Origin of the sequence: Psychrobacter sp. CAM01, assembly GCF_032842965.1 — a bacterium.
GTDB classification, from domain to species: domain Bacteria; phylum Pseudomonadota; class Gammaproteobacteria; order Pseudomonadales; family Moraxellaceae; genus Psychrobacter; species Psychrobacter celer.
This window is the reverse complement of record NZ_JAWJBL010000003.1, coordinates 57672-99473: the sequence shown is the minus strand read 5'-3', so window position 1 is coordinate 99473 and position 41802 is coordinate 57672. Positions and strand designations below refer to the sequence as shown.

The window sequence follows — 41802 nt, the reverse complement described above, 5'->3', positions numbered from 1 at the left end:
GTCAATCCACGATTTTAAGCTGTATAAAGATACTTGTCCTGATTGGTTACCTGAGAATACTAACTATCTAGCAGACAGTGGTTATCAAGGGTTAGCAAAGCTACATAACCAAACTTTCACACCATTTAAGAAACCTCGTGGTGGTCAGTTATTGGAGATATGCAAACAGGCCAATCACTATCTGGCAAAGTTCCGTATTGTGGTTGAGCACAAAATAGGCTTAATCAAGTTGTTTAAAATCGTGGCTCATAAATATCGCAACCGTCGTCAGCGCTACGATCTTAGAATGAAGCTGTTTGCTGGTATCATTAATTCCGAGCTTAGACTATGACTTTTGCAAGAGGTCTAGTATTTAGAGCAGATATTGCGTATTGCGGTAAGTGTATTTTTAATTTACAGACTAATGAAGCCATAGACCAACACAAGCCACAGGATAGGTGGGTCACATTGGATCGCATTGGGAAAATAGCAGGCATAAAAAAACGCTAGACGCGTTATTTATAAAGGGTTGTAGGTATATATAGGGATATATGGGAAGAGGTAGGAAAACTAGCATTTAGTAAGATTGGCGGTGAAGGAGGGATTCGAACCCTCGATACGCTATGAACGTATACACACTTTCCAGGCGTGCGGTTTCAGCCACTCACCCACTTCACCGTTTAGACAGACCGCATTTGCACGATACTGATTTTAGACTGGCTAAGTATAGCGGATACCATTTAAAAAGTCACCACTTACGCCTTATCTTTCTTTATTGATGGACGCCTGCTAGGATACGCATACGTAATAACTAGTATAGACGATTGAGAGTTGCATGATAAGAGTTGGTGGGTATCAAGGTGTTTTAAACAACAGCATAATGGCGGTATTTGCTATTGTAGTAGGGCTATCATCAGCGCAGGCAGATGATCTTACTCAGTGCAGTCAATCTTTTTATGGCGGCGTTTATCCAGAGTTTACCAATACCAAGCTTGATAAGAATACTCAAGCGCTGTGTATGGACGGGTTTGCCGTTATGTACTCGGGCGTGTCACGGACACCATTGTGGTCAGCTGAGCATCTAGACCGCCGCCGCTTGCAGCAAGCAAAAACCATCGACCGCGAAGACAGCTTTCATGAGGAGAGCCGTCTACCTAAATCTATGCGCGCCTCGTTGTCTGATTATTCAGGCTCAGGCTATGATCGTGGGCATCTAGCGCCCAATGCCAATATGGCCAATCGCAGCCAGCAATACGACAGTTTTAGTCTGGCCAATATTGCCCCGCAGTCACCGCGCAACAACCGCTATGTTTGGCGTAATATCGAGTCTGCTACCCGCTACTTAACCCAGCAGTATGGCGAAGTCTATACCATCACGGGCGTGGCTTTTACGGGCAAAAAGACCAAACAGCTTGCCGAGCGCGTATTGGTACCCAGCCATTTTTTTAAGGCTGTCTATATTCCAGCGACCGATCAAGCAGGGGTGTATTACGCGCCCAATGATGAGTCAGAGCGCATAGAGGTCATTAGTGTAGATGAGCTAACGGCTAAAGTCGGCATTGATGTCTTGCCGGTGCTCGATCGCCAGACCAAAGCGCAAGCGTTTGCGCTGCCACTAAAGGCAGGTGAAAGCGCCGACTTGCCTGATCAGCCGGTAGAGGAGCCGACATGGCTGCTGTTTGTTTTGGCCATTATTGAGTGGCTACTGGCTCAATTACAGGCTTGACGCGCTTTTAGCGACATCTCAATGTGCTGATATGCATGATTGAATAACTATAAAAAGGATGACAAAATGATTGAACCCTTTGCCAATAACCGCCAAAGCATGCAAATTGGAGAGCTGGTCATCGAAAACCAGCAGGACAAAATCACGATTTATGGCGATATCGATGTGACCTTCGATGCGGCAGGGCATCATCAGGCTCAGCAGCTACACGAGCTGACAACCAAAATTATGCAAGCTTTTGATGATGGTTTGCCTTATAGCAATAACGAGGCAAAGTCAAAAGAAAATGATGACCAATCGGACAAAAATATCGACAACCCCTTCCTGTAACTCTTTGATATGGTTTTGGTTTTATAGAAATAATAAAGTACAAAAAAATTACTAGGCAAACAGATAAAATTGCTTATAATGGGTCAAGACATCGCTTATGTCGCTCAAATCTTTGGACAAAAGCTTGTGAGCAATTGCGATAACGACTATCAAATGGCACATGTTAGCTCACGATGTGCGGTGTTGATGAGTAAAATCGCAGCGCTTATATAAAAGATTCTAGCAAAGGATGAGCATAGAACAGCAGAAACATCACGTTTCGAGTAATCATTGTTTGATTAATCATTGTATGAAGGGAGTCACTCTATGAAACTATTTACAAAAACCGCTTTAGCAGCTGCCGGTATCAGTATGGCGACCATGGCGTTTGCCGCCGATCCATTACACAATACAACATGGCAGACGTATGACGACGGTAAGCCAAAAGGCACGGTAAAAATCACCGAGTCTAACGGGGTGCTGACCGGTAAACTCATTGCAACGAACTCCGCCAAAGGCAAAAAACACGTCGGCATGACCGTCATCAAAGGCCTAAAAGCTGACGGTGGTGGTAAATATAGCGGTGGTACGATCACTGACCCAGAAAAGGGTAAAGACTATCGTATGACAGCCAGTTTAAATGGCAACACTCTAAAGCTAAAAGGCTATATCGGTCCATTCTCCCGTAGCCAAGTGTGGAAAAAGAAATAAACCATACGCGTTATATTAAGCGTTAGAACACAAAAATCCCGCCAGACTTCTCGGTTTGGCGGGATTTTTGATGGGGCATCTCTTTAATACAATAAGTGAAAGTACACTAGATGAAGAGGCTCTAAATTAAGAGGCACTAGATTAAGGGACGTTAGGTTGAGCCTTATATCACAAACTCAGGATATGCCTCCATGCCACACTCCGCAATATCCGCGCCTTCGTATTCATCCTCTTCAGAGATGCGCAGACCTATGATCAGCTTTATCAGTGACCAAACGATTAGGCTTGCGACAAACACCCAGACAAAGATCGTTGCCGCGCCTGCGATTTGACCCAAAAAAGTCGCCGCAGGATTGGTAATAGGCACGAGAAGTAAACCAAACAGACCCACGACGCCGTGTACTGAGATTGCGCCCACTGGGTCGTCTATTTTCAGTTTATCGAGTGCCAAGATAGACAAAACCACGATAGCCCCAGCGATCAGCCCAAAGAGCGTGGCTTGTAAGGCAGAAGGGGTCGATGGCTCAGCAGTGATGGCGACCAGCCCCGCGAGTGCGCCGTTTAAGAGCATGGTCAGATCCGCTTTACCAAAGATCAAACGTGCCAGCAGCAATGCTCCGATAGCGCCGCCTGCGGCTGCGGCGTTGGTATTCAAAAACACCATGGCCACAGAGTTGGCACTGGCGATATCGCCCAGCTTGAGAACGGAGCCGCCATTAAACCCAAACCAGCCCATCCACAATATCAATGTCCCAAGGGCGGCTAATGGCAGATTGGCCCCCGGTATTGCCCGTATCTCACCTTTTGGTCCGTACTTGCCTTTGCGCGCACCTAATAGTAGTACGCCCGCCAAAGCCGCCGCCGCTCCTGCCATATGCACAATACCCGAGCCAGCAAAATCAAAGAACCCCAAGTCGCTAAGACTATATAAACCAAACACATCGTTGCCGCCCCATGTCCAGCTGCCTTCTAATGGATAAATCAGCCCTGTCATGACCACTGCAAACAACAAAAACGACCATAGTTTCATACGCTCAGCCACTGCGCCTGAGACGATAGACATACAGGTCGCTACAAACACCACTTGAAAGAAAAAGTCAGAGGCTGCAGAGTAGACAGAGTCGCCGCCAAAGCCGTTTTCACTAGAGGCAGCTAGCGCATCGGCGACCAAGGCGTCGCCACCTGCGATACCACTCAAAAACCACTCGCCGCCATACATAATGGCATAACCGCAAATCATATACATGGTACAGGCGGTGGCGAATAGAGCGACGTTTTTGGTTAAAATCTCAACGGTGTTTTTGGAGCGGACCAGCCCTGCTTCTAGCATGGTAAAACCCGCTGCCATCCACATGACGAGCGCGCCACACATTAAAAAATAGAACGTATCAAGTGCGTACTGAAGCTCAAAGATTTGGTTTTGCATGTTAATTCCCCCTTGAATTGATGCAATATAGAGCGTTAGGTAGGACTTACAAATCAGCGTTTGTAAGTAGGTCGTGCGCTTTAGATAGCGTCAGGACCTGTCTCGCCCGTACGAATACGAATGACTTGCTCGAGTGCTGTGACAAAGATTTTGCCGTCACCGATCTTACCTGTGCTCGCGATGCGGGTGATGGCTTCGATAGCAGGCTCGACCATCTCGTCAATAACAGCCACTTCGACTTTTACTTTAGGTAAAAAGTCCACCACGTATTCTGCGCCGCGATAGAGCTCTGTGTGGCCTTTTTGGCGACCGAAACCTTTAACTTCAGTGACAGTAACGCCTTTGACACCGATGTCAGAAAGCGCTTCACGCACGTCATCGAGCTTAAACGGTTTTAAGATCGCAGTGATTAGCTTCATAAAAAATTCCTTATTTGTGTGATGCCGCAGGTTGAGAGAAGTTGTGGTGCGTCTCATCGTGGTCATGCTTGATATAGGTCATTCAAGAACTGTGCCAAACCTACTCAAGGGGGTAGGTAGGAGTGGGCTTATTGGTACAAAAATCACCAGTATCATGACACACATCACGCACTATAACGCCGCGATTATACTTATCGTCATGCGTTATACCGCGTCAATCAACCTTTGGCGTTAAGCCTATGAAAACTTTATTATAACCAACTTTCTAGGCGCTAGGGGAGGCTATCGATTTATTTCATGTGACGATTTGCTAAGCGGTTTTTATAAATAATAAAAACGAAAAGGGATACCTGTCATCACTATATAAGGGATGAGGTATAGGGGATGCGGTCAAAAAAACGCGCCGAGCATAAACGCAATGCATAAACACAATACTCAGCGCTGATAAGATAAGAGAATCAGGCGGCAGACGGTGTGGCGTATAGCCTTTGGGATAGCCCTTATGCTTTAGGAAAAAGCAGATAAGGGGTTTGGGTGCTGACCAGTAGTTTTTCCGTATCGCTGCCTTGCAATAGCTCACGTAAGCGCGACTGCCCAAACGCCCCTGACATCAATAGGCCAATGTCATTTTCGGTTTGATAATAATTGAGTGCCGCTGTCACGTCGCGGCAATCGAGTAACGCCTTTTTCGACTTGATGCCCGCTTGCTTGAGGCGTGCGTAAGCTTCGCGCAGCGCATCGCAGTTTTCAGAGTTTTCTTTGCCCACCATCACGATGTGGACGGTTAAGGCGCGAATAAGCGGTGTTTTACAGAGCCAATTGAGCATTTTATGACAAGTGGGACTGTTGTCGAAGGCAAATAGCGCCGTTGTAGGGGGCAAAAATGGTGCATGAGTCACCAAAATGGGGCAAAGACTGACTCTGATGAGTCGGCTTAAAGTCGATTTGCAAGTAACATGATGACCGATGACGATCAATTGCGCTTTGTCATCGACATAATCGATACTTTCACTCAGGTTTTCGTGCCGATGCAACGTATAGGTTTTGAGTTTTTGTCGTTGCTGCTCGCAGTAGGTAGTGGCTTGATGTAACAGCAGCTTGCCTTGGGCTTTTAATTCACAGTTGCTTAGATGCTCTTTGTTGGTAAATTGCTCAAGCAAGGTGTTTTCGTCGTCGATATTGAGGCAGCCAGAGTAGTTTACCGCGGCTTTTTGTTGCAAGCTTGGCACCGAGTGCAACAGGCCAATAGGCGCCTGCAGGCGAGTGGCTGCCCACATGCTGGCCTCTAACACGGCTTGCACATGATCAGGACAGTCCAAGCAGGCAATCACACTATCTGGTTTTAAATTACTCATAAGACCACCACATCATTCCGACAATAAAAAGACAGCTGCTTGGCGAAAAGCTGGGCAATGTGACTGATACCCAACTCTCTCAACCAACGCAGCTGTTTATTAAACTATATATTCAATTATCTACTGGTAATGCATTAATCCAGCAAGCCAATGTCTCGGCGATCGTGGATAGAAAAACGGTCAATCAGGGTTCGGCTTGCATTATTGAGTCCTACCACTTTGACATCAATGCCTTCTCGTTGCAAGCGCATGACCAGCTTGTCCAAAGTGTCCACGGCGCTGACGTCCCAAAAGTGCGCTTGGCTGACGTCAATCTCGATACTATCTACGGCTTCTTTGGTATCAAAGCTGTGCAAAAACTGCGTGGTCGAGGCAAAAAACACCTGTCCTTGCACATAGTAATAACGCGTGTTGCTACGCTCATCGTACTCACTAAAGATGGTTAAGAATTGACCAATCTTATTGGCAAAGGCCAAGGCAGATAGCAGGACACCGACGCCGACACCGTACGCCAGATTGTGCGTAAATACTGTGGTCACGACCGTGGCTAGCATGACGATGTTAAATGACATCGGATGCGTTTTAAACTCGCGAATAGACTGCCAATTAAAAGTGCCAATCGACACCATAATCATCACCGCCACCAGTGCGGCCATCGGGATTTGACTGACCCAGTCGCTCAAAAACACCACTAAGATGAGCAGCACCACACCGGCAATCAAGGTCGACAAGCGTGTCCGACCACCAGATTTGACGTTGATCATCGACTGGCCAATCATTGCACAGCCGGCCATACCGCCAAAGAAACCTGACACCACGTTAGCCATCCCTTGACCACGGCATTCTTTGTTTTTATCACTTGGCGTATCTGTCAGCTCATCCACGATGGTCGCCGTCATCATAGACTCTAGCAGACCTACGATGGCAAGCGCGATAGAGTAAGGCGCGATGATCAGTAAAGTATTGAGGTTTAGAGGAATGTCTGGCAACAAAAACATCGGCAGCGAATCTGGCAGATCACCCATGCTGCCGACGTTACGAATATCAAGGTTCATATACATCGCCACCGCTGTCAGACCCACGATACAGATAAGCGGTGATGGGATCACCCGTCCGATTTTCGGAATCAGCGGAAACAAGTAAATAATCGCAAGGCCCGCTGCGGTCATGATGTAGACCGTCATCCCGACGCGCTCAGTCATTGGGTTTAGTTCAGGGAGCTGGGCGGCAAAGATGAGTATCGCCAAGGCGTTGACAAAGCCAATCACCACCGAGCGCGAGACAAAGCGCATCAAATTACCCAGCTTTAAAATACCCATCACAATCTGAATACCGCCGCACAGCAAAGTCGCGGCCAGTAGATACTGTAAACCATGCTCAGCGACCAAGTCGACCATCACCAGTGCCATCGCGCCTGTCGCCGCCGAAATCATACCTGGACGACCACCGACAAAACTGATCACCACCGCGATACAAAACGAGGCATACAAGCCGACCTTTGGATCGACCCCAGCGATGATAGAAAAGGCAATGGCTTCAGGAATTAAGGCGAGGGCAACGACCAGACCTGATAACACATCACCACGAACATTGGAAAACCACTCGTCACGTAAGTTATCAATAAAAGATGTCATAAGTAAACTGCGTAGGGTTAGAGGCAAAAAAAGTAATCATCCATAAAATGATCGCGTCGCTATAAAATAGCGGTTCATCTTTTTCTACCACAACATGCGCCTTGTCATGTTGTGGCATTGAATTATCAGAGGTCAATCATCAACACATCGATGGATTTATTGATGGGTATCACAAATACACTCACCAATAATAACTATGATGATAAATCCTATCAGATTGCCTAAAAATAGTATTTAAAATGGGTGCTTAAAGTAGTGTATATAAAATAGCACCTACAATAACGTATAGAGTCAGCAATGAGATGCTGCAATAGAAGGTGATAAAACGCTGTCCAACAAGCACAGTAGTTTGATTTTGATAGCAAGGTAGCCTACAGTCGCCGCAAATCAAAAGTGACTGAGGGGCAAATCGCACGCAAACACTAACAACATGCTACACTAAAATGCCAAGCCCAAGACTTAGAGTAGGACTTAGCAAAAACCCTGTGCTGATAGATCAGGGCGGCTATTATAGCATTAGACCCTGAATATAAAAACAGGCGCATAATAGCATAAAGTCATAAAAAATCAGTACCGAAACCTGAACGATACCGTTATCATGATTGTTGTCTTGACGGTAGCGCTTAACGCTTGATACAGCAGCATCGCTAATGCCATGCCAGCCGCTTCAGCCACTATATACGGCCTCTTTTAATCGTCTTATCCTGTATCTTAGCCATATTACCCATCGTTTGCTTGTTTAATTTTAATAGAAGGAATAGATATGACCACCAGTACTACAACAGAAGCCTTACTTCATAAAGGCAGTGGGTTACAAGTCGTGGTCGGTTTGGGGCAGTCGGGGCTGTCGGTGGCGCATTATTTGGTCGAGCAAGGCTATCAGGTCGCTGTTACCGATGCGCAAGCGGCGCCAGCGTTGGCAGTGAAGCTGCCAGAGGCCGTGACAACGCGTCAGTTTGGCGCGATTGACGCCGAGCTATTGCAGCAGGCGGCGCGTATCATTATCAGCCCAGGCATCGCCCTTAGCACGCCTGCGGTGGCGGCGGCGCGTCAAGCCCATATCCCAGTGGTCAGCGATATTCAATTATTTTGTGACGTCTGCCGTGTCCCTATCGTCGCGATTACAGGCTCTAATGCCAAAAGCACGGTAACCACCTTGGTTGGTCAGATGGCGGCAGATGCGGGCGTCAATGTCGGTGTCGGTGGCAATATCGGCGTACCGGCGCTGACGCTATTAGAAAATAGTGAGATGGCGCTTGCTGTACTTGAATTGTCGAGCTTTCAGTTAGAGACGGTGAGCAATCTGGGTGCGCAAGTGGCGACTGTGCTCAATATGTCGCCTGATCATCTCGATCGTCATGGCGATATGCTCGGCTACCATCAAGCCAAACATCGTATTTTTCAAGGCGCTAAATCAGTGGTCATCAACCGCGAAGATGCGTTGACGCGACCCCTGGTGGCTGATAACTTACCTAGAATCAGTACAGGTATTCATGCGCCTGACAAAGACCAATATGGGCTGATTGTCGATTCTGATGGGCAGATTTATTTGGCGCGCGGTACACAAAAACTACTGTCGGCAGACAAACTGTTGATTAAAGGTCGGCATAATTTGCTCAACGCGCAGGCGGCGCTGGCATTAGGCGAGCTGGCGGGGTTGCCGCTGGCGAGTATGCTGACGACTTTGCAGCGGTTCACAGGTCTAGAGCATCGCTGTGAATACGTGGCAAGCGTGGCTGGTATCGATTATTTTAATGACTCAAAAGGCACCAATATCGGCTCGACCATAGCAGCCATCGAAGGGCTTGGCGCTGTCTATGCGCCAAAAGATGGCAAGCTGCTGCTGGTATTAGGCGGACAGGGTAAGGGGCAGGCGTTTGGTGAGCTGGCGCCTTTTATCAATCAGTACGTCAGCCAGGTTTTGTTTATTGGCGAAGATGCCCCGCTGATAGAGCAGCATTTGCGCGCGGCTAAGATCAGTCATGACGTGACGCTGCATCAGTGCCAAACGCTAGAAAACGCCTTTGCCACTATCTTGCAAGTGACCTCAAGCAGTCTCTCGCAAGTACAGGCTGTGCTATTGTCGCCTGCGTGTGCCAGCTTTGATCAATACAGCGGTTATGCTGCGCGCGGTGAGCATTTTGGTCGATTGGTTCATCAGTTAGTAAGCGAGTCGGCAGAGACAGCGACCCCTTAGTGGTATGAGTGGCCATCTGGCATCCTATGCCGGCAGTTGGTGGATGGGGAAGGCGCACAGGTGTTTTTTGATAAATGATTGTTTTGCTTATAGATTGCTGCTACTGTCTTTTATAGCTAGCCTACCAATCAAGCGTAGAGATGACTGTATCATTGCTTGGGTGACGTCTAATTGCGCTGATGGCTGATGATGGCCAGTCGTTGTTTGTCTTAGCCTTAGCCTCAGGTTTGTTTGTTGGTATGTGTTTTTTTAAACGGTGGCGTTGTATAGACGCCGTGTTTTTCGTTCGTTAGTGTATATAAAATTATGGCGCTCTCTTCTCTTTTTCGTTCTTCGTCCCAACCAAAGACAGCCACTGGCGCTGATGGTATTTTATCGATGCCGTCAGCGCGTGCTGTTTTGATAGCGAGCGTTGGCTGTATGCTGGTGCTCAGCTTGTTGATGGTCGCCTCTGCTTCTATCCCATTCGCCCTGAGCCGTGGTATGAGCGAGCTGTACTTTTTTAAAAACCAGCTGCTTTATATGACCATTGGACTTATCATCGCCGCCATCCCTTATTATGGGGTATCTTTGCGGCGACTTTATAAGACAGAGACCCAGTTCATATTGCTGGGGGTTACCGGCTTGCTGCTCGTTGCTACCTTGTTTAGTACTCCGATTAACGGCTCAAAACGCTGGTTAAATTTGGGTGTCTTTAACTTTCAGGTGGCCGAGCTGGCCAAGCTTGTAATGATTGTCTTTGTCTCTGACTTTGTGGTGCGCCGCTCGTTTGAAGTGCGCAATGGTTTAGATGGCTTTTTGCGCATTATGTTGGTGGTGGTGCTGATTACCATGCTCCTACTCTCGCAGCCAGACTTTGGCTCGTTTGTCGTTATTTTAGGCACGATTTTTGCGATTTTTTATATCGCAGGTGCGCCTTACAAGCACTTTGTCGCACTGACTGCCGCTGCCATCGGTGGGGCTGTGTTGATGGTGACAACGGCGCAGTACCGCTTGGTGCGAGTGATGTCGTTTATGGATCCGTTCGATGATGTGCAAGATACCGACTATCAGTTGGCGCGCAGTTTGATTGCCTTTGGTCGTGGGCAGTTTACTGGCGTGGGCTATGGTGAGAGTGTTCAAAAACTCTCGCATTTGCCTGAAGCGCATACCGATTTTTTATTGGCCATCACAGGTGAGGAGCTGGGTTTTGTCGGGGTGACGATGGTCTTGGTGCTTGAGGCGCTGATCATCGGTAGTGCGATGCGCATCAGTTACAACGCGCTAAAACGTCGGCAGATGCGCATGAGCTATACCGCTTTTGGTATCGGTGTGGTGTTTATTGCGCAAACCATCATCAATGCGGCGATGAATATGGGAGCGATTCCGACCAAAGGCTTGACCATGCCATTTTTTAGTTATGGTGGTTCATCTATGCTGATCAGTCTTGTGATGGTAGCGCTGCTGCTAAAAATCTACAAAGAAAGCCCTGAGATTGAAAAGAGCCAGTGCCGTTATTATTAAGCCCTAAACCAAACCTCGTTACTATATGCTTAATGCTTAATGCCTAGGGCTTGACTGTATTGCAAAGTGTTTAAAAAGCGTCGCTATTATGAGTGGCGCTTTTTGCTGTTGGTCTGTTATTTATTTCCCAAGCTCAACTGCTGCTGGCCTTGTAGCGGCGCGTTGTCCCACTGCGCAGTTGCCTGCTTGAGCATCCGCGCAGGCGTGTCTATCACGACACTAGGCTGCTGCAAGAGCTGTAATGCAGTCGCGATTAGCTGACTTGGGTCGCGGGTGTCTATTGGCTGCGCTAGGTTTTGTTTAGACAGCTTTTGCCCGTTTGGGCTGCAGATCAGCGGCAGATGATACCAGCGGTCAATCGCGGGCAGGCATGCTGCTTGCATGATGCTGATTTGGGCGGTGGTCATGGGCAGAATATCCAAACCGCGCATGATGTGCGTAACCCTCTGCAAGCCATCATCGAGACTGGCGGCCAAAATATAATTGATCATGCCGTCTTGTCGGCGCACCACCATATCGCCTAAGGTCTGCTGCGGATTGCCCCACTGTTGTCCCTGAATACCGTCATAAAACCCAATGAGATAATCGGGCAGCTGTATGCGTAGCTTGTGCTGTAGTCTATCTAGTGCTTTGGTGACACAGCGCCGTGGATAGCGTTTTCTGTTTGGCAGCATGGTCAGCTGTGTCGCAGTATCTGTATGGGCAGGGATTTGATCTTGCTGCGCCCAATATTGCTCTAGGTCTTTACGTGAGCACTGACAGCCATAGGTGAGTGGCCGTAGGGTCGAGGCCAGATACTCATTATAAATATCGATGCGCTCAGATTGATACACCACATCACCATCCCAGTGTAACCCTAGCACTTCTAGGTCGATCAAGATCTGCTCAGTAAACTGCCGATCGCAGCGCTCTGTATCTGTGTCTTCGATACGCAATAACCACTTACCGCCAAGTGATTTTATATGGCAGTAGCTGGCAAGGGCAGTGGTCAGTGAGCCAAGATGTAGCTCGCCGGTTGGGGAGGGGGCAAAGCGGCCGATTGGCGGCGTGGGTATGGAGGTCGTGGGCATAGGCGTTTATGGGATAATTAAAATAAACGATGACGGTCTAAGAGACGCCGTTATCGCGGACTAGGTGATATAGGATACTGTATCTGCCGACCAAAAGATGTTTATAAAACGCAACAAGCGACCACATGAGGGTCGCTTGTGCTGAGATAGCGCTATTGATTTGTTATCTCTCGGATTTATACATCTATGCACCTACGCACCTTGGTTTTGGCGCTCTTTGATTTCTGAGAGGGTCTTACAGTCGATGCACTGGGTCGCGGTTGGACGCGCTTCGAGACGACGCAAGCCAATCTCTACGCCGCAGGTCTCACAAAAGCCATAGTCGTCATTTTCGATTTCTGCGATGGATTTGTCGATTTTGCGAATGAGTTTGCGCTCACGGTCACGCGTACGCAGCGCCAAAGCAAACTCTTCTTCTTGAGTGGCGCGGTCATTGATATCTGGCATGGCGCTCGACTCATCTTGAATATAAGTCTTGGTACGGTCTGCTTCGCCAATCAATTGATTTTTCCAGTCCAATAAAATTGACTTAAAGTGCGCCAATTGCGCATCAGACATATACTCTTCGCCTTCGGCTGGCACATAAGGAGTAAACTTCACTTCACTCGGATTCGTGGTCAGGGTGCTCATATGGGTATCCTACTTTTTCAAATTAATTCAATAAAACGACGCATCAAAAGACAAGACGTTATCAATTTATAAACGCTATAAGTTGTCCCTTTATAAAACGTTTTACCACTTGGTAACACAAGTAACACAGCTGATCTAATAATAAAGTTGTCTCGATATGACGACAGCGACATATCAGTACCCCAGTATATGGTTATGTATATTTTTATTTAAATACCTTGGTGCAAATACCTCAGTGTAAATAGGGTAATTGGCCTACTGGTCGCTAAACAATATAACAAAACACGGACTATGAATACTTAGCGTGTGGTCAGGTTAGCCATCCTAGCTATTATAATTTTGTCTAATCTCGGCTATAGGTTATCTTTATATTTTAATCATCATCTGGTTTTATAAGTTGTATCACTGTTTTTCATAATAATGAAGCAGTTTTTATCATTGTTGGTGTTTTAATGCAGTCAGACACCACCTATCTAAGCCAGCAATATCGGCAAGAAGTCCGATACATCAGGGCTACATCACGCTCGCCGCGATAAATCTGGGCGTCAAGTATCCAGTCTTTCGACCCAGCTTGCAACCTCTCCATTGTTGGCTAATTGCAACCAGCGGTAACCAGGCTGGGCACGTTTATCATAAGCAAAGTCATCTGCAAGAGGTTTGAACTGATGGCAGGTAGAGGGGGTGCTATATACCGTGACCCCTTGATAGTGGCGTACTTGCTCTTGATGAGTATGACCGCTGATGATTACTTTTAAGTGCGTAAACGCCTTCATCTGCTGCCAAAAATCCTCGCTGTTTTTTGCCATATGGGTATCGATCCAGTCAGAATCTACAGGAATCAGATGGTGGTGTACGGCAATGAGCGCAGGCTTGCTACAGTGGCTGAGCTGCTGACATAGCCAATCGATATCGCTTGGCGCGATCTCACCTGAGACCTTACCTGCGATAGATGAGTCCAAAAACAACAACTGCCAATGATCAGACTCAATCACATGCCGACTGAGCAAGCGAGGGTCAGCGAGTTTGGCCACCAGCTCACGCTGGGAAAATGGCAAATCATACCCCAGCTCATCAGTCACATCATGGTTGCCGGCGATACAAGCAAAAGGAATGCCAGTCGTTTGCAGGACAGCAAAAATATGATCATAGATATCAGGTTTTACTCGGTTGACCAAATCGCCCGTCACCACAATCAAGTCGCAGCGAATATCGTCATTTAATGCCTGCGCCAGTACCGTCTCAAAGCTGTGCTGACACAAAACAGCGTCACCGCTACTATTGCCCGTGCCTTTGTTGACAGGCGTTGATAGGTGCAAATCCGTGATCTGTAAAATATTGAGCTGCTCATCAGGTGGGCAAAGCGTGTTGACAGGATAGCTTGGCATTGGGGCGCTCCCTCATCGGCTCAAAACAAGCAAAGTTGTCAGAACGACTATAGATAAATAATGGCGATTTGGCATGGATACTGCCAATCTTATTAGAGCAAGTTTATAACATAAAGTGAATGAAAGCTCTAGCAATATTGATGAAATAAAGTTGGAGAACATTGTGGTTAAACTGGTTTATAATCCAGCAGTTATACTAACGCCTGCGCTCTGCTGACCAAAACCTAAGCGTTTTTAATTTGCTAAAAAACAATGCAATAAAAAACAAAATCGCTAATATCAAAACAATAGCAAGACCAGTCTGAATGTCCAGCCAAATACTGCCCCACACGCCCAGCGTGACGCCAACCTGAGCGATCAGTAAAGATACGAGGACCATTTGTTTGGGCGAGGACACCCATAAACGTGCAGTCAAGGCTGGCAGTACCAAAAGGCCACTGATCAGTAGGCTACCTACCGCCTGCAAGGCAATGGCACAAAACCCTGCCAATACCCCCATAAAAAATAGCCGCTGGCGCGCAGGATTGATACCTTGTATCCGTGCCAAGGCCTCATGAGTGGCCAGCTTGATTTGTGCAGGCCATATATAGATAAGCAGTCCTAAACCCACCAGTACACTGGTGGCGAGCAGCGGCAGATCAGCCCAATCCAGCTCAAGTAAATTACCGAACAAAAACCCCAGTACATTGGCTTGCTGGTCGGTCAGCTGAGTCAATGCCAGTAGTCCCAAGCACAGCAGCGACACCGCGACGACGGCCAGTACAGCATCGACAGGCAAGCGCTCATCATCGATAAGGACCAGTCCTAAGACCACCGCGATACTAATGATAGCAATCCCAACGCCCATCGGTAATTGCCACCACACTGCCAAAGCAACGCCCAGCAGCGTACCATGCGCCAGTGCATCGGCAAAAAAAGCCATGCGTCGCCACAATACCAGACACCCTAGAGGCGCTGAGAGCAACGCTAAAATACTACCTGCAATCCAAGCCGGGGCAATGATGGCTAACCAAGCGCTCATAAAAGATATCCGTAACAGTTTTTAGTTTGCATTAACGCTGTGTTTTTAAGGCAGTCATCAACGTGTTTGAGTGTATGTATTATAATTCGCTGGGGGCATGATGCTCGCAAGCGTGCGGCTGATGCACATACGGTTGCTCATAGTGGTGACCAAACAGCTTTTGAAACTCACTACTAATCGCAAGCTCGCTTGGCTGACCTTCACAGCAAATATGCTTGTTGAGGCAAATCACCCGCCGGCTACCTTTCATCACCCAATGTAAATCATGCGACACCACGAGCATGGCGCAGCGCAAAAACGCTGGTAGCTCATCAATAAACTGATACAGCCAAACCTCAGTATCAGGATCAAGCCCTTGCATCGGCTCATCTAAAATCAACAAGTTGGGTTTGTCCAGCAGTGCCCGCGCCAACAACACGCGCTGCGTCTCACCACCTGACAAATGCAGCATCTGCCGTGACAGCAGATGCGTCAAAGACAAGTTGTCAAAAATAAATTGTCGCTGCTTGGCCGTTAGGCGTTTTTTGTCCGCTTGTGCCAACAAGTCACAGACGCGTAATGGCAGTATCGGCGGCACGGCAAAGCGCTGCGGGACATAACCTAGCTGTAGAGGCTGGTGAGCGGTGATTTGCCCTTTGGTCGGCTCAAGCAAGCCTAAAATAAGCTTTACCAACGTTGACTTGCCCGCGCCATTAGGCCCAATGAGGCTAAGTGTTTCATCGACAGCAATATCGATATCGATATGCGTCAGTAGACGCTGCTGACCAATATGAAAACTGATATCACTCAAGCTCAGTAGCTTTTTACGATCAAGTGTTGTATCAGTCGTAATGGTAGATATAGACGGTGACATAAGCGTGTTCATAGGGCAGTGACTCAAGGTAGGATAAACGATGGATGATAAATCAACGAGCAAGTAATAAACCGTCGGTATTACTGACAGGCTTGGCAACGACCACTCAGCTCAATGACGCTACGTTCCACCACAAACCCCACATTTTTTTCAGCAAAGCTCATCATCTCTTGTACCGGTACGCTACTGCATTCTTGTACCCGCTGACACTGGGCACAGATCAAAAACGCCGCCGTATGCTGAGCGCGAGGATGACAGCAGGGCACGTAGGCGTTGATAGAAGTGAGCTGATGAATCAAGCCTTCACCGAGTAAAAACTCCAAGCTGCGATATACCGTGGGTGGTGCCACGTTTTTTGTCGTTTTTTGCACCGACGCATTATCAGCCCCATCAGTTGTGACTAGTCGCATTTGCTGCAGCTGGGTGATCAGATCATACGCGCCAACAGGTTGGTTGGCTTCGAGTACCAGCTGGTATATCTGCTGCCGTAACGGCGTAAAACGCGCACCACTGAGTCGGCACTGCTCTTTTGCCGCGCGCAGGCGTTCAGTCACATCATGCGGCGTAAAGTCTTGCACATCATGCAAGTGATCGCAGGCTGACAGATTAGTAGACATGAGGCAAACTCCTAAAAATTGCGTGGCATTTTAGCAATGGCGTTTTGTGTTGTTATAGTATAACATAATAAAACAAAATTACCGAGCAACCAAAGTACTGAATAACCAAGTAAATGGACTTGCCACTGTCAAAGGGTGATCTGATGAAGGTAGTCGAGTCGGGGTGATAGCAACCGTCAAACGATATGTCCGATGCCCAGCATCTATATTTGCTTAACTTTTTGCCAACTATATACCAAAGAGCTGACTATGAATCCAACATTTTATGATTGTTTGCGTGTTTATCCGATTTTGCAGCGTCTGCTAGCACCGCTACTGCTATGGTTGGGGCTGGCCTGTGTGAGTGTGCATGCAGCCAGTGTCAGCGTCAGCAACTACCCGCTGTTTTTATTGAGTGAAGCGGTGACCGAAGGCGCGCCGTCTGCCAAGCGGCTACTACAAGCTGGCGAGGTCGGGCATCACGGCAGTATCAGCCCTGGTGATATCAAGGCGATACGCGACAGTAAGTTTGTGGTTTGGTTTGGTGAGCCGCTAGAAAACAACTTGGCCTCAAGCTTAAAGACAGCGCCTAATGCCATTGCCTTATTTGAGTTTGATGCCTTTAATCGTCATCCGTTACGTGATGTCCAAGGCAAACCCATCGCCGGCACGCTAGACCCTCATATTTGGCTTGATCCTGAGAATGCCAAAGCCATCACTCGTGCCTTAGCTGTCATCCATAGCCATGCCAATCCGCAATATAAAAGCCTTTATCATGCCAATGCACAAAAATTCGCCCAGCGTTTAGACAGTGCGGTGGCCGCCGCCAGCTTTGATAGCACAAAAAAACCTTCACCCTACTGGGCTTATCACGACGCGTATCAATATATCGAAGACAGCATCAATTTACAGCTTGTTGGTAGCTTGAGTGTCGATCACCACTTAGCACCAAAAGCCAGTCAATTACGCCGGTTAAATGAGCAGCGCCCAACCAAGCGAATGTGCTTGGTCAGTCCAAATGCACCTGCCAAAGGCTTGCTGGCCAAACTACAGCCCGTCAGTACCACAGTACAAGCAGAAGACATGAGTAACAGCACAGACTTTATCAGGGGCTGGCAAACGATGGCGCAGCAAATCCATCAGTGTATCGATAAATAAACGCAATAACGCTCAAATATCTGACAGACTTATACCATTGGTTTGTATGATTGACGGCTATTATACAAATGCCACAGTATTTTTTAGGGTATCTGTATTTAAGCTATCTGAAAAATAGTCGCTCGACGATAAGATAAGCATAGGAGCACGCTGGTATAGCGCTACTCCTTTTATTTAGGATAAAGGATAACGGGCACAGGCTCGCCGCTCTTGATGACAGCTATGAGCAGTGATTGGGGTAGGGGAGGGATAAAAGGTAGATTTTGCTTGCTTAACGGCTGCAGCCTCCTTATAATAAGTGGCGTTTTATTTTGGTTAAAAGGTAACACCTGTAGAGTGAGTCATTCACGGATAAAGAGGTCGCAAGTATTTTTGCTGTCTTATCCCAATGCTAGAAGGCTATAGGCGTACCATGACCAAACCTGCCAAACGCACCCAAAAAGACAAGATTGGTATTTATATCAAACGCCAAGCCTGGCTATTATTTATCTTAATCATTGCTGCTTGGATAATAGATATAAGCTGGCTACATAGTCAGCTCGTCATAGCAAAGAGCACCGCAATCGGTGCACTACTGAGCTTTATCACACAAGCTGTATTTGCTTTTTTTGTTTTTTGGTACACCGGATATCGCGCGCGCAGACACATTGTCAGCCAGCTATATCGAGGTCAGATGGCCAAATGGCTATTGGCTGTGTTTGGTTTTGCACTAATTTTTATTACCGTACAACCCCTATCTGCGCCAGCGCTGTTTATCGGTTTTATGGTAATGCAAATTAGTCACAGTTGGATGTTGTGGCACATACGCTAGTGCTGGTAGCTCATGATGGTATCGATGATGATCTATCTGCGATGGTTACTAACTAAATAGTACTAGGCAAGTCACCCTGCCGTCCAATTTCTCTATGACTGATTCTATAAAGTCAAAAAACGACATGTGCTTTATTCCTATTAATATGATTTTTATCGATAGGAATATAAAGATAGCGATATAGGCGACGAAGGTTCATTGATAAGCGCGAAATGACGATTAAAACAACACAACGTCTGAATAAGCTTTGGGTCTAGTATTAAATATTTCTACCCAGCAAATGAAGCAAACCTATACGACTAAAGGTCAGTGGCCGCTAACTTATTCATACGGCGGATAAAAAAGTCATAATTGACTTTACACGAATACAACGCTGCATTAATATAGGCAGCTAAATATTTTGCTTATAAGCGCCGAATTGAGCGATAGCTACAAAAATGTGGCAGTAAGCAAGCACATATATAATAATTTTGCGTATACATGCAAGGGCTATTACTGAATTATCATAAGCCCTTTTTTGATAGCTAAAATTTAACTTACGCCATCAAACATCGCATCGTAATAGAACTATGGGTTGGATGTTATTGGTTACATGAGTGCTTTGGTTTGTTCTATATATTTGCTCAATCGCGACATATATAGAAACACCACACCTCATCAGATGACAACCATATTTTTGGTAGTTGATTAAATCGTTGATTAATAAGAAGCTTACATTATGGCATCCGAGCAAACATCATCAGAATATATCTCTCACCACTTAACGAATTGGACGTACGGTTATCTGCCGGGCGAGGGCTGGAAAGTTGCTTATACTGCTGAAGAAGCAGGGCAAATGGGCTTTAACGCTATCCATCTTGATTCTATGCTATGGTCAATTGGTCTGGGTATTTTATTTTGTGCCATCTTTTGGATGGTTGCCAAAAAAGTCACCTCAGGCGTGCCAAGCAAGACGCAAGCTGCGGTTGAGATGATCGTTGAGTTTGTTGATAACAACGTGCGCGATTCATACAGTGGTACGTCAAAACTAATTGCGCCTTTGGCGTTGACTATTTTTGTCTGGATCTTCTTGATGAACTTGATGGATCTATTGCCTATCGACTTTATTCCAAGTCTGGCAGGGCAGATTGGCGCTATGATGGGCCATGATCCACATCATGTGTTCTTCAAGATCGTTCCAACGACTGATCCTAATATCACGCTTGGCATGTCATTCTCTGTCTTTTTGTTAATTCTTTTTTATAGCATCAAAGAGAAAGGCGTGGGCGGCTTTATTGGTGAGCTAACGCTGCATCCGTTTAGTGCCAAGAATCCTATCTTACAAATTATTTTAATCCCCATCAACTTCATCTTAGAAGCCGTTACCTTAATTGCAAAGCCTGTCTCATTAGGTTTGCGTTTATTCGGTAACATGTATGCTGGGGAATTGATTTTCATACTGATTGCTCTAATGCCGTTTTGGATTCAATGGGCGTTATCGGTACCGTGGGCTATCTTCCACATTTTGATTATTACACTTCAAGCGTTCGTATTTATGATGTTGACGATAGTTTACTTGTCGCTTGCATCATCAACTGAACATTAATTAGACATTCAATAGGTAAATGAGGATACATCAATGGATCCAGTATTAGGTGGTTACACAGTTATCGCAGTAGCGCTACTTATCGGTCTTGGCGCACTTGGTACAGGTATTGGCTTTGCTATTCTAGGTGGCAAATTCTTAGAAGGTGTTGCACGCCAGCCAGAGCTTGGCTCTCAGTTGCAAACTCGTATGTTCATCGTAGCAGGTCTTCTTGATGCTATTCCGATGATCGGTGTTGGTATTGCTATGCTGTTGTTGTTCGCTAACCCTCTAGCAGGTTAATCCGAAAGCTCAGTTGTAAATGTTTGGTATTCAAAGATTTATTATCCAATATAGTCAAGATTTGACTGCCAAACATGATCAATGAAACTGATTTTTCATTAACAAAGAGGTGATCACGTGAATATCAATTTTACCCTCGTCGGTCAAGCCATTGCTTTTGCAATATTTGTGATTTTTTGCATGAAATTCGTGTGGCCACCACTTATCGGGGCCATTAATGAGCGTCAGCGTAAAATCGCTGAAGGCTTGAATGCCGCAGAAAAAGCAAAAGCAGACTTGGCGACCGCAGAGCAAGATGTCCAGCAGGAGCTTGATCTTGCGAAGACTAAAGCCGCAGCTTTAATCGAGCAAGCCAATAAGAGTGCCAACCAGCTTGTCGAAGATGCAAAAGTGCAAGCGCAAGCAGAAGGTGAGCGCATTCGCCAACAAGCACAAGCATCTATCGACCAAGAAATCAATCAAGCGCGTGAATCATTACGTGCGCAAGTTGCTGAACTGGCTGTACTTGGTGCTGAGAAGATTTTGCAAGACAAAGTCGATGAGCAAAAACATGCCAGTATGTTAGACCAACTGGCGGCGAAGCTGTAATTGTGAGGATATCATGGCTGACTTATCAACCTTAGCACGACCGTACGCTAAAGCCGCGTTTGACTATGCCAACGAAAATGGTGTGGTAAATGAGTGGGAAAACTTCTTATTTATTGCCAGCCGCGTTGTCAATGACAAGTCGTTCAGTACTTGGCTGGACAATCCAGCTGTTTCTGCTGAGCATAAGTCAGCTGCTTTGGTCGATCTTTATGATACGCAAGTAGCTGGTTCTAATGACTCTGCTTTTAAGCAGCTATTAGATGAGAACCAAGGTGCTCAATCAAGCGCTGACACCAGCTATCCTAAAGTATCAGTAGCACTTAGTAACTTCGTTAAACAGTTATCAGAACAAGAGCGTCTGGCGCTGCTTCCTGAAGTTTATGAGCATTATCGCCGTCACAAGGCAATAAGCTTAAAGCAGCTTGACGCATATGTGACCTCTGCCTATCCATTGACCGACGCCCAGCGTGAAACGATTCAAACGCGTCTTGCTGCCTCGTTAAATGCGAGTGTGGTGATTCACGAGTCGGTCGATCCAAGTCTATTGGCAGGCGCTACGATCAAAGTCGGTGACAAAATCATTGATGATTCGATGCGCGGCAAGTTACAACAGTTAAAAACACAGCTAACTGCCTAATGCCACTCAGCAGCGCAGCCAAATAAAATCTGCGTGAGCGTAAGAGCATTTAAGTCAGTGGGCGGGTTATCATAAATTAAAGGAAACAAGGCAATGCAACAATTGAATCCAGCGGAAATCAGTAACCTGATTAAGCAGCGTATTCAAGACCTTGATGCGGGTGCAACTGCAAAGAATGAAGGCACGATTGTCAAAGTATCTGACGGTATCGTGCAGATTCATGGTCTTGAAGATGCCATGTACGGCGAAATGATTGAGTTTGAAGGCGAAATCTATGGAATGGCGCTTAACTTAGAGCGTGATTCTGTCGGCGCGGTAGTACTTGGTGATTACCTACAGCTGCAAGAAGGTCAAAAAGCCTATTGTACTGGTCGTATCCTTGAAGTACCAGTAGGTCCTGAGCTGCTAGGCCGTGTTGTAGATGCCTTGGGTAATCCTATCGATGGTAAAGGCCCTATCAATGCCAAATTGACAGATAAAGTCGAAAAAATCGCTCCAGGCGTTATCGACCGTCAATCAGTCGATCAGCCAGTAATGACTGGTTATAAAGCCGTTGATACCATGATTCCAATCGGTCGTGGTCAGCGTGAGCTTATCATTGGTGACCGTCAGACGGGTAAAACCGCCATGGCTATCGATGCGATCATCGCCCAGAAAGCATCTGGTATTAAGTGTGTGTACGTCGCAGTCGGTCAGAAACGTTCTACTATTGCCAACGTCGTACGTAAGCTTGAGCAAACCGGTGCGTTAGAATATACCACCGTTGTAGTCGCTTCTGCATCAGAGCCAGCAGCACTACAGTACCTTGCACCATACTCAGGCTGTACGATGGGTGAGTACTTCCGTGACCGCGGTGAAGATGCTCTAATTGTCTTTGATGATCTATCAAAGCAAGCCGTCGCGTATCGTCAGATTTCACTATTGCTACGTCGTCCGCCAGGTCGTGAAGCATACCCTGGTGACGTGTTCTACTTACACTCACGCCTACTTGAGCGTGCATCACGCGTCAACGCCGATTATGTAGAAAAATTCACCAATGGTGAAGTGAAAGGTAAAACCGGTTCTTTGACCGCTCTGCCTATCATCGAAACCCAAGCAGGTGACGTATCAGCATTCGTACCAACCAACGTGATCTCAATCACTGATGGTCAGATTTTCTTAGAGTCTAGCTTATTTAACTCAGGTATTCGTCCTGCAGTAAACGCTGGTATCTCAGTATCTCGTGTTGGTGGTTCTGCGCAGACTAAGATCATCAAAAAGCTCTCTGGTGGGATTCGTACCGCACTGGCTCAGTATCGTGAATTGGCAGCTTTTGCTCAGTTTGCCTCTGATCTTGATGATGCGACTCGTGAGCAGCTTGATCATGGTGAGCGCGTGACTGAACTGATGAAACAAAAACAGTATCAGCCAATGTCAATTGCTGAACAAGCGGCCGTTATCTATGCGTCAAACGAAGGGTTCTTAGCCGATGTACCAGTTGAAAAGATTGGTGCTTTTGAAGAAGCCTACTTACGCTATATGCATGATGAGCAAAGTGAATTGATGCGCGAGATTGATGACACTGCGAACTACAACGATGATATCGCAGGTCGTTTAAAGTCAGCAGTACAGACTTTTAAACAAAATCACAGTTATTAATTTAATGGGTTAAGCCGATCTGGTGATGACTGATCGTTTACAAGGTGGCGCGCTGTCTGATACGCTTTTTGCTAAGACAAAAGCGCCACTGTCTTAACCACCGTCGGTATTAGATCGCGTTATGCACAAAATATTGCCTTTTTCAAAGGTGAGTATTTATCAAATGCTGCATGCGCCAATGCTTTTTAACCCTCTTATATTGGAATCATTATGGCAAGCTTAAAAGAGATACGTGCCAAAGTCACCAGTATTAAAAGCACCCAAAAAATCACTCGTGCTATGCAAATGGTAGCGGCGAGTAAGATGCGCCGTGCCCAAGAGCGCATGGAAGTGGGTCGCCCGTATGCTGATAGTATGCGCCGGGTTATTTCACATTTGGTGCATGCCTCATCAGATTACAAACATCCGTATATGGAGTCGCGTCCGGTCAATAAGGTTGGTTATATTGTCATTACCTCTGATCGCGGTCTGGCGGGTGGTTTGAATATTAACTTATTCAAAGAATTATCTAAAAGTATCCAAGATTATCAAGACCAGTCTGTACAAACTGAGTTTGCAGTCATTGGCGCTAAAGGGGTGAGTTTTTTCAAAAACTTTGGTGGTAAAGTGACGTCAGCGGTGACTGACTACGGCGACAAACCAACGTTTGAGCAGTTAAACGCACCAGTTCAGGCCATGCTTGAAGATTATAGTAACGGTAATATCGACCGTATCTATGTGGTATACAACCAGTTTGTAAATGCCATGACTCAAAAACCTATAGTCAATCAATTAGTACCGCTACCAGAGGGTTCATTTGGTGACGAAGAGAGCGGCATACAGACAGAGCTTAGCTGGGATTATATCTACGAGCCTGACATCAAGACATTGATTGATGAATTGCTTGGTCGCTATATCGAGTCGATTGTCTATCAAGCGGTAATGGAAAACATTGCCTCTGAGCAGTCCTCTCGTATGGTTGCGATGAAAGCGGCAACAGATAATGCTGGTGACCTTATTAACGATTTACAGTTGGTTTATAACAAGCTGCGTCAAGCGGCGATTACCCGAGAAATCTCGGAAATCGTTGGCGGTGCTGCTGCTGTTTCATAATTGACTACACCTATATATAGAAGTTCAAGGAGAACGCAATGAGTAGCGGTCGTATTGTACAGATTATTGGCGCGGTTCTTGACGTTGAGTTTGACCGTAATGAAGTTCCTCAAATTTTTGATGCCTTGCAAGTAGATGGTACCGAAACCACCCTAGAAGTACAGCAACAGCTAGGTGATGGTATTGTACGTACTATTGCGATGGGATCAACTGAAGGCTTAAAGCGTAACTTGCCTGTGACCAACACTGGCGCGGCTATCTCTGTACCAGTGGGTACAGGTACGCTAGGTCGTATCATGGATGTTCTTGGTCGTCCTATCGATGAAGAAGGTCCAGTTGTCGCTGACGAAAAATGGTCGATTCACCGTGATGCACCAAGCTATGCTGAGCAGTCAAACAGCACTGAGCTGCTAGAGACGGGTATCAAAGTTATCGATCTACTTTGCCCGTTTGCTAAAGGTGGTAAAGTTGGTCTGTTCGGTGGTGCCGGTGTTGGTAAAACCGTCAACATGATGGAGCTTATCAACAACATCGCTCTAAAACACGAAGGTCTATCCGTGTTTGCTGGTGTGGGTGAGCGTACTCGTGAAGGTAACGATTTCTATCACGAAATGCAAGAAGCTGGCGTTGTCAACACTGAAGACTTCAGTAAGTCTAAAGTTGCGATGGTATATGGCCAGATGAATGAGCCACCAGGTAACCGTCTACGTGTTGCCCTGTCGGGTCTGACCATGGCGGAGTACTTCCGTGACACCAAAGATCCTGCCACTGGCAAAGGTCGTGACGTACTATTGTTCGTGGATAACATTTACCGTTATACACTAGCGGGTACCGAAGTATCAGCACTACTTGGCCGTATGCCATCAGCGGTTGGTTATCAGCCAACACTCGCTGAAGAGATGGGTCTACTGCAAGAGCGTATTACCTCAACACAATCAGGCTCTATCACCTCAGTGCAAGCTGTTTATGTACCAGCGGATGACTTGACGGATCCATCACCAGCGACCACGTTTGCTCACTTGGATGCGACAGTCGTACTAAGCCGTGACATCGCTTCACAAGGTATCTATCCTGCGGTTGATCCACTAGATTCAACCTCACGTCAGCTAGATCCACAAGTCATCGGTGAAGAGCACTATAACGTCGCTCGCGGTGTGCAAGAAGTGTTGCAACGCTATAAAGAGCTAAAAGACATCATCGCCATTCTAGGTATGGACGAGTTGTCAGAAGAAGACAAACTGGTTGTTTATCGCGCTCGTAAGATCCAGCGCTTCTTATCTCAGCCATTCCACGTTGCCGAAGTCTTTACTGGTGCGCCTGGTAAATATGTACCACTACGCGATACCATTGCCAGCTTTAAAGCAATCATCGCTGGTGAATATGATGACCTACCAGAGCAAGCGTTCTACATGGCTGGTAGCATCGAAGAAGTAGTGGCCAAAGCAGAAAAAATGAAATCTACTGCAGCGTAAGTTGCGTTAGCAATTGCTAAAAGGCAAGTGGGCTACTTTCCGTCTACTTGCCAGTAGATAACGCATCGCAGTTTTGATTGAGTTTTGATCGTAAGGAGTTAAATATGGCAACGTTACAATGTCGCGTCGTAAGTGCTCGTGAAGAGTTGTATTCGGGCGAGATCAGCATGCTAATAGCTACGGGTACCGAAGGCGAGATTGGTGTATTGCCAGGTCACACACCGCTTATTACTTTGCTAAAACCGGGTGCGATGCGCGTGCAAACACCAAACGGTGAAGAAGAAGTGATTTATGTTTCAGGTGGCGTTTTAGAAGTTCAGCCAAAGATGGTCACTGTACTGGCGGATACTGCCATGCGTGCACACAATCTTGATGAAAGTAAAATCATCGAAGCGCGTAAAAAAGCGGAGCAAATGCTGGTCAATCAGTCTGATACGGTTCAGACCAATGCCGCTTTGGCTTCTTTAGCAGAGTCTGTGGCGCAGCTACAAACGATTCGTAAATATAAAAACCGCGCTTAATGTATTTTTTATCATACTAAGTAGCCTCTCTTATTTAGTATGGTTGGTAAGCATAAAAAACAGTCCATCAAGGGCTGTTTTTTTTATGTCTGTTGTTTTTTATGTCTGTTATATAGGATCGTTTGTCATACACTCGTTTTTAGCTAAAATCACATGACAAAAGTAATCGATATTGCAGTTCGCTGATGACTTTATTAATAGAGATAAAAAGGCACTGGCGACAATGAGCATATCTGGTTATATTAGAGACGATAGTATGTAAATGCTGCATGAGCGTTGAAAACATGATTGTTATTGTCATAGGCGCCGAGCGATGCGTCAATGTCTATGCCAGTATTAAAGCGCCAAAAAAGTCTTTAAACCGTTAATTTGCATGAAAAAGGTAGAGTTTTTGGACGTAAACTAAAGTTTTAATCGTTATAGTTTATAGGTTTTGTTACTGACTATAGGCTATAGTATAGGAAGCCGTACGTTTAATAGTATACTGTGCTACCAAGTTGTAACAGCTATACAAACATCAATCGTGCCACAATATGGTGCTATTAATTTTACCGCTCTTACTTTTACTGCTTTTAAATGAGATGTATTAGAGGATATAACAATGACAACGACTGAAGAAGACAACACCCCCCGAATCTTGATTGTTGAAGATGATGAGCGTCTGGCCATGTTGACCCAAGACTACTTGGTCAAAAACGGTCTAGAAGTCGCCATCGAAACCGATGGAAATCGTGCGATTCGCCGTATCGTCAACGAACAGCCTGATATGGTGGTGCTTGATGTCATGCTTCCTGGTAGCGATGGATTGACAGTGTGCCGTGAAGTACGTCCCCATTACCAGAATCCAATTTTGATGCTGACAGCCCGCACTGAAGATATGGATCAAGTACTTGGCCTTGAGATGGGTGCTGATGATTATGTGGCCAAACCGGCGCAGCCACGCGTCCTACTTGCTCGTATTCGTGCGTTGCTACGTCGCTCAGAAAACGCGCCATCAGAAGATGTGCCACAGCGTCTTGAATTTGGTGAGCTGGTCATCGATAATGGTGGTCGTTCAGTCACGCTTAGTGATGAGCTGGTAGATTTTACTAGCGCCGAATATGACCTATTATGGTTGCTTGCGTCGAATGCTGGTCGTATTTTATCACGTGAAGATATCTTTGAGCGCCTGCGCGGTATTGAATATGATGGTCAAGACCGCTCGATTGATGTGCGTATCTCACGTATCCGTCCAAAAATCGGTGATGATCCAGAAAACCCTAAGCGTATCAAGACCGTCCGTAGTAAGGGTTATCTGTTCGTTAAAGAAGGCAACTAATAGCCCCGCATCTGAGTGAAGACAGATTGTCTCGCATTCTCACAAAAAAACCAGCGCCTTTGCTGGTTTTTTTGTGGCTAAATTTTAATTTTTAAACTTAAATACAGCGTTATGTGGTTTAATTAAGCCATCATAATGTAGCAGCACTATGCTGGGTACTATCAGCGGATTTTATTTACTAAGTTGGTCACGGCACGTATGTCATTAGTTTCTTCTTTAAAACACAGTATTTTCGTTCGGATTTATGCCGGGCTGCTTATCGTTTGTTTATGCGTGGCCTTGTTTGCGCAGTTATTGATGGACACCATCAATAAAGAGCGGGTGCAGTCCTATCGAGAAACCATGGCCAAAGGGGCGTTTCATTTGGTCAGTGAAGGAATTGCGCATCAGGACAATGAGCAGCAGCGAGCGTATTGGTTGTCAGATGCCAGTAGCTTGTTTGGCTCGACGTTTAGCGTCATACCGATTGATAAAGTGGACTTCACCGCCAGCGAGCTACGCCGTTTTGAAAACGACAATACCGTGGTTCGTTATAACAGTCAGCCGGTGTATGCAGATGTTTATTATCGTCTGCCCGACAGCCAGAGCGTCTTGACCGCGAGGGTATCACAGGTGACCGAACAGCAAGTGCGTGCTATTGCTGTGTTTTTGTTAGATGATTTGTCTTATCACATGACTTTATCGGATAAGCGTGCACGCCTCGCTGAGCTAGAAGACAAGTTTTCTTTTCCGCTTGCGTTTCAGGCGGTCAACACCCTCGATCTGGATTCTGATCAGATAGCGCGTTTGCGCCGTGATGAGGTGGTCATCTCTTTGCAGGATACCAACAGTAGTAAGAGCAATTCAGCGATCAGAGTAATAGTGCCCTCCGAAATCAATGACATGGCTATCTTGATCGGCCCGGTTCCTTTGTTTAACTGGTTTCCACTCAATCTGATCATCAGTATGATTTTGATCAGTATGTTCCTTATTAGTTTGGGTGTGTATGCGCTGATTTTTCCGCTTGAGCGTAAGCTACAACTGATACAAGTGGGCGTCAACGAAGTCAGTAAAGGCAATCTAGATATCCAAGTACAGGTCATCGGCCAAGATGAGATTGCTCGTTTGTCAGCGACATTTAACGCCATGACCTCGCATATCAAACGTTTGATTGAGTCACAGCGTGAGCTGACACGCGCGGTCTCGCATGAGCTGCGTACGCCTGTTGCCCGTATACGGTTTGCCGTCGATATGCTGGCCGATACTGATGATGAGGACTCGCGCTTTATGCAGCGTGACTATATCGATGAAGATATTGAGTCGCTAAATGGTTTGATTGACGAGATTTTGACGTACGCCAAGCTAGAAGAAGGCTCACCAAAGCTTGATCTAGAGCCTGTCAATCTTCGAGAGCTGCTAGAGCAGGTCGAGCGCGAAACCAATGCGCTAGGTAAACCCATCAAGATAGTGACCAAACTCCCCAGTGCGAAGGTCACGGCGGTGGCTGATAAGCGCTATTTACACCGTGTCATTCAGAATTTGGCTGGCAACGCTCTACGCTATGCAGAAACCACCATTATCATTAGTGCTGGCGTCAAAAAGGGCAATGCCTTTGTCAGTGTCGAAGATGATGGTCACGGTATCCCAGAAGAAGACCGCGAAAAGGTGTTTATCCCGTTTTCGCGCTTGGATGACAGTCGCACCCGTGCATCGGGTGGCTATGGACTTGGTCTGTCTATCGTTTCGCGCATTGCCTTTTGGTTTAACGGCAGTATGAAGGTAGATGAAAGCCGTGAGCTTGGCGGCGCGAGGTTTGTCATGACTTGGCCGATTAAGCCCTTGACACAGATATTGGCGGCAGATGAGTTGACGCAAGAAAGAAGTGAGCGTGATATTGAAAACCAATGATAAGCAAAGACAGCCAGTGATCAGCAGAGCAATAGTAGAGGAGGGCAAAGGATGCCATACTTATTTGGCGGGTTGGTGATAGTAAATGCGATTACCTTGGGGTATTATTTATTTGTGCAGCAGCCGAGCAGCACTCAGACCGTAGAGGCGGCCAAAGCTGAGATTACCCAGCCGCTGGCCTTTACCAATAGTGCTAAGTACATCCCGCCGGTGATTGGCAGCAAAGACTGAGATTTAAGACCAAGGGGCGGCTTGAGTCTGCCCCTAATCCTAACCCTAACTTTTAAGGGTAAGGCGGCTTGTCTGTGGCGTGTTTCTCATCAGATGGCTCTGAGGTAGTGGGCGTATCGGCGGCTAAGGTTTCATCGCCAGCCACCTTAGAGAGTAGCGGGATACGTACGCACACTTGTAAACCGCCATCAGGGTGATTGATGGCCTCAACCGTACCATGATGTAACCCTGCAATACGGCTGACGATGGCTAAGCCTAGACCACTGCCTTGTGTGGTACGTGCCGTCTCGCCGCGCTCAAATGGTTGCATGATTCGCTCTAATTGGTCTTCTGCCACGCCATCGCCGCAATCGCGCACACAGATTACCAATTGTTCTTGTGCTTCTTGGTTTACTACGTTTTCCGTCACCACATCGGTTTCTTCATCTACAGCGGTTTCGACAAAGGTCGGTATGACGGTTGCCGATAGATAAATGGGCGGTTTGCCGTAGCGATTGGCATTATTTACAAGGTTGATAATCAAACGTTTGATAGAAAGCGGCCGGACGGGTACAACTTTATGGCACTCAGATTGATAGATAAACTCCATTGGCGCAAATTGCACCATGATTTCATTAAATATGGTGTCTAGGTTGGTCAGGCTCACAGGCTCATCAGAGCCATCTTTCATAAACGAGATAAACTGCTCCAAAATAGCATCCATATCTTCAATATCATAAATCAGCCCTTCACGAAAAAAATCATCCGGCAGCATCTCGGCGGTCAACCGCATTCGGGTCAGCGGCGTCCGCAAATCATGTGAGATACCGGCGAGCATGATGGTACGCTCTTTTTGCGCTTGGCTGAGCGTGGTAAATAGACGATTAAAGGCCATATTGACCTGACGTATCTCTGTTGGGCCTTTTTGAGTGGGCAGGGTGGTGGCGTGACCAAGACGAATATAATTGGTCGCGGCGCGCTGCAGATAGCGCAGCGGACGGTTTAATTGCCGCGCCAGTAAAACAATGGTGAGCAAGGACAAGATAGGCAAGCCAATCAAAAATAACACCAGCAGACTTGGGCTATACTGTGAGTAATACACCACAGGCTCACGAATCCAAAAACTGTCGTCACGGCTGTCTTGTACCCATAATTGCGGCGTGGGCTTAAATTTAAAATACACCTCAACAGGTCGGCCTAATTGAGCGCCAATCTCTCGCTGCAATACGTCGGTAAAGACACCGACAAAGGCTTTATCAGCCACCTCCGGAAAGTCGCTTGGATTATCCACCACCACCACATGCGAGTGCCGATAAATCCACTGGCGCACCTCAGGGCGCGCTTGCCAATCTTTATTGACGCTATTCATCAGCTTTAGCTCGCTGGTCAAATAACGCGCATGATTTTTGAGCTCTGGCAAATACAGACTGCGCCAAAAAAACAAAATCGATAAACTGACACTGATCATCACGATAAAGGCGACCATCAAAGTCGTCAGCCAAGTGTTGGAGTAAGAGCGCGCAAGCCAGCCTTTGCGACGGGTTGGCAGATTTGATGGAGTCATAACAATCCAATAGGTTACATGAGGCGTTATAAAGTATAGCGTTATTTGGTCTAGAAAGGATGTCATTCACCAAAAATAACGGCGCAATAGCAGAGGGTTGTCATACGCAAATCCTAGAAGGATTTTACATCGATAGCCATTTAAGCTATTGTTAATAAATAATTAAATAAGCACAGTTTATGTTTTCAATAAATCAAGACTGTGATATAATTATGCCCTTTTTGGTATACCTGCGAAAGAGAGAATTCACATGGTTGTTATTCGTTTAGCACGGGGCGGTGCCAAGAAACGCCCATTTTATCAAGTAGTTGTTGCTGATCAACGCCGCGCGCGTGACGGTCGCTATATTGAAAACATCGGCTTTTTTAACCCACTCGCTAAAGAGTCTGAAGAAGCAGTACGCCTAAACATGGAAGCGTACAATGCGTGGATCGCCAAAGGTGCACAGCCTTCAGATCGCGTTGCTTCATTAGCAAAAGCTTATAGCAAGTCTGCTGCTCAAACTGAAGCCACTGCTTAAGTTTGTCGGTCGCTGAGGTGGTTATAGTTTGACTATGGCAATCTCAATAGACTTAAGAACACATAGCGTAACTGGTCTGACCAGGGTGCGCCATTAACTGTTTATCGCTTTTAACGCAGTTTTTAATGATTATTGTTTTAATCGCGATTGTTTTACTTACCGTTTGTTAGTTATTGCTAGGTTAGCTGTTATGTCATCTGTTCCAGACGCTAGTACCCTCATGAAAATCGGTCAGCTTAAAAAGCCTTATGGTATTAAAGGCTGGCTGTGGGTGTTTAGCGATACAGAAGATCGGACGGCGATATTTGACATGCAGCCGTGGTGGATGAAAACTGCCACTGGCATGAAGCCTTTGACGGTGAAAGCATGGCGTCAACAAGGCACAGGAATCGTCGCTCAGTTTGAGCAGGTACCTGATCGCAATGTTGCGGAGACGATGAACGGTGTGACCGTTTGGGTCGAGCAAGACGTCTTGCCAGAAACGGCTGAGGATGAATATTACTGGTCAGACTTGATCGACTTGCGCGTGATAAACGAACAAGAAGAGTATCTGGGCGATATCACCGAGATGTTTGAAACTGGTGCGCATGACATCATGCGCGTGAAAGCAAACTCAGACAGCTTGGATGATGAAGAGCGCCTGATTCCATGGCACAAACAAACCGTCATTGAGGTCGATATGACTGAAAAAACGGTGCTGGTGGCATGGCCAAGTGACTATTAGTTAAATAGCTATTAGTCAAATAGTTATTAATCAAGTAGCTATTAAGCAACTAACTAGTAATAGTACAAGTAAGACAATTTTTTGGCGTTAGCGCCAGTATGATCATTGCGTCAATTAAGTAGACATCAGATGTATTTTGCCGTCATTAGTATTTTCCCTGAGATGTTTGCCACGATTCGTGATTTTGGTATCACAGGAAGGGCAGTCGCTGGAAAGCACGTGACGATTGAGTGCATTAATCCCCGTGATTATACTACCGATAATTATCGCCGTATTGATGAGCGCCCGTATGGTGGCGGTCCTGGCATGGTGATGATGGCCGAGCCATTATCAAAAGCCATAGAGGATGCGCGCTTGCGAGCGAGTCAGCACGGCTGCCGTGTCGATAGTGAGCACTGTCCGGTGATTTATATGTCGCCACAAGGACAGACGCTCAGTGAGAGTAGTGTGGTCAGCATGGCCGAGTACGATGGCATGATTATATTGTGCGGTCGTTACGAGGGTATTGATGAGCGCTTACTATCACGATATGTTGATAGGGAGGTGTCATTAGGGGATTATGTGCTGACAGGCGGTGAGCTGCCTGCCATGGTATTGATGGATAGTGTGATACGTCGTTTGCCTGATATCATGGGCGATGATCAGTCCGCGGAGCAAGACTCGTTTGTCGATGGCTTGCTTGATTGTCCGCATTATACCAAGCCGCATGAGTTTGCAGGTATGAGCGTCCCTGAGGTATTACTCTCAGGTCATCATGCCAATATTGCTAAGTGGCGTTTTGCTCAGCAAGTCAGTCGCACGCAAGCGCGTCGGCCAGACTTATGGCAAGCGTTTACCCCAACGGCAGAGCAAGCGAAGTGGCTAAAGGCACTGGCAAAAACAGATAAAAATAGGGGTTAACCTTTCGTTTTATCGTTTTTAAATTTGATAAACAGTTAAAAAATAAAATTTTGAGCAATAATAAAACGAGTCATCACATTGTGGCCGTTGGTTATAACCCATTTACGTTGCGTCTTTTTATAATAAGATGCAATTCATTATTACAAACAGGTGATATGCGTGAAGCCTCTATTATCTAATGTGAGGAGATAACTCTCATGAGCAACAAGCATCCATTGGTTCAGGTCATCGAAAACGCTCAATTGCGTGAACACCCAAGCTTTGCACCCGGTGATACCATTGTTGTACAAGTAAAAGTACGTGAAGGTGAGCGTGAGCGTCTACAGGCTTTTGAAGGTGTGGTCATCGCTAAGCGTAACCGCGGTTTAAACTCAGCATTTACCGTACGTAAAATCTCAAGCGGCGTCGGTGTTGAGCGTGCATTCCAGCTGCATTCACCATTGATCGATAGCATCGAAGTGAAACGCCGTGGTGCGGTTCGTCGTGCGAAACTATACTACTTACGTGAGCGCTCTGGTAAATCAGCACGTATCCGCGAAAAGCTTGGTGCTCGTCCAGCAGCTCAGAAAAAAACTGACGCTGGTGTTCCTGATGCGGTCGAAACAGCGCCAGGTATCTAAGCACAAGTTACGTGAGCACATACGTGGTCATAAGTATCTAAGCTGTGCTCTGAGTCTTTGTTAGTCTGTGGTTATTACTGCTAGCAAAAACTCGGACACGCATAGATACCAGCCCTTATTCATAGGTTTATTTATAAATAAGCGGGCCATACCAAAAAGACAAAACCCCAATCTATGCGATAGCTGGATTGGGGTTTTTGTATGGGCACAAATACGTGTGTGCTTATGAACGCAAATGCATGAGGTTAAGCGCTATTAGCATCGGTGTCGATGCGTATGCTTTGATCCTTTGATTTACTGTGCTTACGCAAACGGATATACAGTGTCTTGGTGACGGTGGCCACAACCTTTTGCTGCTCATCGACGATATCGACGCTGTAGTCACGAAATACCGCCCTTCCATCTTTGGCCAGCTCTTGAATGGTAATGATTTCAGCGCTCGGTATCTTCATCCTTGCGGTGACCTTGCTATGGCCTGGCGCGACAAAGTCGATGTGTGAGCTTTTGTCCCACACCACATAATGACTGCCCAATTGATGCATCAGCATGAGCATATAAAACGGATCGACCATAGAGTATAGGCTGCCACCGAACTGGGTGCCGACGATGTTTTTATTCAAGCTATTCAAACCCATACTGACCACACATAAACCTTGATCGAGACTGATATGCTCGATTTTAATACCAGCTCCGACGTAAGGCGCGTAGGTGTTGATCCGCAGTTTGAGTAAATGCGGTGTCAGCAACGGCATGATGCTTTGTTTGGCACGACGCTTTAAGGTCTCAAAGTTGGTGGGTAGTAAGCTCATAAAGAAATCCTGTTACTTCTTTTCGATTTTTAATTATTAAGTCAAATGGCTGACACCTGTTGCAGGGTATCTAGCGTGAAAGCTATTTATCATAAGTAAAAATCGTCTTTACCGCTAGGTTTAAAGCGTAAGTATGCCTCATTATAAATAAGATAAATGATGAGTATATGCGGCAGCACGTCGCCCTGAGTACGGTCATTGCTAAGCAATCTGTGGACGTTTTTCTAAATAAATGATTGATATGTTTGCAAAAATGACAAATTAAAACTTTAAGTTATTAATCGAACCGAGACGCATAGTATCTTTACATGGTTCCGCCCTCGCATTTCACTGTCCTGTGACATACAATAGCCTGCAATTTGTATTGCCCTGTGATTTTATCAAGTCACATCAGTGCACTGCCCGTCCATCGAAGCCTCAGTCGACATAAGGAAATGTGATGAGTAACACTCAGATCCCTGCCTCAGGGTCTAATCCGCCACCATCAAATCCATCCAATTACGACAGCGAGCCACAAGGCAGCTATCTTGATCTACACAAGCCCAGCTCAAGCTTTGAGAGTCGCGACGCCTATCTAAATCATGAACTACAAATCATGCAACCCAAGCGCTGGCGGGTAAACTTGCCGTTTCGTGATTATCGTTTTGAATATGAAGACACTATCCCTGCGATGGCCGCAACGATTGGTAAGGTCGTGATGGTAGGCGCTATTGCCGCTACGTTTGCAGGGCCGCTTGGGCTAAGCGATGCCTTTGTCCTAGAAAACGTGCGCTATGAGTTGTTAATTGTCGCTTTCTTTGTGATTTTGTTTTCAGGGTTTTTGCTTCCGACGGCCAACCTTGCTGGTACGCACGGGCCGCTGATTCCACTGATTCCTATCGTCGTTGCCGCTGGTGGTCACCCAATGGCCTTTGGCTTGCTTATCGGTGCTTTTGGGCTATTACTAGCCATTAGTAAAGGAGGCAGTCTGCTGGCAAACTTGACCAGTAAAGGCGTGTGTGGCGGTCTGCTGCTTTATTTGGGTTTTATTGGCACTCTCTCGCAGGTCAAAAATCTATTTGCATGGGCCGAAGGTATCGGCATGGCGCATATTGCCTTTGTAGTAATTTTGCTGACCATCATCCTGTATGCGGTGTTAGAAAATTTCCAAAAGCGCTGGCTGGCTGTACCATTAAGCTGCTTGCTCGGTGGCGGTGTGGCCTTTGCTATGGGCGCGCCTTTTGCCTTTGAGACAGCGCCTGGCCTGCCAAATATGAACCCCATGTACTGGTGGGGGGAGGACACGGGCTGGATGCTGGGTCTGCCGACGATTGAAAGCTTTGTGGTGGTATTGCCATTTGCGGTATTGGCCGTCGCCATGTGGTCGCCGGATTTTTTGGGTCATCAAGTCTTTCAGAAGATCAGCTACCCAAAGCGTACCGAGCGCGTGCTAATGGATATCGATGACACTATGACCAGTGCTTCTATTCGTCAGGTCGCAGGCTCTGTCCTTGGCGGGGCAAACTTTGCGTCATCATGGGGTACGTATATCGTACCAGCGGCGATCGCTAAGCGTCCGATTCCAGCGGGAGCAGTACTCACAGGACTGTTTTGTTTGATCGCTGGTATCTGGGGCTATCCGATGGATTTGGCGATTTGGGAGCCGGTGATGTGTGTGGCGCTGATCGTCGGGGTCTTTATTCCGCTGCTTGAGGCGGGGATGGAGATGACGCGCGAAGGTAAAACCACGCAGTCTGCTGCTATCGTGGTCTTTGCTTCAGCATTGGTCAACCCCGCCTTTGGCTGGTCGATTACCTTGGTGCTTGATAACCTAGGGCTGATTGGCTCGAAGGAGCGTAGTGCGAGCCTATCAAAGATGAGCCGCTGGATTATTCCTGTCATTACCTTTGTGATATTGACCGGTGTTATGGCGGTGGTTGGGATGTTGCCGGGCATTCCTGCACTATTACCGAACTTCCGTCATTAGAAGTTTTGCTTAGCATAAAAAAGAAAAGCCAGCCTCGTGCTGGTTTTTTTGTGCGTAAGCGGATAAGTTTGATGGCTTGTAAAACGCAAGCTATCGCCCCATAAATAGCTGTATATCAGTGTCTTAAGAGCAATAAATTTTATGGTTAATGTCTCAGAGTCGAGTCCTGTCGATGATAAAAAAGCCCGCCTCAAACATCTAATCCAGCGCCTGCCAAACTTGCCAGGGGTCTATAAAATGCTGGGAAAAAACGGCGATATTTTATATGTGGGTAAAGCAAAATCGCTAAAAAGTCGCGTTAATAGCTATTTTGCCAAGACCATTGACCATCCAAAGACGCGGGCACTGGTGGCACGGATTCACGATATCGAGACCATCATTACCCGTAGTGAGACCGAGGCATTGCTGCTTGAGCAAAACCTGATTAAAGAGTACCGTCCCCCTTATAATGTCCTACTGCGTGACGATAAGTCTTATCTGTATGTATTTATCTCAGCGGATAAGCCTTATCCAAGATTGGCTTATGGCCGCGGCAAAGGCAATCATCAAAAAGGTCGGTTTTTTGGGCCTTTTCCTTCTGCTCATGCGGCCAAAGAAACCTTGGTGCTCATGCAAAAAATGTTTCAGATGCGCCAGTGTACCAATACGTTTTTTAAACAGCGTAAGCGACCGTGCCTTGAATATCAAATTAAGCGTTGCCGTGCACCCTGCGTGGGCTTGGTGTCGCCAGAAGAGTATGCAGAAGATGTGAATAATACCATTCGTTTTCTTAAAGGCGACTCAAGCGATATTCACAGTGCGCTAATCGAAAAAATGGAAAGTGCTGCTGAAGCGTTGGATTTTGAAAAAGCAGTCTTTTATCGAGATCAGCTGTCTATGCTACGCGAAGTGCAGGCCAAACAGGCTGTATATACCGTACAGGGCGAAGCGGATGTGATTGCCATTGCTAGCCAAGCTGGCATGACCTGTGTCAATGTACTGACAGTGCGCGGCGGCCGTGTACTTGGTGGCAAAAACTACTTCCCGGATGTCGATAGCAGTGAGTCGCTCGCGGATAATTTGTCCGCCTTTATTACCTCGTTTTATTTTCAGGTGACTGATGACTTGCCAGGCGAGATTATTCTCAGTCATGCGCTACCTGACCAACAAGCAATTAGCGAAGCATTGGCTACCCACTTTGAGAGCAAAGTGGTAATTAAGACTAATGTACGCGAGCATCGCTCAGAGTGGCTGGATTTGGCAAAGCTGAATACCAACAATGCACTAAAAACCAAATTGGGCGACTATCTAGAGCTGCATGCGCGCTTTGGTGCGCTAAAGGACGTACTGGCTGATGTCACTGATCGCGCCATAGACCGTATCGAGTGCTTTGATATCTCGCACACCATGGGCGAGGCGACCATCGGTAGCTGTGTGGTATTCGATCAAGGTGGCTCGCGCCGCCGTGATTACCGCCAGTATGCGATTCACGATATCCAAGGCGGTGACGATTATGCGGCGATGCAGCAAGTGTTGACGCGGCGCTATAAAAAGCAGCCACTGCCAGATCTGTTGCTGATTGATGGCGGGAAAGGTCAGCTTAATATCGCCAAAGAAGTGCTGACCGAGCTGGGTATCTTAAATGACACGCTGCTTGTGAGTGTGGCAAAAGGAGAAGGGCGCAAGGCGGGTCTGGAAGTGTTGCACTTTGTCGATCATGAGCCGCTGGATCTGCCTATGGATAGCAAGGCGCTGCATTTACTGATGCATATTCGCGATGAGGCGCATCGTTTTGCTATCACAGCGCACCGTAAGAAGCGCGATAAGCGCCGTTCGTCGTCGGTGCTGGAGGTGATACCGGGGCTGGGGGAAAAACGCCGCCGCGACTTGCTCAATCACTTTGGCGGGATGCAACAACTGCTAGGAGCTTCACAGCAAGAGCTGTCGGGTGTGCAGGGGATTGGGCCTGTATTGGCTAAGACCATTTATAAAGTGCTGCATGAATAGGCCGATTGATATTTGCTAAATTCGGACTTATGGCAATAAAAAACGGGGCTGCCTTAGATGATTCTAAGGTAGCCCCATTTTTTTAATATTTTCGTAAAATAGCTTCTATTATTCAGTGGCTTTTTTTCTATAAGTCACAAACTTAAAATCCAATCCGCTTTTTTCATCATGCATCGGCGCAGACTCTTCTGCGACTGCAAAGTCGCTCGGCAATTCAGGATAAAACGCCTCGCCGTCAGGAATCTCAGTATCGACGTGTGTCAGCTCAATACGATCGGTGTACATAAAGGCATCACGAAATACCCGCTCGCCGCCGATGACCCAAATCGTATCTAAGTGAGCACCATGGGCGAGACTGGCAGCTTGCGTTAAAGCATCATCCAAATTATGCACCACATACGCATTGTCTTTGCCTACTAGGCCGCTCTTTTCGGCATAGTCCATTTGACTGCTGATAATAAAGCTGACACGTTTTGGCAACGGTTTGCTGCCCATCGACTCAAAGGTCTTGCGTCCCATGATGACGATACCTTGAATCGCACCGCCTGTTGCTTTGGTGGTCATTTGTTTAAAATGCTGCAAATCTGCTGAGATATGCCACGGCAGCTCATTGTCCTTGCCGATACAGCGATTGCTACTGATAGCCGCGATTTGGGCGACCTGGGTATTGGCATAACTCATAATATGTCCTTATTGTTTTCGTCAGTCATATGAAGTAAAAAACAGTCTTTATACCGCGACTTTTGCTTTGATAGCGGGATGTGATTCATAACCGTTTACGCTAATATCCTCGAAACGAAACGCAAAAATATCATCGACATCAGGGTTGAGCGTCAATGTCGGTAGTGCATAACACTCACGCGTCAGTTGCAGCTCGACTTGCTCGCGGTGGTTTTGATAAATATGACAGTCGCCGCCGGTCCAGATAAACTCGCCCACGCCCAGCCCGCAAACCTGCGCAATCATGTGGGTCAGCAGGGCATAGCTGGCGATATTAAACGGCACACCTAGGAATAAATCCGCTGAGCGCTGGTAAAGTTGGCAGGAGAGTTTGTTGTCCGCGACAAAAAACTGAAACAGTGTATGACAAGGCGGCAGGGCGACTTGCTCGGCTTCACCTGGGTTCCAGCCAGAGACGATCAAGCGTCTGGAGTTGGGATTGGTCTTGATTTGCTCCACGACTTGGGCGATTTGATCGACGCCGTCATTGTTATAGCGGCCATTCTCGTCTTTGGTCGCGCCGTAGTTACGCCATTGGTGACCGTATACTGGCCCTAAATCGCCCGCAGGACGATTGAAGCGAGCCGTCTGCTCCGCTGTGGCCCATTCGTTCCAGATACGCACGCCGTTCTCTTGTAGATAATCGACATGAGTGCTACCGCTCAAAAACCACAATAGCTCATACACGATGGATTTAAAGTGGACTTTTTTGGTGGTCAGTAACGGAAAGCCCTCTGATAAGTCAAAACGCATCTGCGCGCCAAAGTGGCTTAGCGTACCTGTGCCCGTACGATCGCCTTTTTCGCTGCCTTCACTCATGACGTGACGCAGCAAATCCAAATAAGCTTGCTCGTTTTTACTACTGTAACTGCTCATAATATTGCTCTTCTACGCTATCAAAGCGCGTCATTAAATAAGTCTTAATCTTTTTTTTAGACGTTTATAGTGCAAGCGCGCTTAATAGGCCGCTTGCTTACCCCAGTCATAGATACCACGTTTATAGGCATAAACCAACAGCACAAAGCCGATGATAATCATTGGTGTGCTCAGTATTTGGCCTTTGGTCATCCAGCCAAGTAAAATAAAGCCTTGATCGGCATCTGGCTGACGGAAAAACTCGATGATAAAGCGGCTGATACCGTAACCTAATAAGAATATCGCCGATGCTGCCATACGTGGGCGCGGCTTGGCAGAGTACCACCACAAAAACAAGAATAGCAGCAGACCTTCAGCAAAGGCCTCATAGAGCTGTGATGGGTGGCGGGGCAGTAAATACTGGCCGTTGACCTCCACCATCAACTCTTGTAATTGAGGGTTGGCTTGCAATTGCTGCATATCAAAAGCCGCCGCCTGCGGGAAGTAGGTCAGCCAATTATAGCCGCCATCAGAGACGCGCCCCCACAGCTCACCGTTGATATAGTTGCCGATACGGCCAAACAATAACCCCGTCGGTACACACGGCACGACAAAATCCAGCACTTGAAAAGGTGTTTTTTTGTACTTACGGGCAAAATACAACATGCCGAGTAAAACCCCAATCATGCCGCCGTGGAACGACATACCGCCTTCCCACACCTTAAATAAATAGGCGGGGTTTTGTAGCAGCTCACCAAATTGATAAAACAGCACATAGCCGATACGGCCACCCAAAATGACACCGAGCGCGCCATAAAAAACAAGGTCTGACACCATGTCAGTGGTCCAGCTCTCACGCTGGCCACTGCGGTACCATGCCAGACCAAACGCGGCGGCAAATGCCAGCAGATACATCAAGCCATACCAATGTACTTCTACAGGGCCCAAGGACAGCGCTACGGGATCGTACTGAGGATGAATCATCATAAGGACATCATAATTATTGATAATAGAATGGGGGTCATAATAGCAAAAATAGCTGGGCAGGCATACCAAATTACGGTTAGACAATTGCATCACAGAGACTGCATAAATGTGATTTGCGCCTGCCAGCCGCTAGAAACC

General features: G+C 46.7%; 40 protein-coding genes and 1 tRNA gene. 25 read left to right on the top strand and 16 right to left on the bottom strand.

Features of this window, described 5'->3' with window-relative positions; all coding sequences use genetic code 11:
- A partial coding sequence (locus tag R0I52_RS01640; RefSeq protein ID WP_317052879.1) for a transposase family protein occupies positions 1-331 on the top strand: 331 nt, incomplete at its 5' end.
- A 235-nt stretch (positions 332-566) separates the two neighbouring features.
- Here the strand turns inward: R0I52_RS01640 and R0I52_RS01635 are convergent.
- A tRNA-Ser gene (locus R0I52_RS01635) sits at positions 567-657 on the bottom strand.
- 202 nt (positions 658-859) lie between these two features.
- On the opposite strand from R0I52_RS01635, the gene R0I52_RS01630 reads away from it, so the two are divergent.
- The 3 genes from R0I52_RS01630 (at position 860) to R0I52_RS01620 (ending at position 2725) form a co-directional block, all read left to right on the top strand.
- A complete protein-coding gene (locus R0I52_RS01630; RefSeq protein WP_317052878.1) occupies positions 860-1705 on the top strand; it encodes a DNA/RNA non-specific endonuclease in 846 nt (281 codons plus the stop codon).
- Positions 1706-1771: 66 nt separating this feature from the next.
- Positions 1772-2035 (top strand): hypothetical protein, encoded by a 264-nt coding sequence (locus R0I52_RS01625; protein WP_317052877.1) that lies wholly within the window; start codon positions 1772-1774, stop codon positions 2033-2035.
- A 306-nt stretch (positions 2036-2341) separates the two neighbouring features.
- The gene (locus tag R0I52_RS01620) at positions 2342-2725 is read left to right on the top strand and encodes a DUF2147 domain-containing protein (protein WP_289056706.1); all 384 of its coding nucleotides are present in this window, start codon (positions 2342-2344) and stop codon (positions 2723-2725) included.
- Positions 2726-2888: 163 nt separating this feature from the next.
- Here R0I52_RS01620 and R0I52_RS01615 read toward each other — a convergent pair whose 3' ends face one another.
- The 4 genes from R0I52_RS01615 to R0I52_RS01600 form a co-directional block, all read right to left on the bottom strand.
- Positions 2889-4151, bottom strand: a complete 1263-nt coding sequence (locus R0I52_RS01615; RefSeq protein ID WP_317052876.1) for an ammonium transporter — start codon at positions 4149-4151, stop codon at positions 2889-2891.
- Positions 4152-4231: 80 nt separating this feature from the next.
- A complete protein-coding gene (locus R0I52_RS01610; RefSeq protein ID WP_010197981.1) occupies positions 4232-4570 on the bottom strand; it encodes a P-II family nitrogen regulator in 339 nt (112 codons plus the stop codon).
- 500 nt (positions 4571-5070) lie between these two features.
- Entirely contained in the window at positions 5071-5925 is an 855-nt protein-coding gene (locus R0I52_RS01605; RefSeq protein ID WP_075101867.1) for a universal stress protein, read from the bottom strand.
- A 134-nt stretch (positions 5926-6059) separates the two neighbouring features.
- Positions 6060-7559: a SulP family inorganic anion transporter gene (locus tag R0I52_RS01600; RefSeq protein WP_289000339.1), complete on the bottom strand. Its 1500-nt coding sequence runs from the start codon at positions 7557-7559 to the stop codon at positions 6060-6062.
- Positions 7560-8322: 763 nt separating this feature from the next.
- Here R0I52_RS01600 and murD point away from each other — a divergent pair.
- Both murD and ftsW read left to right on the top strand, forming a co-directional pair.
- Positions 8323-9756: a UDP-N-acetylmuramoyl-L-alanine--D-glutamate ligase gene (gene murD, locus R0I52_RS01595; RefSeq protein ID WP_317052875.1), complete on the top strand. Its 1434-nt coding sequence runs from the start codon at positions 8323-8325 to the stop codon at positions 9754-9756.
- A gap of 306 nt (positions 9757-10062) precedes the next feature.
- Positions 10063-11259, top strand: a complete 1197-nt coding sequence (gene ftsW / locus R0I52_RS01590; protein ID WP_172953132.1) for a putative lipid II flippase FtsW — start codon at positions 10063-10065, stop codon at positions 11257-11259.
- Positions 11260-11375: 116 nt separating this feature from the next.
- On the opposite strand, the gene gluQRS is transcribed toward ftsW, so the two are convergent.
- The 6 genes from gluQRS to R0I52_RS01560 all read right to left on the bottom strand — a co-directional run bounded on the left by gluQRS (position 11376) and on the right by R0I52_RS01560 (position 16835).
- Positions 11376-12329: a tRNA glutamyl-Q(34) synthetase GluQRS gene (gene gluQRS, locus R0I52_RS01585; RefSeq protein ID WP_317052874.1), complete on the bottom strand. Its 954-nt coding sequence runs from the start codon at positions 12327-12329 to the stop codon at positions 11376-11378.
- Between the two features lie 192 nt (positions 12330-12521).
- The gene (gene dksA / locus R0I52_RS01580; RefSeq protein ID WP_317052873.1) at positions 12522-12959 is read right to left on the bottom strand and encodes an RNA polymerase-binding protein DksA; all 438 of its coding nucleotides are present in this window, start codon (positions 12957-12959) and stop codon (positions 12522-12524) included.
- A 545-nt stretch (positions 12960-13504) separates the two neighbouring features.
- On the bottom strand, positions 13505-14344 hold the full coding sequence (locus R0I52_RS01575) for a metallophosphoesterase (RefSeq protein WP_317052872.1): 840 nt from the start codon (positions 14342-14344) through the stop codon (positions 13505-13507).
- 196 nt (positions 14345-14540) lie between these two features.
- A complete protein-coding gene (locus R0I52_RS01570) occupies positions 14541-15365 on the bottom strand; it encodes a metal ABC transporter permease (RefSeq protein WP_317052871.1) in 825 nt (274 codons plus the stop codon).
- 79 nt (positions 15366-15444) lie between these two features.
- Entirely contained in the window at positions 15445-16218 is a 774-nt protein-coding gene (locus R0I52_RS01565; RefSeq protein WP_317052870.1) for a metal ABC transporter ATP-binding protein, read from the bottom strand.
- Positions 16219-16298: 80 nt separating this feature from the next.
- Positions 16299-16835 carry a Fur family transcriptional regulator gene (locus tag R0I52_RS01560; RefSeq protein WP_317052869.1) on the bottom strand — a complete coding sequence of 179 codons (537 nt, stop codon included), beginning with the start codon at positions 16833-16835 and terminating at the stop codon, positions 16299-16301.
- Positions 16836-17084: 249 nt separating this feature from the next.
- On the opposite strand from R0I52_RS01560, the gene R0I52_RS01555 reads away from it, so the two are divergent.
- The 13 genes from R0I52_RS01555 to R0I52_RS01495 all read left to right on the top strand — a co-directional run bounded on the left by R0I52_RS01555 (position 17085) and on the right by R0I52_RS01495 (position 30034).
- Positions 17085-17972, top strand: coding sequence for a metal ABC transporter solute-binding protein, Zn/Mn family (locus tag R0I52_RS01555; protein WP_317052868.1), 888 nt, complete (start codon positions 17085-17087; stop codon positions 17970-17972).
- Positions 17973-18384: 412 nt separating this feature from the next.
- On the top strand, positions 18385-18783 hold the full coding sequence (locus R0I52_RS01550; protein WP_317052867.1) for an ATP synthase subunit I: 399 nt from the start codon (positions 18385-18387) through the stop codon (positions 18781-18783).
- 718 nt (positions 18784-19501) lie between these two features.
- Positions 19502-20368, top strand: a complete 867-nt coding sequence (atpB, locus tag R0I52_RS01545) for a F0F1 ATP synthase subunit A (protein ID WP_075101877.1) — start codon at positions 19502-19504, stop codon at positions 20366-20368.
- Between the two features lie 33 nt (positions 20369-20401).
- A complete protein-coding gene (gene atpE, locus R0I52_RS01540; protein WP_010197960.1) occupies positions 20402-20650 on the top strand; it encodes a F0F1 ATP synthase subunit C in 249 nt (82 codons plus the stop codon).
- A gap of 117 nt (positions 20651-20767) precedes the next feature.
- Positions 20768-21238, top strand: a complete 471-nt coding sequence (locus R0I52_RS01535) for a F0F1 ATP synthase subunit B (RefSeq protein WP_317052866.1) — start codon at positions 20768-20770, stop codon at positions 21236-21238.
- A gap of 13 nt (positions 21239-21251) precedes the next feature.
- Positions 21252-21875, top strand: coding sequence for a F0F1 ATP synthase subunit delta (locus tag R0I52_RS01530; protein ID WP_317052865.1), 624 nt, complete (start codon positions 21252-21254; stop codon positions 21873-21875).
- A 93-nt stretch (positions 21876-21968) separates the two neighbouring features.
- Positions 21969-23513, top strand: coding sequence for a F0F1 ATP synthase subunit alpha (atpA, locus tag R0I52_RS01525; RefSeq protein WP_317052864.1), 1545 nt, complete (start codon positions 21969-21971; stop codon positions 23511-23513).
- 210 nt (positions 23514-23723) lie between these two features.
- Entirely contained in the window at positions 23724-24605 is an 882-nt protein-coding gene (atpG, locus tag R0I52_RS01520; protein ID WP_317052863.1) for a F0F1 ATP synthase subunit gamma, read from the top strand.
- A 38-nt stretch (positions 24606-24643) separates the two neighbouring features.
- Positions 24644-26077, top strand: coding sequence for a F0F1 ATP synthase subunit beta (gene atpD / locus R0I52_RS01515; RefSeq protein WP_075101882.1), 1434 nt, complete (start codon positions 24644-24646; stop codon positions 26075-26077).
- 104 nt (positions 26078-26181) lie between these two features.
- Positions 26182-26598, top strand: coding sequence for a F0F1 ATP synthase subunit epsilon (locus R0I52_RS01510; RefSeq protein WP_075101883.1), 417 nt, complete (start codon positions 26182-26184; stop codon positions 26596-26598).
- A gap of 601 nt (positions 26599-27199) precedes the next feature.
- Positions 27200-27916: a response regulator gene (locus R0I52_RS01505; RefSeq protein WP_071002805.1), complete on the top strand. Its 717-nt coding sequence runs from the start codon at positions 27200-27202 to the stop codon at positions 27914-27916.
- 198 nt (positions 27917-28114) lie between these two features.
- Positions 28115-29803: an ATP-binding protein gene (locus R0I52_RS01500; RefSeq protein ID WP_317052862.1), complete on the top strand. Its 1689-nt coding sequence runs from the start codon at positions 28115-28117 to the stop codon at positions 29801-29803.
- Positions 29804-29854: 51 nt separating this feature from the next.
- Complete coding sequence (locus tag R0I52_RS01495; protein ID WP_075101885.1) at positions 29855-30034, top strand: hypothetical protein; 180 nt, start codon at positions 29855-29857, stop codon at positions 30032-30034.
- Between the two features lie 52 nt (positions 30035-30086).
- On the opposite strand, the gene R0I52_RS01490 is transcribed toward R0I52_RS01495, so the two are convergent.
- Complete coding sequence (locus R0I52_RS01490) at positions 30087-31577, bottom strand: ATP-binding protein (protein ID WP_317052861.1); 1491 nt, start codon at positions 31575-31577, stop codon at positions 30087-30089.
- 250 nt (positions 31578-31827) lie between these two features.
- On the opposite strand from R0I52_RS01490, the gene rpsP reads away from it, so the two are divergent.
- The 4 genes from rpsP (at position 31828) to rplS (ending at position 34341) form a co-directional block, all read left to right on the top strand.
- Positions 31828-32097 carry a 30S ribosomal protein S16 gene (rpsP, locus tag R0I52_RS01485; protein ID WP_075101887.1) on the top strand — a complete coding sequence of 90 codons (270 nt, stop codon included), beginning with the start codon at positions 31828-31830 and terminating at the stop codon, positions 32095-32097.
- A gap of 190 nt (positions 32098-32287) precedes the next feature.
- Positions 32288-32821: a ribosome maturation factor RimM gene (gene rimM / locus R0I52_RS01480; protein ID WP_317052860.1), complete on the top strand. Its 534-nt coding sequence runs from the start codon at positions 32288-32290 to the stop codon at positions 32819-32821.
- A gap of 129 nt (positions 32822-32950) precedes the next feature.
- Positions 32951-33721 carry a tRNA (guanosine(37)-N1)-methyltransferase TrmD gene (gene trmD / locus R0I52_RS01475; protein WP_317052859.1) on the top strand — a complete coding sequence of 257 codons (771 nt, stop codon included), beginning with the start codon at positions 32951-32953 and terminating at the stop codon, positions 33719-33721.
- Positions 33722-33918: 197 nt separating this feature from the next.
- A complete protein-coding gene (gene rplS, locus R0I52_RS01470; RefSeq protein WP_075101890.1) occupies positions 33919-34341 on the top strand; it encodes a 50S ribosomal protein L19 in 423 nt (140 codons plus the stop codon).
- Between the two features lie 245 nt (positions 34342-34586).
- Here rplS and R0I52_RS01465 read toward each other — a convergent pair whose 3' ends face one another.
- Positions 34587-35150 (bottom strand): DUF4442 domain-containing protein, encoded by a 564-nt coding sequence (locus tag R0I52_RS01465; RefSeq protein ID WP_317052858.1) that lies wholly within the window; start codon positions 35148-35150, stop codon positions 34587-34589.
- Positions 35151-35589: 439 nt separating this feature from the next.
- On the opposite strand from R0I52_RS01465, the gene R0I52_RS01460 reads away from it, so the two are divergent.
- On the top strand, positions 35590-37116 hold the full coding sequence (locus R0I52_RS01460; protein ID WP_317052857.1) for a DUF3360 family protein: 1527 nt from the start codon (positions 35590-35592) through the stop codon (positions 37114-37116).
- A gap of 141 nt (positions 37117-37257) precedes the next feature.
- Positions 37258-39102: an excinuclease ABC subunit UvrC gene (gene uvrC / locus R0I52_RS01455; RefSeq protein WP_317052856.1), complete on the top strand. Its 1845-nt coding sequence runs from the start codon at positions 37258-37260 to the stop codon at positions 39100-39102.
- Between the two features lie 108 nt (positions 39103-39210).
- Here uvrC and R0I52_RS01450 read toward each other — a convergent pair whose 3' ends face one another.
- The 3 genes from R0I52_RS01450 to lgt all read right to left on the bottom strand — a co-directional run bounded on the left by R0I52_RS01450 (position 39211) and on the right by lgt (position 41664).
- Positions 39211-39783 carry a dihydrofolate reductase gene (locus tag R0I52_RS01450; protein WP_317052855.1) on the bottom strand — a complete coding sequence of 191 codons (573 nt, stop codon included), beginning with the start codon at positions 39781-39783 and terminating at the stop codon, positions 39211-39213.
- Between the two features lie 48 nt (positions 39784-39831).
- On the bottom strand, positions 39832-40698 hold the full coding sequence (locus tag R0I52_RS01445; RefSeq protein WP_317052854.1) for a thymidylate synthase: 867 nt from the start codon (positions 40696-40698) through the stop codon (positions 39832-39834).
- Between the two features lie 81 nt (positions 40699-40779).
- Complete coding sequence (gene lgt, locus R0I52_RS01440; protein ID WP_317052853.1) at positions 40780-41664, bottom strand: prolipoprotein diacylglyceryl transferase; 885 nt, start codon at positions 41662-41664, stop codon at positions 40780-40782.
- Positions 41665-41802 lie beyond the last annotated feature (138 nt).

Bases quoted from the DNA above. Each gene is read 5' to 3' on its own strand.
- R0I52_RS01630 (WP_317052878.1), top strand. From the start codon at position 860: ATGGCGGTATTTGCTATTGTAGTAGGGCTATCATCAGCGCAGGCAGAT.
- R0I52_RS01625 (WP_317052877.1), top strand. From the start codon at position 1,772: ATGATTGAACCCTTTGCCAATAACCGCCAAAGCATGCAAATTGGAGAG.
- R0I52_RS01620 (WP_289056706.1), top strand. From the start codon at position 2,342: ATGAAACTATTTACAAAAACCGCTTTAGCAGCTGCCGGTATCAGTATG.
- R0I52_RS01615 (WP_317052876.1), bottom strand. From the start codon at position 4,151: ATGCAAAACCAAATCTTTGAGCTTCAGTACGCACTTGATACGTTCTAT.
- R0I52_RS01610 (WP_010197981.1), bottom strand. From the start codon at position 4,570: ATGAAGCTAATCACTGCGATCTTAAAACCGTTTAAGCTCGATGACGTG.
- R0I52_RS01605 (WP_075101867.1), bottom strand. From the start codon at position 5,925: ATGAGTAATTTAAAACCAGATAGTGTGATTGCCTGCTTGGACTGTCCT.
- R0I52_RS01600 (WP_289000339.1), bottom strand. From the start codon at position 7,559: ATGACATCTTTTATTGATAACTTACGTGACGAGTGGTTTTCCAATGTT.
- murD (WP_317052875.1), top strand. From the start codon at position 8,323: ATGACCACCAGTACTACAACAGAAGCCTTACTTCATAAAGGCAGTGGG.
- ftsW (WP_172953132.1), top strand. From the start codon at position 10,063: ATGGCGCTCTCTTCTCTTTTTCGTTCTTCGTCCCAACCAAAGACAGCC.
- gluQRS (WP_317052874.1), bottom strand. From the start codon at position 12,329: ATGCCCACGACCTCCATACCCACGCCGCCAATCGGCCGCTTTGCCCCC.
- dksA (WP_317052873.1), bottom strand. From the start codon at position 12,959: ATGAGCACCCTGACCACGAATCCGAGTGAAGTGAAGTTTACTCCTTAT.
- R0I52_RS01575 (WP_317052872.1), bottom strand. From the start codon at position 14,344: ATGCCAAGCTATCCTGTCAACACGCTTTGCCCACCTGATGAGCAGCTC.
- R0I52_RS01570 (WP_317052871.1), bottom strand. From the start codon at position 15,365: ATGAGCGCTTGGTTAGCCATCATTGCCCCGGCTTGGATTGCAGGTAGT.
- R0I52_RS01565 (WP_317052870.1), bottom strand. From the start codon at position 16,218: ATGTCACCGTCTATATCTACCATTACGACTGATACAACACTTGATCGT.
- R0I52_RS01560 (WP_317052869.1), bottom strand. From the start codon at position 16,835: ATGTCTACTAATCTGTCAGCCTGCGATCACTTGCATGATGTGCAAGAC.
- R0I52_RS01555 (WP_317052868.1), top strand. From the start codon at position 17,085: ATGAATCCAACATTTTATGATTGTTTGCGTGTTTATCCGATTTTGCAG.
- R0I52_RS01550 (WP_317052867.1), top strand. From the start codon at position 18,385: ATGACCAAACCTGCCAAACGCACCCAAAAAGACAAGATTGGTATTTAT.
- atpB (WP_075101877.1), top strand. From the start codon at position 19,502: ATGGCATCCGAGCAAACATCATCAGAATATATCTCTCACCACTTAACG.
- atpE (WP_010197960.1), top strand. From the start codon at position 20,402: ATGGATCCAGTATTAGGTGGTTACACAGTTATCGCAGTAGCGCTACTT.
- R0I52_RS01530 (WP_317052865.1), top strand. From the start codon at position 21,252: ATGGCTGACTTATCAACCTTAGCACGACCGTACGCTAAAGCCGCGTTT.
- atpA (WP_317052864.1), top strand. From the start codon at position 21,969: ATGCAACAATTGAATCCAGCGGAAATCAGTAACCTGATTAAGCAGCGT.
- atpG (WP_317052863.1), top strand. From the start codon at position 23,724: ATGGCAAGCTTAAAAGAGATACGTGCCAAAGTCACCAGTATTAAAAGC.
- atpD (WP_075101882.1), top strand. From the start codon at position 24,644: ATGAGTAGCGGTCGTATTGTACAGATTATTGGCGCGGTTCTTGACGTT.
- R0I52_RS01510 (WP_075101883.1), top strand. From the start codon at position 26,182: ATGGCAACGTTACAATGTCGCGTCGTAAGTGCTCGTGAAGAGTTGTAT.
- R0I52_RS01505 (WP_071002805.1), top strand. From the start codon at position 27,200: ATGACAACGACTGAAGAAGACAACACCCCCCGAATCTTGATTGTTGAA.
- R0I52_RS01500 (WP_317052862.1), top strand. From the start codon at position 28,115: ATGTCATTAGTTTCTTCTTTAAAACACAGTATTTTCGTTCGGATTTAT.
- R0I52_RS01495 (WP_075101885.1), top strand. From the start codon at position 29,855: ATGCCATACTTATTTGGCGGGTTGGTGATAGTAAATGCGATTACCTTG.
- R0I52_RS01490 (WP_317052861.1), bottom strand. From the start codon at position 31,577: ATGACTCCATCAAATCTGCCAACCCGTCGCAAAGGCTGGCTTGCGCGC.
- rpsP (WP_075101887.1), top strand. From the start codon at position 31,828: ATGGTTGTTATTCGTTTAGCACGGGGCGGTGCCAAGAAACGCCCATTT.
- rimM (WP_317052860.1), top strand. From the start codon at position 32,288: ATGTCATCTGTTCCAGACGCTAGTACCCTCATGAAAATCGGTCAGCTT.
- trmD (WP_317052859.1), top strand. From the start codon at position 32,951: ATGTATTTTGCCGTCATTAGTATTTTCCCTGAGATGTTTGCCACGATT.
- rplS (WP_075101890.1), top strand. From the start codon at position 33,919: ATGAGCAACAAGCATCCATTGGTTCAGGTCATCGAAAACGCTCAATTG.
- R0I52_RS01465 (WP_317052858.1), bottom strand. From the start codon at position 35,150: ATGAGCTTACTACCCACCAACTTTGAGACCTTAAAGCGTCGTGCCAAA.
- R0I52_RS01460 (WP_317052857.1), top strand. From the start codon at position 35,590: ATGAGTAACACTCAGATCCCTGCCTCAGGGTCTAATCCGCCACCATCA.
- uvrC (WP_317052856.1), top strand. From the start codon at position 37,258: ATGGTTAATGTCTCAGAGTCGAGTCCTGTCGATGATAAAAAAGCCCGC.
- R0I52_RS01450 (WP_317052855.1), bottom strand. From the start codon at position 39,783: ATGAGTTATGCCAATACCCAGGTCGCCCAAATCGCGGCTATCAGTAGC.
- R0I52_RS01445 (WP_317052854.1), bottom strand. From the start codon at position 40,698: ATGAGCAGTTACAGTAGTAAAAACGAGCAAGCTTATTTGGATTTGCTG.
- lgt (WP_317052853.1), bottom strand. From the start codon at position 41,664: ATGATGATTCATCCTCAGTACGATCCCGTAGCGCTGTCCTTGGGCCCT.